Source organism: Acidovorax sp. T1 (genome assembly GCF_002176815.1).
Taxonomy (GTDB): Bacteria; Pseudomonadota; Gammaproteobacteria; order Burkholderiales; family Burkholderiaceae_C; genus Acidovorax.
The window spans coordinates 3,882,235-3,938,507 of sequence record NZ_CP021648.1 but is presented as its reverse complement, the minus strand read 5'-3'; the positions used below and the strand labels follow the sequence as shown (position 1 = coordinate 3,938,507).

The following is a 56,273-nucleotide window of genomic DNA, read 5'->3' as shown; positions in this document are numbered from 1 at the left end:
TCGCCGGACTGACAGGGTTTCCACAGGTGTCGATGCCGCTGGCGCAGCGCGATGGTGCCCCGCTGGGCCTGTCGCTGCTGGGGCCAGCCGGTTCTGACCGGTCGCTGATTGCGCTGGCGGAACGCATCGCGGCGCGCGGCTGAAGTCTGCGACGGTTGCCACCTGCCCGTCAAACGGCCAAGGAGACTTCTACGGCGGTGGGAAGTGCGCACAGCACGCAATCCACCACAGGGGCGGCACGCTCGATCACCACAAAGTCGCCGGCATCCAGTGCCAGCAGGGCATGGTGCCAGGTCCCGGGTGCCAGCGTGACGCCTTGCGTTCCATCCGTCACAAAGGCCTCCAGTGCTGTCACATCGGGGGGCGCGCCCGCAGCCGCCACCACCATGACAAAGCGCTTCGCCCCCAGTGGCACAAAGGTCTGGCTACCCAGTTGGTGGCATTCCATCTCGTGCAATACCAGCGGAAACGACCGGGTCTGGGCACTAAACAGCGCCAGCTGGGCTCGGCCACCCGCAGCGTCCAGCTGCAGGTCGTCCACCAGGTCAAACCGCCGTGCCGTGCCGGCATTGATGGGTCGGGCGGCGTCCACGCGAGAGGGTGCCTGCAGCACTGTGCCAAAGCGTTGGAAATCTTCGGGGGTCAGAGGACGCGCCACCAGCGACGAGGCCGTGAGCGCTATGGAAGAGGGCGATGAAGGCATGCAGCGTTGGGTAGCAAGAATCGCACCGGTTATCTGTCCGGTAAGTCCTTTTGGTCAGCCCCGCCAAAACGGCGGACCACGGGAGGTCATTCCATGCATGGCGATCACAAGCGTTTGGACCAGGCAAGCACAGCGACATATCAGGGTTTTCACGGGACGAGGTCCTACAATGCACCTCCCCTCACAAGCTGACGGTCCGCCCCCAGCAGATCCACCGCGGACCCGGCACTTTCTGAAAGCTGGAGACGCTTGATGCCCGAGAACACCACGGCCGACAACAACGCCACCCCCCTTCCCGACAAGCGCGCCTTGCTGCGCAAGGCGGCGCTCGAATACCACGAGTTTCCCAAGCCCGGCAAGATTGCCATTGCCGCGACCAAGCAGATGGTCAACCAGCACGATCTGGCGCTGGCCTATTCGCCCGGTGTGGCCGCACCGTGCGAAGAAATCGTCAAAGACCCCAACGCCGCCTTCAAATACACCAGCCGGGGCAACCTGGTGGGCGTGGTGACCAACGGCACCGCCGTGCTGGGCCTGGGCGACATCGGTCCCCTGGCCGGCAAGCCGGTGATGGAAGGCAAGGCGGTTCTGTTCAAGAAGTTCTCGGGCATCGATGTGTTTGACATCGAAATCAATGAGAAAGACCCCGAGAAGCTGGTCGAAATCATTGCCAGCCTGGAGCCCACCTTCGGCGGCATCAACCTCGAAGACATCAAGGCGCCCGATTGCTTCTACATCGAGCGCAAGCTGCGCGAACGCATGAAGATCCCGGTCTTCCATGACGACCAGCACGGCACGGCCATCACCGTGGGCGCGGCCATCCTGAACGGCCTCAAGGTGGCAGGCAAGGATCCGAAAAAGATCAAGCTCGTGACCTCGGGCGCGGGCGCGGCAGCGCTGGCCTGCCTGGGCCTGCTGGTCAAGCTGGGCATTCCGCGCGAAAACATCTGGGTGACCGACCTGGCGGGCGTGGTCTATGAGGGCCGCACCGAGCTGATGGACGAAGACAAGATCCAGTTCGCGCAAAAGACCTCGGCGCGCACGCTGGGTGAAGTGATCGCGGATGCCGACGTGTTCCTGGGCCTGTCGGCCGGCGGCGTGCTCAAGAAGGACATGGTGGCCAGGATGGCCGCCCGCCCGCTGATTTTTGCCCTGGCCAACCCCAACCCCGAAATCCAGCCCGAAGACGTGAAGGCCGTGCGCGATGACGCCATCATGGCGACGGGCCGGTCGGACTTCCCCAATCAGGTCAACAACGTCCTGTGCTTCCCCTACATCTTCCGGGGCGCGCTCGACTGCGGCGCCACCACCATCACGATGGAGATGGAAATCGCCGCCGTGCACGCCATCGCCGAGCTGGCGCAGGCCGAGCAGAGCGAAGTGGTGGCGGCGGCCTATGTGGGCGAGCCGCTGGCGTTTGGCCCGGAATACCTGATTCCGAAACCGTTCGATCCGCGCCTGATGATGATGATTGCGCCGGCCGTGGCCCAGGCCGCAGCGGACAGCGGCGTGGCGCTGCGCCCGATCGCCGACATGGACGCCTACCGCGACCATCTGCAGACCTTCGTGTATGCCTCGGGCACCACCATGAAGCCCATCTTCACCGCCGCCAAGGCGGCCACCAAAAAGCGCGTGGCCTATGCCGAGGGCGAGGAAGAGCGCGTGCTGCGTGCCGCGCAGATCGTGGTGGACGAAAAAATCGCGCGCCCCACGCTGATCGGCCGCCCGGCCATCATTGCGCAGCGCATCGAGAAGTTTGGCCTGCGCCTGAAAGAGGGGCAGGACTACGACATCGTCAACGTCGAGCAGGACCACCGCTACCGCGACTTCTGGCAGACCTACCACCGCATGACCGAGCGCAAGGGTGTGACCGCCCCGATCGCGAAGATCGAAATGCGCCGGCGCCTGTCGCTGATTGGCGCCATGCTGCTGCACAAGGGCGAGGTGGACGGCCTGATCGCGGGCACCTGGGGCCACACGGCGCACCACCTCAATTACATCGACCAGGTGATCGGCAAGCGCCCTGGCGTGAACACCTTTGCCTGCATGAACGGCTTGCTGCTGCCCGACCGCCAGGTGTTTCTGGTGGACACCCACGTCAACTACGACCCCACGGCCGAGCAGCTGACCGAAATCACCATGATGGCGGCCGAGGAAATGCTGCGCTTTGGCATCAAGCCCAAGGCGGCCCTGCTGTCGCACTCCAACTTTGGCTCCAGCGACCAGCCCAGCGCCGTGAAGATGCGCCAGACGCTGGAGCTCTTGCGCGTGCAGGCGCCCTGGCTGGAGGTGGAGGGCGAGATGCACGGCGACGTGGCGCTGGACGGCAAGGCGCGCGCCGCGCTCATGCCCCACAGCAGCCTCACGGGCGATGCCAACCTGCTGGTGCTGCCCAACATCGATGCGGCCAACATTTCCTACAACCTGCTCAAGACGGCGGCAGGCGGCAACATCGCCATCGGCCCGGTGTTGCTGGGGGCCGCGCAGCCGGTGCATATCGTCACCCCCAGCACCACCGTGCGGCGCATTGTCAATATGACAGCCATTACCGTGGCCGACGCCAGCGCAGCGCGATAAGCCTTCAACAAATAGCGTGCACTAACTCTGGTGCACACGCAAAACCCATGGCGCCTGCCCAATCTTTGTGCAGGCGCTTGCTTTTTGGGGGGCTTTCAGCGACACTAGCCCGTTGAAATTTCGGGTTAACCCGTAGTTTCTGAAAGGTGTCGTTGATGCTCAAGGCTGTAGCCGCCCAGGTGCGAAAAGCAGGGGTTTTGTGTGTTGTGGGTGTTGCGTTGGTCCTGGGCCCAGGTGCCGGACACGCCCGAAAACCCCCGTCTACCGAGGGTTCCATTGCTTCCATCGCTGTGGCAGAACTGCCCCCCCAGGGGCGTTCGACCTATGCGCTGATCCACGATGGCGGCCCTTTTCCGTACGACAAGGACGGAACGGTTTTTGGCAATCGTGAACGGATATTGCCGGCCCAGCAGCGCGGCTATTACCGGGAATACACCGTCAAGACCCCCGGCGCGCGCAATCGAGGCGCCCGGCGCATTGTGTGTGGCGGCAAGTCCCGGGTGCCGGACGCCTGCTATTACACCAGCGACCACTACGCCAGTTTTCGCAAGATTGTCGAATGATGTCCGATGGATTGTCCGCCCGCGCCAGCCCGGGCAGCGGGTAGCGAGCCGCCTTGTTTTTCCGACCCGAAACGCGCATCCTGCGGTTTTGCGGTCAGCCAGAAGTTTTTGGACCTTATAAAGAAAGAGCAACGGAGATGCAGACGCCCCTTCGTAAAGACCATGAAACGCCACTGCGTGGCGTGCGCACCAACATCGTGCAGTCCATTCGCGCCTTCCGCGTGCAGGATCTGCAAGATGCCGCAGCCTCCCTCGGTCACCATTTTTTGTATGCCAACCTGGCCCACGCCCAGTCCAAACAGGATGTGCTGGACCTGATTGCCGCGCAGTTCACCTTCCCGTCGCATTTCGGCAAGAATTTCGACGCGCTCTACGACTGCATGACCGATCCGCTGCACAAATCGGGGCCGCAACCGGGCTTCATCGTGGTGCTGGAACAGATTCCGGCCACAGGCAAGTTCGACAAGGAAGCCCGCGAGCAGTTGCTGGACATCTTCCGCGACGCGGCAGATTTCTGGGGCGACCGCAAGATTCCGTTCCGCTGTTTCTATTCTTTTCTGTAGCCCGTTCTGCAACCACCAGCCAAGCAGAACGGGCGAACGAGGCTAAGGAAACGACCGCTGTCCATGGCATCGCCATCGACCCCGAAACCGCCGAGAAGATGCCCACCGATAAACTGGTCGACATTTCGCCCCTGGCGCTGCGCATGAGCAGCCCGTTCAACGCGGGCTACTGGTTGACAGCGGCCTGAATTCGGTGCATCCCCCTGAGCGGCTTTGCCGCCTCCCCCTTCTCTCGAATTGCTGCGCAATTCTGGAAGGTGGACACCGCCAGCGCAGCGGGGCGGCCCTTGCGCGGCGGCCGCAAGCCTGGTCGCGACGGGCTCAAAGGGCTGCGGGCAGCGCGCGCACATAGATTTGGAACGGTCGCCGAGCCTTTTGCCCGACCTGCGGATCAGCCCCCGCTATCGCGCTCCATGGCGCGGCGGTGCCGCTCCACGAATTCCTGGTAGGTGTCGATGCCGCGCAACTGCAAGATGGTGTTGCGCACGGCGGCTTCCACCAGCACGGCAATGTTGCGCCCCGCCACCACCTGGATCACGACTTTGAGCACGGGCACACCCAGCACGTCCTGGGTCAGGGGCTCGTAGGGCAGGCGCTCGTATTCGCGCTCCAGCGTCTCTTTGCGCACCAGATGCACGATGAGCTTGAGGCGCATCTTGCGGCGTACGGCGGTTTCGCCAAAGATGGCGCGGATATCGAGCAGGCCGATGCCGCGCACCTCCAGCAGGTTCTGCAGCAATTCCGGGCATTTGCCCTCGATGGTGGTCTGGTTGATGCGAAACAGATCGACCGCGTCGTCGGCCACCAGGCCATTGCCGCGCGAGATCAGCTCCAGCCCCAGCTCGCTCTTGCCCAGGCCGGATTCACCCGTGATCAAGACCCCCAGGCCCAGAATGTCCATGAACACACCATGCATCGTGGTGCGGTCGGCAAAGTGCTTGGACAGGTAAGCCCGCAGCACGTCGATGACGAACGCCGACGACTCTTGCGTGGAGAACATCGGAATCTGCGCCCGCTCGCACATGGACAGCAGCGCATCCGGTGCCGTCTGCCCATCGGCCAGCACCAGCACTGGCGGCTCCAGCGTGACGATGCGCGCAATGCGACGCTGGCAGTCGTCGGGGGTGGCGTTGGTGAGATATGCAATTTCGCGCTCGCCCAGAATCTGCACACGGTAGGGGTGGACGTAGTTGAGGTAGCCGACGAGATCGGCGCCCGATCGTGCCGCGCGCACCGCCACCTCATCAAAGCGCCGCTCGGAGGCGCCAAGGCCCGCCAGCCACTCCCATTTCAGGGTGCCGCGGAATTCCTCGAACAGAACATCAGCGCTTACGACATTGGGCTTCAAAACAGTCCCGTCAAAGCAAAGGAGAAAATCAGGCGGCTTGGGTGGACTGCCATCCGGCAATCGTGCCGTGCAGCACCGTGGCGTCGTCACAGGCCTTGAGCTTCTCGCGCAGCGCAGAGTCGCTCAGCAACTCAGCGATTTCCGAGAGGATTTCCAGGTGCTTCTGGGTCGCGGCTTCGGGCACCAGCAGAAAGATCAGCAAACCGACTGGCATTTCATCGGGTGCGTCGAAACCAATTGGCTGCGCCAGTTGGAAAACCGCTGCCATCGGCGCCTTGAGCCCCTTGATGCGGCCATGCGGAATGGCCACGCCATGCCCCAGACCGGTGGAGCCCAGGCGCTCACGCGCAAACAGGCTGTCGGTGATCAACGCCCGCGAAAGACCGTGCTGGCTCTCAAACAGGAGACCCGCTTCTTCGAAAGCACGCTTTTTGCTGGTGGCGTCAACGCTTACGCGCACTTGAGCGGAAGGAAGGATGGAGGCGAGTCGATTCATGGTGAGGGAAACAATTATGCACACATTGGCAAAAACCCTGATGGAAAGGCGCAGCGCACAAAAAAACCGCCCCGGGGGGCGGCTGCGGCCGGCAGGTGGCACACCTGCATGGCTTACGCGAGCATTTCGCGTTTGGATGCGTCGTGGTGCTCCTGGATACGGTCTTTGTGGCGCACGACCTGACGATCCATCTTGTCCACGAGTTCATCCACGGCTGCGTACAGATCGAAGTGGGAGCTTTCTGCAAACAGATCGCTTCCCTTGACGTGAATATTGCATTCCGCTCGCTGCCGCTTCTCCTTTTCTTTCTGTTTCTCTACTGTCAGCAGTACCTTGACGTCGACAACCTGGTCGAAATGGCGCGTGATCCGGTCCAGCTTGGTGGTGACGTAGTTGCGCAAGGCTGGGGTAACTTCGAGATGGTGACCGCTGATCGTCAGGTTCATAAAAAGTCTCCTGTGGCACTCTGTGACAAAAATGCCGCCCTGATCCAAAGAGCGGCCCGGCTAACTCGACTACGTCCGTTGACGCGAAATCACTATGCGCCCGCCCCAGGCCAAAAGCAATCCCATACCGCGCCTGGCGGATGGGTTATGCAGCCGAAGGTGCTGCCACCGCGAAAAGCGCGCACAATGGGCAGGCTTTGGGCAACCCCCTCATGCACCCTTTCCCCTGCACGGCACGTCAACCAGCCTGGCGCCTGCATTGCAAGGCGCCACGTGCCATGCCAGGGCATGGCGCAACTGCCACCCGCCGCCGAAGGCACCTCCACGGTCCATCGCCGCGTAAAATCGCCCGGTTCGAAGCAGCCTCTGCCCGCTCACACTACTTGCCATTTTTCTGGCGCAGATCCGTCTCCACGCTCCGCAAGCACGCACCATCACCATGACCCAGTCCAGCACTTCTGCCCTGCATACCTCTGCCCTGACCTCGCTGCCCCTGCTGGCACGCGGCAAGGTGCGCGACAACTACGCCGTGGGCACCGACCGCATCCTGATGGTGGCCAGCGACCGCCTGTCGGCGTTTGACGTCATCATGGGCGAGCCCATTCCCGGCAAGGGCGAGCTGCTCACCAAAATGGCGCTGTTCTGGTTCGACAAGCTCGGCCACATCTGCCCCAACCACCTGACGGGCGACGACCCCGAAAGCGTGGTGAGCCCCGCCGAGGCGGCGCAGGTCCGTGGCCGATCGATGCTGGTGCAGCGCCTGCAGCCCATTGCGGTCGAAGCCGTGGTGCGCGGCTACCTGGCCGGCAGCGGCTGGAAGGAATACCAAGCGTCGCAGTCGGTCTGCGGCGTGCCGCTGCCCGCCGGCCTGACCAACGCCGCCAAGCTGCCCGAGCCCATCTACACGCCCGCTGCCAAAGCCGCCGCCGGCGAGCACGATGAGAACATCACCTTTGAGCGCACGGTGGAAATGATCGGCCTGGAGCTGGCCACGAAGATCCGCGACCTGAGCATCGCCATCTACCAGGCGGCCGCCGAGATTGCCCTGACAAAAGGCATGATCATTGCCGACACCAAGTTCGAGTTCGGTCTGGCCCCTGATGGCACGCTGGTGCTGATGGACGAAGTGCTCACCCCCGACAGCTCCCGCTACTGGCCCGTGGAAGGCTATGCTGAGGCCCTGGCCAAGGGCGAAAACCCGCCTAGCTACGACAAGCAGTTCGTGCGCGACTGGCTGGAGCAGGCCCAGGTCAACGGCAAGCCCTGGGACAAGACGCCGCCTTCGCCCCGCCTGCCGCAGGCCGTGATCGAAAAGACCGCCGCCAAGTACCGCGAGGCGCTGGAGCGGCTGACGGGCTGAAGCGCCCGCGCGAGATCGCGCCCCCAAAACAAAAGGCCCGTGCAGGGCCTTTTGTGTTTCCGGACCCAACCCCGCTCAGCTGAGCACGACACTGGAAAGCCGCCGCCGGTACGTGGCCACCACCGGGTCTTCGGGCGGAATCTGGCCTTCGGCCACCTTCACCTTGGGCGGCTCGATGATTTCCAGGATGGCCACATAGGTCTTGCGGGCCGCCTCTTCGCTCCAGGCTTTGTCGCGCATGAGGATTTCCAAGAGCTCGTCCATGGCCTCGGTCCAGCGCTGCTGCGCCATGAGCCAGCGGGCGCGGGCAAAGCGCGTGTCAAAGTCGCGCTTGTTGGCGGCAATCTTGGCATCGAATTCGGCTCCAGCGCTTTCTCCATAAGCGTCTGTAGCTACAAAATCAAGAGCATCCATCCAGCTTTTCAGTGCCCCGAGCTTGCGCGCGGTGGCGGCCTTGGCGATCACGGGGGCAAAGGCCACCTTGGCGTCGTCCTCGCGGCCCAGTTGCAGCAGCAGCTTGACGTAATCGAAGCGCGCATCGTCGTTGGAGGGGTCGGTCACCACGGCGTGCTGCAACTTTTCCAGCGCGGTATCCGTATCGCCTTCGGCCAATGCGTCCAGCGCCTCTTCTTCCTGGGCTTCTGCCGCGACGGCTTCGGCGGTGGGCACATGCTTGTCGAGGAACGCGCGCACCTGGCCCTCGGGCAAGGCGCCCGTGAAGCCGTCCACGGGCTGGCCGTTCATCAGCAGCACGCAGGTGGGGATGCTGCGGATGCCGAACATGCCGGCGATCTGCTGCTCCTGGTCCGAATCGATCTTGACCAGCTTGAAGCGGCCCGCGTATTCGGTCTCCAACTTTTCAAGGATGGGGCCCAGCGACTTGCAGGGGCCGCACCAGGGGGCCCAGAAGTCCACCAGCACGGGCACGTTCATCGAGGCGGCAACCACCTCGGCTTCAAAGTTCTCTACGGTGACGTCAATCATGATGGTGTGGGCCCCAGGGGCCTGTGAAGCGGTTTGCGCGCTATTTTGGCCCATCGAAACGGCCCCACGCCAGGAAGGGAAGCGCAAAAAGTAAAATCGCGGGTTCCACCTACCGCGGTGCAGCGGGCGCAGCCCGCCACCCAGCACCTCCAACACCATGAAACCCATCCAGATCGGCGTGGTCATGGGTTCCAGCAGCGACTGGGACACCATGCAGCATGCAGTGCAGATTCTTGAACAGTTCGGCATCGCCCACGAGGCCCGGGTGGTGTCGGCCCACCGCATGCCCGACGACATGTTTGCCTATGCCGAGGCCGCCGCCGGCCGGGGCCTGAAAGCCATCATCGCCGGGGCCGGCGGCGCCGCCCACCTGCCCGGCATGATCGCCGCCAAGACGCCTGTGCCCGTGCTGGGCGTGCCGGTGGCCAGCCGCCACCTGCAGGGCGTGGATTCGCTGCACAGCATTGTGCAAATGCCCAAGGGCATTCCCGTGGCCACCTTTGCCATCGGCACCGCGGGCGCCGCCAACGCGGCCTTGTTTGCCGTGGCCCTGCTGGCCAACGAAAGCCCCGAGCTGCGCCAGCGCCTGGAAGCCTTCCGCGCCGAGCAGACGGAAGTGGCCCGCAACATGACCCTGCCGCCCGCCGCATGAGCGCCGACAACACTTTGGCACCGCTGCTGCCTGGCGCCACGCTGGGTGTTCTGGGCGGCGGCCAGCTGGGCCGCATGTTGGTGCACCAGGCGCAGGCCATGGGCTACTTCACCGCCGTGCTCGACGCCGACCCCACCAGCCCGGCCGGGCTGGTGAGCCACCACCATATCCAGACGGGTTACGACGACCCGCAGGGCCTGGCCGAGCTGGCCCGCCTGTCGGATGCGGTGACCACCGAATTCGAGAACGTGCCCGCCGCCGCGCTGGCCACGCTTGCAGCCCAGCGCCCGGTGTCGCCCGCCGCCAGTGCTGTGGCCGTGGCGCAAGACCGGGCCCGCGAAAAGGCCCACTTTGTGGCCTGTGGCGTGCCCTGCGCGCCTTATGCGGTGATCGAAACGGCGGAGCAATTGGCGGCTACCTCCCCGGATCTACTGCCCGGCATTCTGAAAACCGCCCGCATGGGCTACGACGGCAAGGGCCAGGTGCGCGTCAAAACCGCCGCCGAGCTGGCCGCCGCCTGGGCTTCGGTCGGCCAGGTGCCCTGCGTGCTGGAGAAGATGCTGCCGCTGGCGCTGGAATGCTCGGTGATTGTGGCGCGCGGTGCCGATGGCGCCATGGTGCACCTGCCCGTGCAGCGCAACCTGCACCGTGACGGCATTCTGGCCGTGACCGAGGTTTATGAAGGAAATCTGCCTCTAGCGCTTGCTGTACAAGCGGTAGCAGCTGCGAAATCGGTAGCAGAAGGCCTGCAGTATGTGGGCGTGCTCTGCGTGGAGTTCTTCGTGCTGCAGGACGGCAGCCTGGTGGTCAACGAAATCGCCCCGCGCCCGCACAACAGCGGCCACTGCAGCCAGAACGCCTGCGACGTGTCGCAGTTTGAGCTGCAGGTGCGCACCATGGCCCGCCTGCCGCTGACGCAGCCGCGCCAGCACAGCCCCGCCGTCATGCTCAACCTGCTGGGCGACCTGTGGTTTGCCCACGGCGATGCGGCGCAGACGCCCCCCTGGGCCGCCGTGCTGGCCCTGCTGGGCACGCACCTGCACCTGTACGGCAAGCGCGAGGCCAAGCGCGGCCGCAAGATGGGGCACCTCAATGTCACCGGCCCCACGCCGGAAGCCGCCCGCGCCACGGCCCTGCAGGCGGCGGCCTTGCTGGGCATCGCAGCGTTCTGACCATGATCCTGGACGGCACCCGGCCCGAATCCATCGCCGCCGCCGCGCGGGCCGTGCGCAGCGGCGCGCTGCTGGGCCTGCCCACCGAAACCGTCTATGGTCTGGCGGCCGACGCCAGCAGCGATGCGGCCGTGGCGCAGATCTTTGCCGCCAAGGGCCGGCCCAGCGACCATCCGCTGATCGTGCATGTGGCCGATGCCTCGGGCATTGCGCACTTCGCCAGTGACGTGCCCGGCTTTGCGCAAAAGCTGGTCGATGCCTTCTGGCCTGGCCCGCTCACCCTGATCCTGCCGCGCCGGCCCGGCGTGGCCACCGCCGCCACCGGCGGCCAGGACAGCGTGGGCCTGCGCTGCCCCGCGCACCCCGTGGCGCACGCGCTGCTGGTGGCCTGCGCCGCACCCGGCGATGCGGCCACCCAGGGCGGCCCGCCCGTGTGGGGCGTGGCCGCGCCCAGCGCCAACCGCTTTGGCCGCGTGAGCCCCACCACCGCCCGGCATGTGCAAGACGAGCTGGGGGCCGAGCTGCTGGTGCTCGACGGCGGGCCCTGCGCCGTGGGCATTGAAAGCACCATCGTGGACTGCACGCGCGGCGTGCCCGTGCTGCTGCGCCCGGGTGCCATCACGCGCTCGCAGATTGCGGTGGCCTGCGGCATTGCCCCGCTATCGAAAGAAGAGCTTCCTGCGCTTACCCCGCGTGCTTCAGGCACGCTGGAGGCCCACTATGCCCCCACCGCCAAGGTGCGCCTGATGGACGCCAAGGCCCTGCAAACCGCGCTGGACCTGCTGGGCGCCGACGCCGCCCACATCGCCGTCTATGCCCGCAGCGCACTGCGCACGCGCTCGTCCCGGCTGGTCATGCGCCGCATGCCCGACGACGCCACCGCCACCGCGCAACAGCTTTTTGCCGTGCTGCGCAGCTTTGACGACCAGGCCGTGAAACTGATCTGGATCGAGACCCCGCCCGCCACCCCCGCATGGGAAGGCGTGCGCGACCGGCTGCAACGCGCTGCTGCAGCCTGAACCTGCTTTACAGGCCTGGGTTTTGCGCCGCTAAACTAACCCCCACTTTTCTGGAGAAATACATGGCAACAAATTGGATGCGCCGCACCGTGATGGTCGCCGCATGTGCGTCGGCAGCGTTGCTCGCGGCCTGTGGTTCGAGCACCATCGAGTCGGCACTCACGCCCGACCGCTTCATTGCCTTTGGCGATGCCTTCAGCGATGTGGGACAAAATGGCTCGCGCTACACCGTCAACGATGGCTCCATCAATAACTGGACGCAGCAACTGGCGTCGCGCTACGGCAAGACGATCACGCCGGTGGCCTCGGGCGGCCTGAGCTATGCCACGGGCAATGCGCGCGTCACGGCCAAGCCCGATGTGGCTGGCGATACCTCCACCCTCACCGTCACCGAGCAGATCGACCGTTTTCTGGCGGGCGGCAGCTTCACTGCCAACGATGTGGTGTTCGTCAACGCCGGGACCAGCGACGTGATTGCGGGCGTGGCGGCCGTGCGCGCCGGCACGCTCTCTTCCGCGGACATGCTGGTCGAGGCCCGCAAGGCCGGCCAGGAACTGGCAACGCAGGTGCGCCGCCTTGTCACGGCGGGAGCCAAGCAAGTGGTGGTGATCGGCCCCTACGACATGAGCAAGTCAGTCTGGGCCGCCGCCATCAACGAGGCGTCCTTGCTCCAGAATGCCAGCACCAGTTTCAACACCGGCCTGTCGGTAGGCATCGTCGATCTGGGCGCGAATGTGCTCTCTATCGATGCTGCCTACTACGTGAACCTGTTCACCAACTCCCCCGGCTCCTACGGGTTTGACAACGCCACCGCGGCGGTGTGCACCTCGGTGGATGCGGGCAACGGCATTGGCATCGGCACCGGCCAGGTCAACTCGGCCTTGTGCATTGCTGCCACCTTGCTCCCCAGTGCCAACCAGAACAAATATGTGTTTGCCGACGCGGTCTATCTGACGCCCTCGGCCCACCGCCAGCTGGGCGACTACGCGTACGACCGCCTGCGGGCCCGCTGGTAAGCCGCCCGGGGCACCAGCCACAAGCCGACCTCTTGGGGTCGGCTTTTTTCATGCATGCAGCGTGCGCTGCCTATTCCAGCGCCACGCCCTGCGTGAAGGTGCTGTACATGCATCCGTGAGATGCCGCTGACGCTGCGCCGCGCCATGGTGTGTTGCGCATCCGGGGCTACTGATCGCGCGCGGTCCAGTCCACCAGCGCATCGAGCACCGGCCGCGCGGCGCCTGCCTGCGGGTGGTTGACGATGGCCACCAGCACATAGCGGCGGCCGCTGGCGGCGTGCACATAGCCCGCAACCGCCATCACGTCGCGCAGGCTGCCGGTCTTGAGGTGGGCGGCGCCCGCGCGGCTTTGGCTGCGGCGCAGCGTGCCGTCCACGCCGGCAATCGGCAGCGAGGCCACCAGCTCGGGCATCACCGGCGACTGCCAGGCCCGCTGCAGCATGCGCGCCAGGGCCTGTGCGCTGATGCGTGCCTCGCGGCTCAGGCCGGCGCCGTTATCAGGGGCAGGCGGCTCGGCATCGCCCAGGCGGGCCTGCCACCACTGGCGCAAGGCTGCACGGGCGCCGTCGAACGTGGCCACGCCGTTCTGGCGCAACGCCAGTGTGAGAAACAGCTGCTGCGCCATCACGTTGTTGCTGTATTTGTTCACATCGCGCACAACCTCGGCCAGCGCGGGCGATGTGGCGCTGAAGGCCGGCTGGAGCCGCGCAGGCACCGCGCCATCGCGCACGGTGCCCGTGAGCTTGCCGCCCAGCTCGCGCCACAAGCCCTCCACCGCGCGGGCCGCAAACCCCTTGGGATCAGGAAACGCCGCCGCCCACACGCGCTCGCCACAGCGGGCCGGATAGACGCCCTGGAACGCGGCGCGCGCCGGGTCCGACAGCTCGGCCCGCACGGCGGCGCGCCAATCGCCACATTCAGCGCTTGGCGCCGCCAGCGGCACCGTGGCCTGGCGCTGCACGCCGGCGAGCGGCGGGTCGTACTGGATGCGCGCCAGCCCGGCGGCGGCATCGGGCACAAAGGTCATGACCACGGCGTTGTAGTTCAGCAGCAAGGCATCGGGCGCCGCGTTGTAGGGGCGCAGCGGCTCGCCGTCGAAGCGGGCGGCATCATGCTCGGGCACGTCAAAGGCGCTGCGGTCCAGCACGATGTCACCCACGATGGTGTGGATGCCCTGGCCCTGCAGGCGGCGCAGCAGCAGCCACAGGCGCTCCATCACCAGCTTGGGATCGCCCTGCCCCTGGATATAGACGTTGCCCTTCAGGCTGCCGCCTTGCACCTGGCCATCCACATACACGGGCGTGTTCCAGGTGTAGGCGGGGCCGAGCAGGTCGAGCGCCGCATAGGTGGTCACGAGCTTCATGACCGAGGCGGGGTTCATGGCCACCTGCGCCTGGTGCGCCAGCCGCGCAGCCTGGCGACCGCCCTGGGCATCCACCACCAGCACCGACAAAGCATCCCGGGGCAGGCGGGCGCGCACCAGCGCCGCCTCCACCTCGGCGGGCAGCGGCCCTGTCGCCTGCGCCCGGGCAGCCCCCGCCACGGTGAGCAGGCCCACCAACCCACAGAAAAACCACCAGCGCAAGGCTGCTGCGCGGCAGCCGACAGAGACACACATCATCGGCCAAGTCTATCGCCGGGCGAATGGCGCAGATCGGCGCATCCGGCAACGCACCGGCGTGCCCCTGATAATTGCAACCCGCACCCAGACCTACCCGGCCCCATGAACCTGCTTGCTTTTGATACCAGCACTGACACTCTCTCCATCGCCGTGCAGGCCGCAGATGCCGTGTGGCAACACACCGGGCCGGGTGGCGCGCAGGCCTCGGCCACGCTGATTCCCGCCATCAGCGCGCTGCTGGCGCAGGCGGGGCTGTCTTTTGCCACGCTGGACACCATTGTGTTTGGCCGTGGGCCGGGGTCGTTCACCGGCCTGCGCACGGCCTGCGCGGTGGCCCAGGGGCTGGCCTTTGGTGCACGCGGCGGCGCGGGCGTGCCGGTGCTGCCAGTGGACACCTTGCTTGCCGTGGCCGAGGAAGCCCGCCACCAGCATGGCTGCACCCAGGTGGTGGCCGCGCTGGACGCTCGCATGGACGAGGTGTATGTGGCGCACTGCGAATGGCTGCCAGCCCAGCACGGCGCTGCCGGCCACTGGCGCACCGATGGCGACTTTGGCCTGTGCGCCCCCGAGGCAGTGCAGGTGCCCGCGGGCTGGACACTGGCGGGCAACGCCCGCGCCGCCTACGCCGAGCGCCTGGCCCCCGGCGCCCTGCACGCCAGCGCGCTGCCCACCGCCACGGCCCTGCTGCGCCTGGCGCCCGCTTTGCTCGCGGCCGGCGGCGCGGTGCCGGCCAGCGAAGCTCTGCCCCGCTACATCCGCGATAAAGTGGCATACACCGCTGCAGAGCGGGCTGCGATGCGTGCCGCCCAGGCCGCACAAGCCACCTAAGCCCCCACAGACACCATGAGCGCCGTCTTCTCGCCCCCCGCCAACGCCCCCGAGGCACGCTTCGAGCCGCTCACGCTGGCGCGGCTGGACGACGTGCTCGACGTGGAACACAGCGCCTATTCCCACCCCTGGACGCGCGGCAACTTCACCGACGCCATGGCCTCGGGCTACCAGACCCAGCTGCTGATGGCGGGCGAGCAGCTGCTGGGTTACTTTGTGGCGATGATGGGAGTGGACGAGGTGCATCTGCTCAATATCACCGTGGCCCCGGCCTACCAGAAGCAGGGCTGGGCCCGGGTGTTGCTGGACGCCCTGGCGCTGTGGTCGCGCGGGCGTGGCGCCCAATGGCTGTGGCTGGAAGTGCGTGTGAGCAACGAGCGCGCCCTGCATATTTACCAGGCCCATGGTTTTCGCCGCGTGGGCGAGCGCAAGCGCTACTACCCGGCTCCCGCAGGCCAGCGCGAGGACGCCGTGGTCATGAGCCTGCCGCTGTGAGTCCACCACTGCCCACCATGAACCTCTTTGCACCTGCCCTTGTGAGCCCACCGCTATGAGCCTTCACCTCGATGCGCGCCAGCGCGCCATGCTGCAAGAGATGGGGGTCACTGTCTGGGCACCCTCTGAAGCGCCGACGCCGACGCCAGCGGCGGACCCCGTGGCCGTTTCCGTTTCCGTTTCCGTTTCGGTGCGCGACGCGCGGACTGCTACCGTCGCGCCCCCTGCGCCGGTGGCTGCGGCAGACACCCGCACCGAGCCGGCACCTCGCCCCGTGCGGGAACGTGCAGCCCCCGCCAGCGCCGCCCCTGCAGCCGTGCCGCCAGTGCCGCAGGGCGGCAGCGCGGCACCCGCGTTGATCCTGCATGCGGCGCAGGCGCTGTACCCCACGGCCGATCCCGCACAGACACCGGCTGAGCTGGGAGCGGGCTGGCTGGTGGTGGCCGAATGCCTCTCGCCCACCGAGCCGCTGGCGGGCGAAGCCGGCCGCCTGCTCGAAAACATGCTGCGGGCCATGCGGCTGCACCGCCACCCCCGCGTTTATCTGGCAGCGCTGGAGCGCCCCCAGCCCGGCAGCACCGCCGAAGCCATCGAGATCGCCCCCGCATTGAACGACATGGTGACCACACTGCGCCCCGCCATGGTGCTGGTGCTCGGCCATGTGGCGGCCCGGGCGGCCCTGGCGCGCACCGAACCCCTGGGCCGCCTGCGCGCCGAGCTGCACCAGCTGGCGGGCTGCCCGGCCATCGTCACCTACGACCCCGCCTTCTTGTTGCGCGCGCAGGGCAACAAGGCCGCCGCCTGGGCCGATCTGTGCCGTGCGCTAGCGCTGGTGCACGCTGCCGCCGCACGCGCGTAGATCGTGAACACGTTCTTGAAACCCACTTTTCCCGCCGGCCCGCGTCACACGGGCGCCATTAACGCAGTGCCATAATCCGCAGCCTGAACTTTGACGGAGAAACCCCGTGGAAACCTACCCGAGTTGGTAGCTTTCAGCTCCCCGGCCTGCCGTGGGGGATGAAAGCACCCCAAGCCCCACTGCAGATGCCACCTACCAAGGGAGTGAGCCATGCTCAATATCTTTTCGCTCGCCAATGGCCGGCTGTTCCAGGAAGAAATCGAATCCCTGGAAGAACTCACCCGCTTCCAGCCCATCTGGGTTGATCTGGAAAACCCCACGCTCGAAGAAAAGCGCTGGATCAAGCAGCACTACGGCCTGTCCATCCCCGAAGACGCGATGGACGAGGACATCGAGGAATCCGCCCGCTTCTACGAAGAAGACAACGGCGACCTGCACATCCGCAGCGACTTTCTCATTGACGACAACGAGCAGCCACGCTCGGTGCGCGTGGCCTTCATCCTGAACCTGACCAACCCCGACCTGAAAAGCAAGGGCGTTCTGTTCTCGATCCACGACGAAGACGTGCCCGTGTTCCGCCTGCTGCGTATGCGCGCACGCCGCGCGCCGGGCCTGATCGAGGACGCCAAGGAAGTGCTGCTGGCGCTGTTCGACGCCGACGCCGAGTATTCCGCCGACACGCTGGAAAACATCTACGACGAGCTGGAGAAGGTGAGCAAGCAGGTGCTGGCCGGCGACGTGACCGACAGCCGCGCCGGCGAAGTGCTGGCCGCCATCGCCCGCCAGGAAGACTTGAACGGCCGCATCCGCCGCAACGTGATGGACACGCGCCGCGCCGTCAGCTTCATGATGCGCAGCAAAATGCTCAATTCCGATCAGTTCGAGGAGGCCCGCCAGATCCTGCGCGACATCGAGTCACTGGACAACCACACGGCCTTCCTGTTCGACAAGATCAACTTCTTGATGGATGCCACGGTCGGCTTCATCAACATCAACCAGAACAAGATCATCAAGATCTTCTCGGTGGCCAGCGTGGCGCTGCTGCCGCCCACGCTGATCGCCAGTGTGTACGGCATGAACTTCCAGTACATGCCCGAACTGGCCAAGGAGTGGGGCTACCCCTATGCGCTGCTGCTGATGCTGGCCAGCGCACTGGGCCCCATGTGGTATTTCCGCAAGCGCGGCTGGTTGAAGTAGCCCCCCTGCGCAGGCAGGCTTGGAGCCGCGGCCTCTCAGCCCCCGAGGGGGGACGCCTCTAGCGGCCCGGCAAAGCCGGATCCGCGGTGGCACTGGCCTTGGGGCGCGCCGGTTTCAACGGATGGTCAATCTGCCTCTGGCACTTACCAATTAAGTGCTAGCAGCTATTTATTTCATAGTCTTTGTAAAAACGCCTGCACCATGTGGTCGGCGTAGCGGCTGGCCACGGTCTGCACGAACAGCGCGAAGTCGGCATGCGCGGCATCGTCGGCGCGGTCGGAGATGGTGCGCACCGCCGCAAACGGCACGCCATAGTCCAGGCACACCTGGGCCACGGCGGCGCCTTCCATTTCCACGGCCAGCACATCGTGGCCCGCTGCGCGCAGCGCGGTGCGCAGCTGGTCGGACTCGTGCGCGGCCGAGACAAAGCGGTCGCCGCTGGCCATCAGGCCGTGGTGCACCTGCGGGGCTGTTCGGACAAAATTTGCATCAAATAGCCCGTGAGCGCTTGCCGTACAAGCGTAAGCAGCTTCCAAAAGAAGAGCAGACAAAGCCCCATCGCAGGCCAGCCGCGCCCGCGCGTAGCCCGGCAGTTCCCAGCGCGGGAACAGGGGCGAGGCGTCCATGTCGTGCTGCACATAGTCTTGCGCCACCACCACGTCGCCCACCCGCACGCCATCGCCCACCCCGCCGGCCACGCCTGTGAACACGATGCGGGCCGCGCCAAACCGCTCGATGAGCGCCGTGGCCGTGGTGGCGGCCGCCACCTTGCCAATGCCCGAAAGCGCCAGCACCACGCTGTGGCCGTGCAGCGACCCGGTCCAGAAAACACGCCCCGCATGCACCCTGCGCTGGGGCTGCTGCAAGGTGGCGACAAGGCCCGATTGCTCTTCGGCAAGTGCGCTGAGGATGGCGGTGGTCATGGGCCCCGTTATTTCTTGTCGCGCAGTTCGCGGCGCAGGATTTTCCCCACGGGCGTCTTGGGCAACTCGGTGCGGAACTCGATCACCTTGGGCTGCTTGTACCCCGTGAGCTCGTGGCGGCAGAATGCACGCACATCGTCCTCGGTGAGGTCTGGCGACTTCTTGACAATCACCAGCTTGATGGCCTCGCCCGATTTCTCGTCGGGCACTCCCACCACGGCGCATTCCAGAACGCCGGGGCAGTTGGCCACCACTTCCTCGACTTCGTTGGGGTAGACGTTGAAACCGCTGACCAGCACCATGTCCTTCTTGCGGTCCACGATCTTGAAATATCCGCGCTCGTCCACGATGCCGATATCGCCGGACTTGAAGTAGCCGTCTTCGGTCATGGCCTTGGCGGTTTCGTCAGGCCGTTGCCAGTAGCCGGCCATCACCTGCGGGCCCTTGATCACGATCTCGCCGGGCTGGCCGATAGTGGTGACCTCATGGCCCTCATCGTCGATCAGCTTCATATAAGTGCTGGGCAAGGGCACACCGATGGTGCCGGTGAATTCCTTGGCGGTCACGGGATTGCAGCTGGCCGAGGGGCTGGTTTCCGACAGGCCGTAGCCCTCGCAGATGGGGCAACCGGTTTTTTCGAGCCAGAGTTTGGCCACGGCGCCTTGCACGGCCATGCCGCCGCCTACCGAGACCTTGAGGTTCTTCCAGTTGACGGTGTTGAAGTCGGGGTGGTTGGCCAGGCCGTTGAACAGCGTGTTCACGGCCGGGAAACTGTGGAAGCGGTGCTTGGACAGCTCCTTGAGCACCGCCGGCAGGTCGCGCGGGTTGGGGATCAGGATGGTCTTGCCGCCCGTGCGCATGGACAGCATCATGTTCACCGTGAACGCGAAGATGTGGTACAGCGGCAGCGCACAGATGCTGGTGGGCTGTTCGCCGGCAGGCACCGTCTGCATGACCGGGTCGTTCCAGGCCTCGGACTGCAGCACATTGGCGATCACGTTGCGGTGCAGCAGGATGGCGCCCTTGCTCACGCCGGTGGTTCCGCCGGTGTATTGCAGCAGCGCGATGTCATCGGGCTTGATGTCGGGCTTTTTGAACGTGCCGCGAGAACCCTGGGCCACCGCGTCATTGAAACGCACTGCGGCGGGCAGGTTGTAGGCGGGCACCATCTTCTTGATATTGCGCACCACATAGTTGACCAGCGTCCCCTTGAGCAAGCCCAGTTGATCGCCCATGGCGCACAGCACCACATGCTTGATGGGCGTGTGGGCAATGCAATGCTCCAGTGTGGTGGCGAAGTTCTCGATGATGACGATGGCCTTGGCGCCCGAGTCCTTCAACTGGTGCTCCAGCTCGCGCGGGGTGTACAGCGGGTTCACATTGACCACGACAAAGCCGGCACGCAGAACAGCCGCCACCGCGACGGGGTATTGCGGCACGTTGGGCATCATGATGGCGACGCGGTCGCCCTTGACCAGGCCCAGGCTCTGCAGGTAGGTAGCAAAAGCGTTGCTCAACGACTCTGTCTGGGCAAAGGTGATTTCCTTGCCCATGAAGCTGTAAGCCACACGGTCGGCGTACTTGTGAAAGGCCTCCTCCATCAGTGCCACCAGGGACGGGTACTGCCCAGGGTCGATATCGGCGGGAACGCCCGTCGGGTAGCTCTTGAGCCAAATGCGGTCGGTCATTTCCAAGTCTCCTGCTCTTTTTTGTCGCGAATGGAAAACCGTGCCGAATGATTTTGCACGGTCGTGCTATTTTTTCGGGGATTATGCCCTGTCAGCTCTTGAGCGCCTGCAGCACCTCGTCGAGCATCTTCTTGGCGTCGCCAAACAGCATGCGGTTGTTTTCCTTGTAGAAAAGCGGGTTGTCCACGCCCGCGTAGCCCGAGGCCATGGAGCGCTTCATGACGATCGAGGTCTTGGCCTTCCACACCTCCAGCACCGGCATGCCGGCGATCGGGCTGGCCGGGTCTTCGAGGGCGCTGGGGTTCACGATGTCGTTGGCGCCAATGACCATGGCCACGTCGGCATCGGGAAAGTCCTCGTTGATCTCGTCCATCTCCATCACGATGTCGTAGGGCACCTTGGCCTCGGCCAGCAGCACGTTCATGTGGCCGGGCATGCGGCCTGCCACTGGGTGGATGGCAAAGCGCACGTTGATGCCTTTTTCGCGCAGGGTTTTGGTGATCTCGTACACCGTGTGCTGCGCCTGGGCCACGGCCATTCCGTAGCCGGGCACGATGATCACGCTCTTGGCATCGCGCAGCAGCTCGGCCGTCTCGGCGGAGCTGGCGGGCACGGCCTCGCCCTGCGGTTTGGCGGCATCACCCTTCTTGGCGGGCGTGCCAGCACCCGAGCCAAAACCGCCCGCGATCACGCTGAGGAAGTTGCGGTTCATCGCGTTGCACATGATGTAGCTCAGGATGGCGCCCGAGGAGCCCACGAGCGCGCCCGTGACGATGAGCAGGTCGTTGGACAGCATGAAGCCCGTGGCCGCCGCCGCCCAGCCCGAATAGCTGTTGAGCATGGACACCACCACCGGCATGTCGGCACCACCAATGGCCATGACCATGTGGATGCCGAACAGAAGGGCAATCACCGTCATCACGACCATCGGCACCATGCCTTGCTCCACGGTCTCGGCGCGCAGGAACTCGCGGCCAAACCAGATCACGATCATCAGCGCGGCCAGGTTGAGCCAGTGGCGGCCAGGCAGCAGCAGCGGCTTGCCGCCTATCTTGCCGTTGAGCTTGCCGAAGGCAATCAGCGAGCCGCTGAAGGTGACGGCGCCAATCAGGATGCCGACGTAGATTTCCACCTCATGGATGGTTTTTTCCACGCCTTCGAGCTGGATGGATGTATCCACATAGCTGGCAAAGCCCACCAGGCAGGCCGCCAGGCCCACCAGGCTGTGCATGAGGGCGACCAGTTCGGGCATCTGGGTCATCTTGACGACCTTGGCCGCATACAGGCCGATGCCGCCGCCAATGGCCAGGGCGCCGACGATCCAGGCTATTCCCGAGGGGCTGACGCGCGGGCCGAACACCGTGGCCAGCACGGCCAGCGCCATGCCGATCATGCCGAACAGGTTGCCCCGGCGCGAGGTTTCGGGGTTGGAGAGCCCACCCAGGCTCAGGATGAACAAAATGGCCGCGCCCAGGTAGGCAACGGTGGCGAGACTTTGGGACATGCTCTGTGCTCCTTGTGTTCTTGTTGTGATGGAGTTACTTGCGGAACATGGCCAGCATGCGGCGCGTGACCGCAAAGCCGCCGAACATGTTGATGGCCGTGAGCACCAGAGCGGCAAAGGCCAGCCAGAGGATGAGCCCGTCCGGGCGCCCGTTGACACCCGCATCGGGCGGTGCAATCTGCACCAACGCGCCGATGGCGATGATGCTGGAGATGGCGTTGGTCACGCTCATCAGCGGCGTGTGCAGCGCAGGTGTGACGTTCCACACCACCATGTAGCCGATGAAGCAGGCCAGCACAAACACGGTGAAGTGCCCCAGGAAGGCCACGGGCGCATAGGCACCGATGGCCCAGAACACCACGGCCAGCACGGCAAAAACAATGGTCAATGTCTTGGCGGACATGGGGGCGCCCGGACCGTGGCTGGATTTCTTCACGGTCGCGGGGGCTGCCGCAGCCTTGGGTGCGGGCGCAGGGGCCTGCTTGAGCGGCGGCGCGGGCCAGGTGATAGCGCCCTCCTTGATCACGGTGAGACCCCGGATCGCGTCGTCTTCCATGTTGACCATGGCCACGCCGTCCTTGGCCTTGCACAGCTCTTCGGTCAGGCGCAGCAGGTTGGTGGCGTACAGCGTGGACGACTGCTTGGCCAGGCGCGAAGCCAGGTCGGTGTAGCCGACGATGGTCACACTATGGCGCACCACGGCCTGGCCGGGCACGGTCAGCTCGCAGTTGCCGCCCTGCTCGGCGGCCATGTCCACGATCACGCTTCCGGGCTTCATGCTCTGCACCATCTCGGCCGTGATGAGTTTGGGCGCAGGTTTGCCGGGGATCAGCGCGGTGGTGATGATGATGTCGGCATCCTTGGCCTGCTCTGCGTACATCTTGCGCTGCGCGGTCTGGAAGCCTTCACTCATGACCTTGGCGTAGCCGCCGCCACCCGAGCCTTCTTCTTCGTAGTCCACCTTGACGAACTCGCCGCCCAGTGACTTGACCTGGTCGGCCACCTCGGCGCGCGTGTCGTTGGCACGCACGATGGCGCCCAGATTGGCCGCGGTACCAATGGCGGCCAAGCCCGCCACGCCAGCGCCTGCAATGAACACCTTGGCAGGCGGTACCTTGCCCGCTGCCGTGATCTGGCCATTGAAGAAGCGACCAAAGGCGTTGGCCGCCTCAATGACGGCACGGTAGCCGCTGACGCCTGCGGTGGACGTGAGCGCGTCCATCTTCTGGGCACGGCTCAGCGTGCGCGGCAGGCAGTCGATGGCCAGTACCGTGGCCTTGCGGGCCGCCAGCTGCTGCATCAGCTCGGGGTTCTGGGCGGGCCAGATGAAATCGATGAGCGTCGTGCCCTCGCGCATCAGCGCCACTTCGTCGCTGCTGGGCGGGCGCACCTTGAAGACGATGTCTGATGCAGCCCATAGTGCGGCGGCGTCGCCGACGATCTGGGCGCCCGCGGCGCGGAAGGCGTCGTCACTGAAATTGGCGGCATCCCCGGCGCCGGACTCCACCGTGACGGTGAAGCCCAGCTTGATCAGCTTCTCCACCACATCGGGCACGGTGGCCACGCGCTTTTCGCCGGGGAAGGTTTCCCTGGGCACGCCAATGCGCTGTGGCTGCGGGATGGGGCTTGTCTGCATCAGAGTTCTCCTCAAGTTTCGTAACCGTTATGCCAGGCCGTCAGACAAGGGGCTGGCGTGCGCGAGTGACTGGAAAGGGGCGCAGAAAACAGAAGCAGCGAAATGATCAAGCGGGTAATTTTTGAAGGCGACTTGGTATCAGGCATTTCGCACGGCGCCCACCCGGGCAATCTGACCGCGAGCTTACATGAAGAAAATTGAATGCCTATGCATTCACACCATGCGATGACGGTGCACCTGTACTTTCCCGCCACAAGCCAAAAAAAAGCCGGTGACACACAGTTCACCGGCTTGCTTCCGGGGCCACAGACTGCGGCCCTGCAGCGCAGATCAATTCACCCGTTGTGCCAGCGCCCCCGAGGCGTATTGAGCAGCCACGACCTGCAAGCTGTGGCCCTTGATCTTGGCGCCCTGGCCTTCACAGCCAAACTCGATGTAGCGCTGTTTACAAATGGCCTTGGCGGCTTCCCGCGCGGGCTTGAGCCATTCGCGGGCATCGAACTTTTCGGGGTTCTCGGCCAGGAACTTGCGCACCGCGCCGGTCATGGCCAAACGGATGTCGGTGTCGATGTTGATCTTGCGCACACCATGCTTGATGGCTTCCTGGATCTCTTCGACAGGCACGCCGTAGGTTTCCTTCATCTTGCCGCCGTACTGGTTGATGATGGCCAGCAGCTCGGCGGGCACCGACGAGGAGCCGTGCATGACGAGGTGGGTGTTGGGAATGCGCAGGTGGATTTCCTTGACACGGCTGATGGCCAGGATATCGCCCGTGGGCTTGCGGCTGAACTTGTAGGCGCCATGGCTGGTGCCAATCGCAATGGCCAGCGCGTCGAGTTGCGTGGCCTTGACGAAGGTGGCGGCTTCTTCGGGGTCGGTCAGCATCTGGCTGTGGTCCAGCTTGCCCTCGGCGCCAATGCCGTCTTCCTCACCGGCTTCCCCAGTTTCCAGGTTGCCCAGGCAGCCCAGTTCGCCTTCCACGGTGACGCCCACCTTGTGCGCCATGTCCACCACCTTGCGGGTGACTTCCACGTTGTAGTCGAAAGATGACGGCGTCTTGCCGTCTTCCATCAGCGAGCCGTCCATCATCACCGAGCCGAAGCCCAGATCAATGGCGCCCTGGCACACCTTGGGCGAGGTGCCGTGGTCCTGGTGCATCACCAGCGGAATATGGGGATACATCTCGGCCGCCGCCTGGATCAGGTGCTTGATGAAGGCCTCGCCCGCGTATTTGCGCGCACCGGCGCTGGCCTGGAGGATCACCGGGGCGCCCACCTCGTCGGCAGCGGCCATCACGGCCTGCACCTGCTCCAGATTGTTGACGTTGAAGGCAGGAATGCCATAGCCATTGGTGGCAGCATGGTCGAGCAGTTCGCGCATCGAGACGAGGGGCATGGTCGTGAAGTCCGTTCAGGGTTGATGGGGAGCTGACAGGCAGCCGCTGCGGTGGTAACCGCTTGGTAACCTGGATTTTACCCGGCTGCTACGGCGGCAGGTGGCGGAAAATCCAGACGGTAGCAGGTGGTGAATGGCGCTGGCGCGGCTGCTGCGCCAAAGGCGCCCCCGTGCATTTGCGCCACGCGCAGCACGATTTCATGCCCCAGGTGCAGGCTGTCCACCGGGCGCGCCACCCTCGCGTGGTCCCCATCCGCCTGGACGCGCTTGCCGTCGTCACACACCTGCAACCAGGCCGCCCCGGTGTCGGACTGCCCGATCTGCACGGAAATCCGGGTACCAGGCGGGGTGTGCTTGAGGGCGTTTTCGACCAGATTGCGCACCGCCAGGTCCAGCAGCACCGCATGCCCCATCAGTTCCAGCGTGTCGGGCGCCACCAGGGCAATCTCGCCCCCCCGCTTCCATGCGGCCTGCGCATAGTCGGCGCATACCGCGCGCGCCGTGGCAGCCAGGTCCACCGGCGCCTTGGCTTCGTGCAACTGCGCGCGGCTGGCCCGTGCCAACGCCAGCAACTGGTTCAGCACATGCCCTGCACGCAGGGCGTCCTGCCCGATCTGTGCCACTGCCTGCGCCTGCGCCTGCGGGGCGAGCCCCCCTCCCAGCGCACTGGCCTGCAACGCAATGGAAGACAGCGGTGTGCGCAACTCGTGGGCCACTTCATTGGCCAGACGCCGCTCGCGCACCAGTGCGTCCTGCTGCCGGTCCAGCAAGGTGTTGATAGAGGCCACCACCGATTCGAATTCACTCCATGCGTGGCGTGACGCGAGACGCTGCGTGCTCGCGGGGTCCAGCGCGGCCACGTCCGCAGACAGGGCATACAAGGGCCGCAAGCCGCGCCGCAAGGCCAGGCCCAGGGCCAGCGCCACCACGGGCAGCAGCCACAAGCCGGGCTCGACCATCTGCTCGGCGATGTCCTGTGCCAGTTCGTCACGCTCGCGCAACTCCAGCAGCACCATGACCTTGCGGGTCTTGGAACCATCCCATTGCGAAAAACTACGCCAGGCCACGGCCTGCGGCCCCAGGCGCAAGTCGGCAAACCCCTCCGCAACACCAAAGGGGGGCAAGGGCGCGCTGCCGCTTTGCGCCAGCACACGCCCGGCGGCATCCCACTGCACGACGCTGATGGACTGCTGGTAGTCATGCGATTTGAGCCACGGCGTCGGCGCGCGCTGCGTGGTAACGGACGTCTCCACGGACTCGGAAGCGCGCAGGTTGATGAGCAGCGCCGCCACACTGGCCAGATGTCCATCGGTCAGCTCATCCGCTTCGTGCACACCGGCGCGGTATCCCATGAACACAAAGCTGCCCCACACCAACACCAGAGCGCCCAGAGACCACAGCAGCAGATGCCGGGTCAGGGAATGGCGACCCGCTCCCGGCGCCGGCATCACAAGGCCTCCTGCGGCATGAAGTAGCCCACGCCCCGCATGGTCTGGATGCACCCGCTGCCCAGCTTGCGGCGAAGATGGTGGATGTGCACTTCCACCGCGTTGCTCTCGATGGCCGATTGCCAGCTGTACAAGCGCTCTTCGATCTGCTGGCGTGACAGCACGCGGCCTCGGGCCTGCAGCAGCACCAGCAGCACCGAAAACTCGCGCGGCGACATCTCGACCGGTTTGCCATCCTGCATCACCGTGCGTGCAGCCGGGTCCACTTCGATATCCCCGTAGCGGATGGTGGGCGAGGCCCGGCCCGCCGCACGGCGCAGCAGCGCACGCAAACGGGCGTCGAGTTCATCAACATCAAAGGGCTTGACCAGATAGTCGTCGGCACCCTGGTCCAGGCCGGCAATGCGCTGGCTGACCAGATCACGGGCCGTCACGATGAGCACCGGGGTTGCGGGGTCGGGCAGTGTCGGCGCGCCCGCCGCCAGGCCCGCAGCGGCCGGGCTGGTGCGCAGCCGCTGCAGCAATTCGCTGCCTTCACCGTCGGCCAGCCCCAGGTCCAGCAGCACGGCATCAAAGCGCTCGGCGCGCAAGGCGCTCCAGGCCGAGGCAACGCCATCGCACACATCCACGGCATAACCGCGTTGCTGCAGATTGGTGCGCAGCCCGTCGGCAATGCCCGCATCATCTTCCACCACAAGGATTCGCATGGTCCCATTGTCGCTGTGGCGGGGCTGCGCTGAAAAGGTTAAGACCCCGTTAAGCGCCGGCGCCTATGGTGCCCACCATGCCGCATTCGATTCTTTCCCCTGCCTTGTCTCCCCGTTCCCTGCACCCCCCCCTGGCCTGGACCATGGGCACCCTGGTGTGCCTGCTGGCCTGGGACGCCCTGGGGCAAGACCGGGCGCTGGCCCATGCCTTTGGCACGGGCACCGGGTTCCCGATGCGCGATCAGTGGTTTCTTGTTCAGGTGCTGCACGAGGGCGCCCGCCGCACGGCCTGGATTTTTTTGCTGCTGCTGACCTTGGGCGTGTGGTGGCCCGTCGGCTTGCTGCGGCGCATCGACCTGGGGGAGCGGCTGCAACTGGCCATCAGCGCCCTGGTGGCATTGGGCGTGGTGAGCAGCTTCAAAAGCCTGAGCGCCACCAGCTGCCCCTGGGACCTGGCCGAGTTCGGCGGCGTGGCCCGCTATGCATCGCACTGGGCGCTGGGCATCGTCGATGGCGGGGGTGGGCACTGCTTTCCGGCGGGCCATGCCTCGACGGGGTTTTCCTTTCTCGGCGGCTACTTTGCCCTGCGGCGGCGCCAGCCGCGCGCTGCGCGCCTGTGGCTGGCGGCATCGCTGACCGCTGGCCTGGTTCTGGGCGGGGCCCAGCAGGTGCGCGGCGCCCATTTCATGAGCCACACCCTGTGGACGGGCTGGCTGTGCTGGACCACCGGCTGGCTGTGCGACCTGGCGGCGGGCTGTGCGACCTGGCGGCGGGCTTGCTGCGCCAGCGCTTTGCGTTTGCCGACTGCCCGTTGCCGCCCGAATCATCGCCCCATGCGACGACGTGACCTGGCCGTCTGTCACGCAGCGAGCGCAGTCAACGGCGTCAACTGGCGCGGCAGATTTTCAGCATGTTGGTGCCGCCGGGCGCACCCATGGGTTCGCCGCAGGTGATGGCATACACATCGCCGCGCTGCACGATGCCGCGGCTCTTGAGATGGCCTTCGGCCTGCGCCAGCGCCGTGTCGCGGTCGGCGCTGGTGTCCATCAGCAAGGGCCGCACATTGCGGTACATGGCCATCTTGCGCTGCGTGGCGACCTTGGGCGTGAGGGCGTAAATCGGGATATGGCTGCGGTGGCGGCTCATCCACAGGGCGGTGGAGCCGCTGTCGGTCATGGCCACGATGGCCTTGGCTTCCAGGTGGTGGGCCGTGAACAGCGCACCCATGGCAATGGACTGATCGATCCGGCCAAAGGTGCGGCCGGTAAAGTCGGCGTCCAGCTGGTGGTCCTCGGCCGCCTCGGCGGCGGCGCAGATCTTGGCCATTTCTTCGACGGTTTCCAGGGGGTATTTGCCCGCCGCCGTCTCGGCGCTGAGCATTACCGCATCGGTGCCGTCCAGCACTGCGTTGGCCACGTCGCTCACCTCGGCCCGGGTGGGCACGGGGTTGGTGATCATGCTTTCCATCATCTGCGTGGCGGTGATGACCACCTTGTCGAGCTCCCGCGCCATGCGGATCATCTTTTTCTGCAAGGCCGGCACAGCCGCGTTGCCCACTTCCACTGCCAGGTCGCCCCGCGCCACCATGATGCCGTCGCTGACGCGCAGGATGGCTTCCAGGTGCGGAATGGCCTCGGCACGCTCGATTTTGGCAATCAGCCCCGGCTTGTGGCGGTATTCCGCCGCCGCCACGTTGCACAGCTGGCGCGCCATTTCCATGTCGGTGGCGTTCTTGGGAAAGCTCACGGCCACATAGTCGGCCTGGAAACCCATGGCCGTGCGGATGTCGTCCATGTCCTTGGCCGTGAGGGCCGGCGCCGTGAGGCCGCCGCCCTGCTTGTTGATGCCCTTGTTGTTGGACAGCTCGCCGCCGATCTTCACCGTGGTGTGTACGGCCTCGCCGCGCACCGCGTCCACCGTGAGCACGATCAGCCCGTCGTTGAGCAGCAGCACATCGCCCGGCTTCACATCGCGCGGCAGCTCCTTGTAATCCAGCCCCACGCCGGCCAGATCGCCCGGCTCGGTGCGCGAGGCATCGAGCACGAACGGCGCACCCTGCTGCAGTTGCACCTTGCCTTCGGCAAATTTGCCCACGCGGATCTTCGGCCCCTGCAGATCGGCCATGATCGCCACCTCGCGCCCGGCCCGCTGCGCGGCGGCGCGCACTGCCGTGGCGCGGTCGATGTGGTCCTGCGCCTTGCCGTGGCTGAAGTTCAGCCGCACCACATTGACCCCTGCGCGGATCATGGCCTCCAGCAATGCCGGGTCGCTCGATGCGGGGCCCAGGGTGGCAACAATCTTGGTGGCGCGACGGGTGGACATGGATGCGTCTCTTTCACTGAACATGTAATTAAGTTTCCATTTTTACACGGAAGCGGTTACACCCGCGAAACCAGAACGCCTCGCCACGCTCGCGCGGTGCGCCCGATTCAGGCGCGCATCAGGGCTTCGATTTCGTCGGCCTTCACCGGCACGCCGCGTGTGATCAGCTCGCAGCCGGACTCGGTGACGATGGCATCGTCCTCGATGCGGATGCCCATGTTGTGGAACGCCTCGGGCACGCCAGCAGCAGGCCGCACATAGAGCCCCGGCTCGATGGTGAGCACCATGCCCGGGCGCAGCACGCGGCTGGGGCGGTTGGTGATGAGCTCGCCCGAGAGCGGGTCCTTGCGCTGGCTCACCTGGCCCAGCTCATCGGGCTCCACATAGCTGCCGCAGTCGTGCACGTCCATGCCCAGCCAGTGGCCGGTGCGGTGCATGTAGAACTGGAAATACGCGCGTTTGTCGATCACATCCTGCACCGAGCCCACCTTGTTCTTATCGAGCAGGCCCAGATCCAGCATGCCCTGCGCCAACACGGCCACGGTGGCGTCGTGCGGATCGGTGAAGCGGGCGCCCGCGCGCGTGGCGGCCACGGCGGCGTCCTGGCTGGCCAGCACCAGGTCGTACAGCGCACGCTGCGGCCCGGTGAAACGGCCATTGGCCGGGAAGGTGCGCGTGATGTCGCTGGCATAGCCGTCAAGCTCGCATCCGGCATCGATCAGCACCAGCTCGCCATCGCGTACGGGTGCCGTGTCAGCGCGGTAGTGCAGCACGCAGGCATTGGCGCCTGCCGCCACGATGGAGCCGTAGGCGGGGTATTGCGAGCCATGCTGGCGAAATTCGTGCAGGAGCTCGGCATCGAGGTGGTATTCGCGCACCTCTTCGCCGGCCCGCAGCATGCGGGCCGAGCGCTGCATGGCGCGGACATGGGCACCCGCGCTGATCTGGCTGGCGCGGCGCATGATGGCCTGCTCGTGCGCATCCTTGACCAGGCGCATTTCATCGAGCAGCGTGCACAGGTCGTTTTGCTCCGCAGGGCACAGCGCACCGTAGCGCACGCGGGCGCGCACGGCATTCAGCCAGCCCTCCACTCGGGCGGCCAGGCCGCTGTGGGTGGCAAACGGATACCAGACGCAGGCCCGGTTTTCCAGCAGGCGGGGCAGCTGCGCATCCAGCTCGCCGCTGGCATGGGCGGCATCCACGCCCAGCGCGGCGGGGGCCGCCGCCGGGCCGAGCCGGTAGCCGTCCCAGATCTCGCGTTCCATGTCTTTGGGCTGGCAAAACAGCGTGCTGCGGCCGTCATGGGTGATGACCAGGCAGGCGCCCGGCTCGGTAAAGCCGGTCAGGTAATAGAAGTAGCTGTCGTGGCGAAAAAGGAAATCGCTGTCCCGGTTGCGCTGGCGCTCGGGCGCTGTGGGGACGATGGCGATGCCGCCTTCGCCGAGCTGGGCGGCCAGACGAGCACGGCGCTGGGCGTAGACGGAAACGGGCACGGTGATGTTCATGGCAGGTGCGGGGCAGTGGTGTTCAGTTCGGCCAGCCTTTGCGGCGTGCCCACGTCGGTCCAGCGACCGGTGTAGAGCGCAGCGCTGACCCGGCCATTGTCCATCGCACGCCGCAGCAGCGGGGCCAGAGGGGCTTTGACGCCTTGCGGGTTGCCCGGCGCAATGTCGCACCAGGGCGGCTCGAACAGCTCGGCGCGCAGCAGGGCCATGGTGCTGTAGGTGTAGCGCGGCGCGGGGTCGTCGGCCGGCAGGTTCAGCGCCATGCCTTGCGGCGACACACCGAAGTCGCCGCGCGGGTTGTGCGCCGGGTTGGGCACCAGCCACAGGTGGGCCAGATGGTCGCTGGCCGCAAATGCCTGCACGGCGGCGCTGTCGAACACGAAGTCGGGTGCAAACACATCGCCCGCGGCCAGCCAGAAAACAGGCCCCAGCTGCGGCAGCGCGCGCGCAATGCCGCCCGCCGTTTCCAGCGCGCCACCAAAATCCACGCCTTCGTGCGAGTATGAAATAGATAGCTGCTCGCGCTTATCCCATAAGCACTTCAGGCCATTTTGACTCGAAAAATACGCGGGAATCTGCTCCCCCAGCCAGGCGGTATTGACCACCACGCGCGACACACCGGCATCGGCCAGCGCCTGCAAATGCCATTGCAGCAAAGGCCGGCCCTGCACCTGCAGAAGGGGCTTCGGGGTGGTGTCGGTAAGGGGCCGCATGCGCTCGCCACGGCCTGCCGCCAGCACCAGCGCGGGCACTTGCAAAAAAGCCGGCTGCGTCATCGCGCGGCCCCGCTGGCCTGGCCCACGGCGCCGCGCTGCAGGGCGTGGCGTTGCACTTCGGTGGGCTCGAACAGGGCCAGCAGCGCATCCATCAGCGTCTGGGCCTTGACCGAATGGTCGGCGCCAAAGTTGCACACATACACATCCAGCGTGACGGCGTTTTGCTCGGGCCAGGTGTGCACGCACAGGTGCGATTCGGCCAGCAACACCGTGGCCGTGACACCGCCCGGGCCTTGCGCCGTGGCCGGAAAGCGGTGGAACAACTGGTCCACCGCCTGCAGCCCCGCAGCGCGCACGGCATGCGTGCAGGCCAGGGCCAATGCGGCGGCATCCAGCAGGCGCTGGGGGGCGCAGCGGCAGCCACGCAGATCGGCAGTGAGATGCAGTCCTTGCATGGCCAGCACTGTAGTGCATAGCCACCCGCCCGGCGGCGTGCGCGGGGGTCCGCCAGGCCCCCTGCGGGCCGCACCGGTAAAATGCCGGGTTTCCCTGAACCTCCCACCCGGAGCCGCCCACCCCATGGCCAACACCCAGCAATCCCACCAGATGGCCAACGCAATTCGCGCGTTGGCCATGGACGCAGTTCAACAAGCCAATTCCGGCCACCCCGGCGCCCCCATGGGCATGGCCGATATGGCCGTGGCGCTGTGGGGCCGCCACCTCAAGCACAACCCGTCCAACCCCCAGTGGTTTGACCGCGACCGTTTCGTGCTGAGCAATGGCCACGCCTCGATGCTGCTGTATGCACTGCTGCACCTGACGGGCTACGACCTGCCGCTGCAGGAACTCAAGAATTTCCGCCAGCTCGGCAGCAAGACCGCAGGCCACCCCGAAGTCGGCCACACGCCCGGCGTGGAAACCACCACCGGCCCGCTGGGCCAGGGCATCACCAACGCCGTGGGCTTTGCGCTGGCCGAAAAACTGCTGGCCGCCGAGTTCAACCGCGAGGGCCATGCCGTGGTGGACCACCACACCTATGCATTCCTGGGCGATGGCTGCCTGATGGAAGGCATCAGCCACGAGGCGGTGGGCCTGGCGGGCGCCTGGAAGCTCAACAAGCTGATCGCGCTGTACGACGACAACGGCATCAGCATCGACGGCCAGGTCGCACCCTGGTTCATCGACAACACCCCCCAGCGCTTTGCCGCCTGCGGCTGGAACGTGATCGACGCGGTCGATGGGCACGATGTGGACGCACTGTCCGCAGCGATTGCCGCCGCCAAGACCAGCACCGACAAGCCCACGCTGATTGTCTGCAAGACCGCCATCGGCAAGGGCAGCCCGAACCGCGCCAACACCGCCAAGGCCCACGGCGAGCCCCTGGGTTCTGAAGAAATCAATCTGACCCGCGCCGTGCTGGGCTGGTCGCACGAGCCCTTCGTGATTCCCGAATCGGTCTATGCCGACTGGGATGCCAAGGCCGCCGGTGAAGCCTTTGAAACCAAATGGACCCTGCGCTTTGCCGCCTACGAGGCTGCCTACCCCGAACTGGCCTTTGAGCTGACCCGCCGCATGCGCGGTGACCTGCCCAAGGACTTCGCCCAGGTGGCCGTGGACACCGTGGTCGCCGCCCACACCAAGGCCGAAACCGTGGCCAGCCGCAAGGCCAGCCAGCTGGCGCTGGAAGCCTTCACCGCCGCGCTGCCCGAGCTGCTGGGCGGCAGCGCTGACCTGACCGGCTCGAACCTGACCAACACCAAGAGCACGCCCGCGCTGCGCTTTGATGCCGCAGGCGCCGTGGTGCGCACCGAGGCCGGCCAGATCGGCCGCCACATCAATTACGGCGTGCGCGAGTTCGGCATGGCCGCCATCATGAACGGCGTGGCGCTGCATGGCGGCTTCATCCCCTACGGCGGCACCTTCCTGACCTTCAGCGACTACAGCCGCAACGCCATCCGCATGGCCGCGCTGATGAAGCAGCGCGTGATCCATGTGTTCACGCACGACTCCATCGGCCTCGGTGAAGACGGCCCCACCCACCAGTCCATCGAGCACGTTGCCAGCCTGCGCCTGATTCCCAACCTCGACGTCTGGCGCCCTGCCGACACGGACGAAACCGCCGTGGCCTGGAGCGTGGCACTGTCCAACCGCGACAAACCCACCGTGCTGGCCCTGTCGCGCCAAAACTTGCCCTACGCACCCAAGCGCGACCTGGGCGACATCTCGCGCGGCGCCTATGTGCTGAGCGAGCCATCGGACGTGGGCCTGAAAAAGAAACCCGTGGCCGTGATCATCGCCACCGGCTCCGAAGTGCAGCTGGCCCTGAAGGCCCAGCGCCTGCTGGCCGACAAGAAGGTGGCCGTGCGCGTGGTCTCCATGCCCAGCACCACCACCTTCGACCGCGAAGACACCAAGTACAAGAAGGCCGTGCTGCCCGCCGGCCTGCCCCGCATTGCCGTGGAAATGGGCGTGACCGACGGCTGGTGGAAATACGGCTGCGCCGCCGTGGTGGGTATCGACACCTACGGCGAATCGGCGCCCGCGCCGGTGCTGTTCAAACACTTCGGTTTCACCGAAGAGAACGTGGCCGCCACCGTGTTGGCCGCGCTCAAGCGCAAGTGATTTGACAAGGGGCCCCGCAGTAATGCGGAGCCCCTTTGAGTTTTGGACTTTTGACAATCAACTTTGGAGAGACTATGACGATCAAGATTGGCATCAACGGCTTCGGCCGCATCGGCCGCAATGTGCTGCGCTCGGCCATCCAGAACTTCAGCGACATCGAAGTCGTTGCCATCAACGACCTGCTGGAGCCCGACTACCTGGCCTACATGCTGCAGTACGACTCGGTGCACGGCCGCTTCCAGGGCACCGTGTCGGTCGAAGGCAACACCCTGATCGTCAACGGCAAGAAGATCCGCCTGACGCAAGAGCGCGACCCCGCCAACCTGAAGTGGAACGAAGTCGGCGCTGATGTCGTCATCGAATCCACCGGCCTGTTCCTGGACAAGGCCACTGCGCAAAAGCACCTGGACGCCGGCGCCAAGAAGGTCATCCTGTCGGCCCCCTCCAAGGACGACACGCCCATGTTCGTGTTCGGCGTGAACCACGCCACCTACGCGGGCCAGGCCATCATTTCCAACGCCTCGTGCACCACCAACTGCCTGGCCCCCGTGGCCAAGGTGCTCAACGACAAGTGGGGCATCAAGCGCGGCCTGATGACCACGGTGCACGCCGCCACCGCCACGCAAAAGACCGTGGACGGCCCGAGCAACAAGGACTGGCGCGGCGGCCGCGGCATTCTGGAAAACATCATCCCGTCGAGCACCGGCGCCGCCAAGGCCGTGGGCGTGGTGATTCCAGAGCTCAACAAGAAGCTGACCGGCATGTCGTTCCGCGTGCCCACCAGCGATGTGTCGGTGGTGGACCTGACGGTGGAGCTGGAAAAAGCCGCCACCTACGAAGAAATCAAGGCCGAGATGAAGGCCCAGTCCGAAGGCGCCTTGAAGGGCGTGCTGGGCTACACCGAAGACAAGGTGGTGGCCACCGATTTCCGTGGCGACACACGCACCTCGATCTTTGACGCCGACGCCGGCATCGCGCTGGACGGCACGTTCGTCAAGGTCGTGAGCTGGTACGACAACGAATGGGGCTACTCGAACAAGTGCCTGGAAATGGTGCGCGTGGTGGCCGCCAAGTAAGCGCTGCTGGCGCCCACAAAAAACGCGCCCTCGGCGCGTTTTTTTCTGCCCGATCCAGGGCGACCGGGTTCAGCGCGCCATGCAGCGCTGTTTACTCTTGCGCATCCCGGATGGTGTCGCGCCCGTGCTTGTCCTTCACCCGTCCCAGGTCCGCATCCAGCGCGCGCGTCAGCTTGTCCACGGCGCTGATGAACGCAGCGGCCATCTTGTCGGCCTCGGCTGTCACGGTCACCGGCTGGCGATTGGCCACGCGGGCCTCGATGCGGCAGCGCTTGTCGTCCGCGCCCGACTTGCCGGCATCCACATCGGTCAGAAACACCTCCAGGCGCGTGATGTGCTCGCGAAACCGCGCCAGCCGGGTGCCGGCCTCTTCCTGAATCCATTGCGCCAGCGACTCGCCGCCATGGATATGGTCGTCGGTGTGTACTTGTACTTGCATAGGGCACTCCTTGTAAAAATGAAACGGTGCGGCAGCAACGCCATGGCTGTCATGGATGCCTTCATCATGCACGCAAGCGCTTTTGGGGGCTTGATGTTGGTCAATGGCACACGGGTCGGCAGGAAACAGGCGAGGCAACGGGCCGTGGCATGCACGGCACTTTCCTACAGCTGTTGCCGGGGCGCGGTGCTACAAAGACCATGGCGCGATCTCCCCGCGCCGCCTTGCAGTACGCTGTGCCAGTGCCCCATCGGAGCTTTTTTATGCCCGCTTCCCCCCGCCTCAAGATTGGCCTGTCGGCCTGCTTTCAGCACGCCGACCCCGCCCGCCCGCTGTTCACGGGCAAAACCCTGCAGTACGTTGAGCAGTCCATCGCCCACTGGATCATGTCGGCGGGTGCGATGGTGGTCATGGTGCCCTGTCCCACCGGGGCGACGGCACGCGGCGACGTCACGCTGGACCACTATGCCGAGTGGCTCGACGGCATCGTCATGCACGGCGGTGCCGACGTCTGGCCGGGCAGCTACGGCGAGGAGCCTCTGCGCGAAGAGTGGGTGGGTGACCGCGTGCGCGACCTCTACGATCTGGCCGTCGTGAAGGCGTTTGCCCAGGCCGGCAAACCCATTTTTGGGGTCTGCCGTGGCCTGCAGCTGATCAACGTGGCATTTGGCGGAGCGCTTTACCAGGACTTGCAGACCCAGCACCCGGGCGCGCTGCAGCACCGCGATGCCACCACGTACGACCAGCATTTCCACGACCTCCACATCGTGCCCGGCACGCATCTGGCGCAGCTGTACCCCGACAAGCCGCGCGCACGCGTCAACAGCATCCACCACCAGGGCATCAAGCGGGTGGCGCCAGATTTTGTTGTGGAAGCCCTCAGCGAACCCGATGGCGTGCCCGAAGCGATCCGCCTGCAAGCGGCGCCAGGGCGCGGCTACATCGCCGCCACGCAGTGGCACCCCGAGTTTCACCGGGTCGGCTCGGACACCCTGGACGACACCGCCATCCTCAACGACTTTCTGGCGGCCTGCAGCGCCGCCCAGGCACGCCCAGCCGCGCCCGGCCCTGGCCCGCTGGGCATGCGCGACCGCGCCGCACGCCTGCTGCGCCGGGCACTGCGTCGGCACCCTTGACACGGCCGACATCGGCCGGCCGCGCTGGCGCAGGGCGCGCCGGCGTCAATGCTGGTGGCCGTGCGCCCCGTGCACATGGCGGTGCGCGATCTCTTCCGCCGTCGCGGCGCGCACGCCGGTTACCTTGCAGCTGAACTTCAAAGCCTGGCCTGCCAGCGGATGGTTGCCATCCAGGTGCACTTCAGGGCCCTTGATCTTGACCACGTTGAACACCTGCGGCTGGCCGTCGGCGCCCAGGCCCTGCAGCTGGCCGCCCACCTTCACGCCCGGGGGAAACTCGGCCTTGGGAATGGTGCGCACCAGGCTTTCGTCGCGGGCGCCAAAGGCGTCTTCCACGGCCAGGTCGAGCGTGGTGCCAAAGCCCACGGTCTGGCCATCGAGGGCCGCTTCGACCTTGGGGAAGATGTTGTCATAGCCGCCATGCAGATAGGCCAGGCTGCCCGCATCGAGCGGCTTGCCCTGGGGCGTGGTGACCTGGTAGGTGATGGTGACGGCGGCGTCTTGGGTGATGTTCATGGCGTTGCGATTTCAAGGGGGCTGCGCGGGGCGGTGCAGAAGGCAACTATGGATATGGCCCGATGAAGGTTTAACCGTTCGCCCTGAGCTTGTCGAAGGGCTTCGACAAGCTCAGCCTGAACGGTATGGGATACATCAAAGGGCCGGATCCATAGACACCGCCGCGCGGATCAAAACCTCGGATTGTCCACGAGGCGCGCAGCATGCGCCCGGTACCAGGTCAGGCCGATGCGGTTGGCGCGGCAGCCGCGCCGGGCCGATCGTCCTCGGCCTGGCCGGGGTAGCGCGCAAACCGCCGCGCCTCGGTGCCGTGCACCGGGTCCTGCTCGGGCCAGGGCCAGCCGCCGAACTGGGTGCGGCGGTAGTCGTTCATGGCCTGCATGATCTCGGCCTGCGTGTTCATCACGAAGGGGCCATATTGCGCCACGGGCTCGCCAATCGGCTGGCCTTGCAGCAGCAGGCATTCGACGGGCGTGGCGCCGGTGTTGGTGAGCCGCCAGTCCTGGCCCGCCACCACCTCCAGCGCGGCATGCTGGCCCACCTCCTGCGGCCCCACGCGCAGGCTGTCGCCCGCAAAGAAATACAGCATGCGGCGCGTGCCCTGGCCCTGCGCGGCCGGCAGCGTCCACTGCGCGCCGGGTGCCAGGTGCAGCGTCCAGATGGCCACATCGCCCTCGGGCTGCGAGGCCCAGGATTCGGGCGGCGGCGCCAGCGGGGCGGGTGCGCCGGGCAGGGCACCGGCCACCACGGTCACGGTGGTGGCGCGGCCTGCCTCGTCGTGGTGCACCAGGCGCGGAATGCGCTCGTTCCACAGCATGGTGAAGTGCGGCGCCACCATCTTGTTGCGCGCGGGCAGGTTCAGCCAGATCTGGAACAGCTCCAGCGGATTGGGCTCGGTGGCGTTGAGCAGCGGGAACATTTCAGAGTGCACAACGCCCTTGCCGGCGGTGAGCCACTGCACGTCGCCGCCGCCAAAGCGCGCGGCCGCGCCCAGCGAGTCGGAATGGTCGATCAGGCCCTTGCGCACCAGCGTCACGGTTTCAAAGCCACGGTGCGGGTGGCCCGGAAAGCCGGGCACCGTGTCGCCGTGGTACATGCTCCAGCCGTCCTTGCGGCTGAAGTCGCTGCCGATCTGGCGGTCTTCCAGCGACACGGCGGGCGCGAACGCACCATTGCCTGCGGGATAGGCATCGTCATGGTGGGCACAGAACAAGAACGGGTCCATCGTGGGCCACAGCGGGCCCAGCGGCTGGGTTTGCACGATGGGCTGGGTGGCAGCAGATGAAGAGGCGACGGGAGAGGACGACATCAGAGGCTCCTTGGGTTGACGCCGCCACAAGCGGCGGTATGTCTGTCGAACATGGGGCCCATGGTGCCCCAACGAAAGTGCTTCGGATAGGACAGTGCGGTGCGCGCAGCAGGACGGTGGGCGCCTCTGTTTTGGTCAAATAGTGTCATAGCCCACGCCCATCAAGCGCTGGTAGCTATCTATTTAATAGCTTGTCGTCGAATCCATCCAGGCGCCCATGAAGACGTTCTTCTGCGCCCGTCAGGGCTGCTTGCCCACAAACGCCACAGTCAGCCCCTGGGCTGTGACCGTGATGGGCCCCGGCTGCAGGCCCAGGCCATCGAACACGGCCGTGTCCTGCGGGCGCAGCTGGTGCAGCGTGACTTCGCGCAGGGATTGCTCGGCCAGCACGGGTGCGTAGGCGTTGAGGATTTCCGTGACGGACGGCCGGAGGGTAGGGAACTCCAGCCGCACCAGCGTGAGCTGGTGCGCCCGCAGCGTGCGGTCGCTGGCCTCGTAGCGCAGCGCAAACTCCACATCGAAACTGCCTGTGTGGCTGCGCCGCAGCGCGGGGCCGGCGGCGTCCACCGCCATGGCGGCGCCCAGGCGGTTCACCTCGGGCAGCAGGCGCAGGCGCGGCGCCTGCAGGGTCAGGTCGAGCAAGCCCCGCACCGGCACGCTGCGCGGAAACTTCTGCGCCACCATTTCCTGCAATTGCGCCAGCGGCACGGTGTAGCTGGGCTGGGCCAGCGCGCCACGCCCCAGCAGCAGCGCCGCCGCACCCAGGGCAAGCAGCCCCCCGGTGGCGGTGCTCAAAAATCGTCGGCGATGCAGCATGGGTTTCTCCTGGTCGGAGAGGTGGGACACGGATGCGGGGAAAAGGTGCCAGGCCATCGGCGCCATGGCCCCATTCTTTCCTCAAACCACCTCTTTTTTATCTATTCAACAATGCACTTAGACAATTGATTTAATTGGTAATTTTCCGAAATTTATCTATTCATATAATCATTCATGGCCGGTCTCCACGAACTCACCCCCAAAGCCCTGCACGCCCTGCGCCGGCAGGGCGGCGTGCTGACCAGCGCTGAGTTGCAGGAGCTGCTGGGCGTGAGCCAGCCCACGGTGTCGCGTGCGCTGGCACCGCTGATCCAGGCGGGCCAGGTGCAGAAGGTGGGCGCAGCGCGCTCGCAGCGCTATGTGCTGCCGCGCACCGTGCCCGGCGTGGGCAACGAGGTGCGGGTGATGCGCATCGACGCGCAGGGCCGGCCCGCGCCGTTTGCGCGCCTGGTGCCTTTGGTGGGCGGCGCGTTCTGGGTGGACGAAGCCGATGGCGTGAGCGCGCGGCACGACGGCCTGCCCTGGTTTTTGGACGACATGCGCCCCCAGGGCTTCATGGGCCGCACCTTTGCCCAGGCCCACCCCGAGCTGCAGCTGGGCCACGACCCGCGCCACTGGAGCGACGACGACGTGCTGCGCGCCATGACGCTGTATGGCGACGACCTGCCGGGCAACCTCATCATGGGCGAGGCCGCGTTCCAGCGCTTTCACACCCTGCCCGCGCGCGCATCGCGCGTGGCCTCGGCCGCTGACTACCCGCAGCTGGCCGAGCAGGCCATGCGCGGCACGCACCCGGGCTCGTCGGCCGGGGGCGAGCAGCCCAAGTTCTGCACCATCACCGCCGGGCGCCACGCCATCGTGAAGTTCTCGCCCGCTGGCGACGCCCCCACCGACCAGCGCATGCGCGACCTGCTGGTGTGCGAGCACCTGGCGCTGCACACGCTGGCGCAGGCGGGCTTGCCAGCCGCGCCCACGCAGCTGTTCAGGGGCGCGGGGCGGGTGTTTCTGGAGTCGGAGCGCTTTGACCGCACGCCGCTGCAGGGCGACGATCCCCGCAGCTTGGGCGGGCGCATCGGCATGGTGTCGCTGCAGGTTTACAACGCCGAATACGTGGGCGAGATCGACAACTGGGCCGCCACCGCCAACCGCATGGCGGCGCGCCACCTGCTCACGCCGGCCGACGCCCGCACCCTGCGCCTGCTGGAGGCCTACGGCCAGCTCATCGCCAACACCGACCGGCATTACGGCAACATCTCGCTGGTGCTGCAGGGCGACGACTGGGCGCTGTCGCCCACCTACGACATGTTGCCCATGCTGTATGCGCCCGTGGGCGGCGAGCTGGTGCCGCGCGACTTTGCCAGCCGCCCGCTGCAACCCAGCGCCGCCACGCTGGGCGAATGGGCCGAGGCGCAGGCCCTGGCGCGGCAGTTCTGGCAGGCCGCGGCGGCGGACGCGCGGGTGTCGGCAGGCTTTCGGGCCATTGCCGCCGAGAATGCGAGCCATATTGGCCGCTAGCGCTTATCCATCAAGCGCAGGCAGCTATTAATTCAATAGTAATTTAACGCCCCACCACCGACCAGCCGGCGTGCAGGTTGGTCTTGTCGTTCTCATACTCCCAGGCCGTGCCGCAGCGGTCGCACACATAGCGGGTGATGGTGACGGGGCCGTGGTCGCGGTCTTCCTTGCGGTTGCCGCGCTGCACCAGTTCGGCGTGGCCGGGGGCCTTGCGCCAGTTGCGCTGGATGCCCTGGCAGGGCTCGCACAGCGCCATGGGTTTGAGTTCGTTCTGTCGCGCCAGGTCTTTGGTCATATCGGGGCAGCCATCGTGGGCTGGTGTGTTGGTTTGCATGCTGCGGGGCGGCTACTGTAAGGCAACGGCTCCATCGCCAGAGCGAAGCGTGCTGCGGGCACGCCCCCCTGCGATCAAACCGCTGTGGCCATGCGCAGCCTGCGCGCCGCGTCTTCATCGCGCGCGTCGTCGATTTCGCGCAGCACGGCCTGCATGTCCACATCGGTGTGCGCGGGCGCATAGATGCCGGTGAGCGGGGTCTCGTTGCTGAGCAGCCCGCTCTGGTACAGGCTCCAGATCTCGGGGCCGTATTGGGTGCTGCGCAGCTCGGGCGCGAACTGGCCGAAAAAGTCGCGCAGGTTGGCCACGTCGCGCAGCAGCATGCGCGGGGCGTGGTTGTTGCCGGCAGCGTCCACGGCCTGGGGCAGGTCGATGATGACGGGGCCATCGGTGCCGGCCTCACCTTCTGCGCCTGGCAGGTGCGCCAGCAGGATGTTGAACTCCGACAAGTCGCCGTGCACCACGCCCGCGCACAGCATGCGCACCACCTCGGCCACCAGCGTGGCGTGGTGGGTGCGCGCGTCTTCGGGCGTAAAACGCACGTCGTTCAGGCGCGGTGCCGCGTCGCCGTGCGCATCGGTCACCAGCTCCATCAGCAGCACGCCGTCGTGAAAGTTGAACGGCTGCGGCACGCGCACGCCGGCAGCGGCCAGGCGGTAGAGCGCATCGACCTCGGCGCTTTGCCAGGCGGCCTCTTGTTCTTGCCGGCCAAACTTGCTGCCCTTGGCCATGGCGCGGGCCGAGCGCGAGTTCTTGACCTTGCGGTTCTCGGTGTAATCCACCGCCTGGCGGAAGCTGCGGTGGGTGGCTTCTTTGTAGATCTTGGCGCAGCGGGTTTCATCGCCACAGCGCACCACAAAAACCATGGCTTCCTTGCCGCTCATGAGCTGGCGGACCACGGTGTCGATCAGGCCTTCCTCGATGAGGGACTGCAGGCGGGGGGGTGCTTTCATCGGTGCATTTTGCGCCCGGGGCGCAATCCCCTGCGGTCACACCGGATGGCGATGTCGCGCGGGAGCGGCTTACGCCTGCGTGCTCACATCGCGCAGGCGCTGGTGCAGTGCGTCGTCCACATCCACCGGCAGCTGGTTCTTGGCCTGCAGATAGTGGTGGGTGAACACGTCGAGGTAGGCCTCCAGCGTTTGCGCGGCGCGGGTTTCGCCCGCCAGTTCCAGGCACAGGGCTGCCACCTCGGCGGTGCACAGGTGGTCGTCGTGCAGCGCATGGCGCAGGCGGTAGCGCGAGCGCTGCCCCGGCTGCAGGATGAGCACGGGCAGGCGGTCCAGATAGGGGCTTTTGCGAAACATGCGGCGCGCCTCGGGCCAGGTGCCATCGAGCAGCACGAACAGCGGGCGCTTTGCCGTGGCGCTGTGCGGGGGCGCGGTTTCCGCGTTGCGGGGCATGGCATGGAGCAGCCGCTCGGGCGCTACGCCGTCACCCGGAAACACCACCACCGGCTGCCACTGCGGGTCGGCCAGCAGGGCCAGCAAATCCGGGTGCACCGCAGTGCGCGCCCAGCCAAAGGCGAAGGTGTCGGCCACCACATCGGCGATCAGCCAGCCGGTGTTGCTGGGCTTGAGCGCCTCCACATCGCCCATCAGCAAACACATGCCCGCGCGCGTGGGCACGGCCGGGCGCAGCGCGCACAGGCAGTGGCTGGGCAGCAGGCGGCAGCCGGCGCAGCGCTCGCCGCGCGGGCCGCCGCGCGCCAGAAAGGGCTTGGAGCTGCGCGCCAGGCGCTCGGCGCGTTGGCGCGCGACGGCATGGGGCACCACGGGCGCTGCAGCCATGGTCATCGTCATCGTCATCGTCATCGTCATCGTCATCGTCATCGGCCCCCCGCGCATTCGAGTTCAAACAAAGGCACCTCGGACTGGCGGCTCAGCCACAGGCCGCCGCCCAGCTCGGTAAAGCCCTCTTGCAGGCCGCGCCGGTACAGCTCGGCCCGGTGGCGAAACAGGCGCGGGTCGGTCAGGTCTTCGTCGAGGATGTCGCGCTCATAGTCCTCGCGCGTGACGGCTTCGACATACAGCGCGCCCCGGCTCAGGCGGCCCAGGTTGCGCAGGGCCCGCTTCAGGTCGGACGGGTCCAGGTAAGGCAGCACGCCCTGGCAGATCACCAGGTCAAACGGCTCGGCCGGGTCATGGGCCTGGTAGTCCACCACCGAACCGCGCTCCCAGCCAAAACGCCCGCACAGGTAGTCGCTGAACTCCACGCCGTGGTAGCTGGCATCGGGAAAGTGCCGCGCCACCGCCGCACGCCACAGGCCAATGCCGCAGCCCACATCCAGCACCCGGCGCACCGGCACGCGCAGGTATTGCAGGTAGCTGCACACAAACGCGCCCAGCCGCTCGGCGTGCTCGGGGTCGATCACGCTGGTTTTCTTGTCAAAGTAGTAGCGCTGGTAGTAGGCCTCGTCGAACCAGGTATCGCTTGCAGATTTCACGCGCCCTCCTCAGGCTGGCAACATCGTCCACGGCAACAGCGCGCGTGAGGAACGGTGGCGGGCAAGTATGGCGCAGGTGCGGTTGCGACCTGAGTAGGAGAAAATTTCGAGTGTTTTAGGGCTCCAGCGCTTATGCCACCTGCGCAAGCAGCTATGAATATTGCATTATTTTGCAGGCGTGACAGCGGCCAGGATGCAACGCGGCGTTGCCAGCACGGGTGCAGCAGGCCCACCTGGCGGGGCGGTGCAGCGCGCACAGCTTGTTGCCATCGGGGGCGCGCAGGTACGCCAGGTGCAGCGGGCCGCCCGGGCCTTCGCGAAAGCCCGGTGGGTCTTCGCCGGTGGTGCCGCCGCACTGCGATGGCAGGGTGTGAGGCCCATGCCTTTCAACGTCTTTGAGCCGCAGCCCTGAGTACCCGGTCAGTAGAGACATGTGATCGTGCGGTAGAACCATCGACATAGCCTTTGTGGGGGAATGCACCCGCTCGGTCACCGCCTTGAGCAACGCCAGCACGTTGTAAGCCAGCACGGCCACCGCAAAGCCCAGCAGCGCCGCTCTGGGGTGGCCCAGCGTGCGCACTTCACTGTGCAGCACCGATTCAAGCCGCCCGAACATACCCTCGATACGCCAGCGCTTGCGGTACAGCTGCGCGATGGTGGCAGCGGCCACGCTGATCGAGTCCGCCCTGGCGCAGCAGGCATGGATTGCAGACCGGCACTTTTGTACCGAAGCGCTGCTGCGCGGCCTGAGCGAGCGCCAGGCCTGCTTCATCGTGCGCGAGCATGCGCGCCATCCCCGTCTGGCTGAGCGTGGCCCATGGGGCCAATGCACCGACATCGAGACAGGGCGCGTGCGTGAGCAAAGCATCAAACTCAAGAACCACACGGGTCAGGAACAGCCCTGGCGGCGCATCGAGATTGAACTGTCACCACCTACAGAGTCGGGCGACACGCACATCGCCCTGTGGAGCAATCTCCCCGAGGAGATCGAGGCAGCCATCCTTAACACCTTCATTTGAAGATTGGCCGTACAGAATCCAGTTTTTAAAAGCATGCGGCCATCGCGTGCCGTCGGAAAATTATAAAAACAAGATTGCACAAATATGATATTTTGTGTAATCTCAAGCAATGCCTAAGGCCGCTGAATCTGTAGCAAGCCTGCCCGGTTCCGTCCAGGCCTCCTTGGAAGTACTGGGAACGCACCTGCGCGTCGGCCGCAAGCGACGCAAAGAATCCCTGCGCTCCTGGGCTCTGCGCATGAATGTCTCTGTGCCCACATTGGCTGCGATGGAAAGAGGCGATCCGCGTGTCGGCATGGGTGTGTACGCCACGGCCTTGTGGCTCATGGGCCAGGATGACGCTTTGCGGACTCTGGCCGCTCCTGAGAAAGATGTACAGGCCCTGGCGCAGGAGGTGCTGGTGATTCAGGACAAGGGGAGACGACGTAATGGCTGATGCTTACCAACCGCAAGACGCCATGAGCCTGTGGTGGCTTGGGCGCGGCTTGGAGCAGCAACCTTCCCCGAACTTGATCGGGCGAATATTTCTGGCCGATGGCAATCGCAAAGTGGGCCTGGAATACGCGCCAGAGTGGCTCCAGCACGGCTTTGCGCTCAGTGGCGATCTTCCTCTGGCCCGGGGTGTCTTCTTGCCCAAGGAGCGGGACATGGCAGTTGGTGCCGTCGATGATGCGCGTCCGGACCGCTGGGGCGAGCGAGTCATTCGCAACCTCTACAAGCCCGCTCGCCTGTCCGTGCTGGAATACCTCTACTTCGCTGGCGATGACCGCTTTGGGGCGTTGGGCGTGTCAAGATCTTCCAGCAGCTACCAGCCAAGTAGCGGTGGTGCAATCGCAAAATTGGCCAGTCTTCCCGAAATGGAGCGCGCCATTGCTGCTGTCCTCGCGGGCGAGAAATTGGACGAAGCGTTGGCTCGCCTGGTCAGGCCCGGTCCTTCCTTTGGAGGGGCGCGTCCCAAGTCTCTGATCGAAATGGACGGTTCTCAGTGGGTGGTGAAGTTTTCCGAAGGGGAGGACTTCGACATGGAGCTTGTCGAGCACGCCACCCTGCGTCTGGCCGCGCAATGTGGCATCCAGGTTGCCGAAACGCGTGCGTTGCCGTTGGCCCGTGGGCATGCGGTTGCGGTCAGGCGCTTTGACCGCGATGACGGCAAGCGTTCGCATGTGATCTCTGCCAACACCGTGTTGCGTGCGGCGGGGTTGACGATGGGTTACCCAGAGCTGGCGCAGAGCCTGCGTCGGATCGCGCGTGCCGGGGCCATTCGTGAGCATCAGCATGAATTGTTCAGGCGCATGGTCTTCAACATCCTGATCGACAACACGGATGACCATGAGAAGAACCATGCCTTCGTGCGGTCTGGTGACGGCTTCTATGATCTGACGCCTGCCTACGATGTGGTGCCATCGGTTCAGGGGTTGGGCCAGCAGCAGCTACGAGTCGGAAAGAGCCAGGCAGAGTCTTCGCTTGAGAATGCCTTGTCGGAAGTCCAGGCCTTTGGTCTTAAGAAAGACGCAGCGGCCGAGGCTGTGCGGCGGATTGTCGGCGTGGTCAATGGATGGAAAGAGTTCTTCCAGCGTCAGGGTGTGGGCGAGAGAGATTTGGAGAGGATGGCACAGTACATCGACGGGCCTTTCCTGAAAGCACAGCGGACCGAAATGAAGACGTGAGCGTCCAGCGAACCCACGTTGACATCTGCGTTGGAAGTTGGAACGATCTGCGCCCGCCGCTGCCGGCCTGCGGCTATGTGTCGCCCGATTCAGTCGATCAACTCGCCCGCCAGCGGTGTGGCAGCAGCTCGTCGATGCGGGACGCCGGATGGCTGTGGATGCGTGCCAGCACCTCTCGCAGATAGGCCCAGGGCTCGACTGAGGTTGCCCCTGAAAAGTGGAGTTCTTAACTCCATGCCTTCCATGGTCAGTCAAACGCATGGCAGAGCATAGAAATGCACTCTTCTGGGGCAGCGCGCCATTTTTCCGGTGCATGGCTTTCAATTCTCGACACTGGGTGGCAGCCCTGTCGAAAAAACAAATGGTGACAAGAGCGTTGACATTGGTTAAAACCACAGTCTCCAAATTGTTACAGGGCTAACACCCCCTCACCTCGCCTTTCGGGCCCCCACTGATCCTGCCCTGCCGGGAGGGGGGCAAGGCCTGGCAGGCGACACATTTCCATGACACACAAAACGGCCACCACCTGGTGGCTTACCGGCCTGCCAGGCGCTGGCAAAACCACCTTGGCGCAGGCCTTGGCGGCAGCCTTGCGTGACCGTGGAGAACCCGCCTGCGTGATTGATGGCGATGAACTGCGCACAGGCCTGTGCAAAGACCTCGGGTTTGACAAAGCCAGCCGTGCTGAGAACGTGCGCCGTGCCGCACACCTGGCCCAGCTGCTCAATGCCAACGCCATCCATGCGGTCGTTGCCATGGTCTCCCCGGCAGCCCAGGCGCGCGAGGCGGCGTATGCGGCCATAGGCGTGGGCCGCTGCAAAGAGATCCACATCAGCACCCCGCTGGACGTGTGTGAAAAACGCGACCCCAAAGGCCTGTATGCACGGGCGCGAGCCAACCAGCTGACACAGATGACCGGTATACAGGCAGCCTACGAAGCCCCTGTGTCCCCCGCATTGCGCATTGACACCAGCCAAACCGACATACACGTTGCCGTGCAGCAACTGCTCCAGGCCTAGGCAGGCAGACGCAACCCCCACCCCACGCTCATGACCCACTTGGCCACTCCCCGCTACCACTTCATCACCGGCCTGCCCCGCTCGGGCTCCACCCTGTTGTCGGCCCTGCTACTGCAAAACCCGCGCTTTCACGCCGGCATGACCAGCCCGGTGGGCGGCTTGTTCAAGGGCATGCTCAACCAGCTGGGCGCGGGCAGCGAGTTTGGCCCCGTGGTCACCACCGAGCAACGGCGCAGGCTGTCGCGCGGCTTGTTTGACAGCTACTACGCCGACCATGCAGGCAGCAAGGACGTCATCTTTGACACCAACCGCATGTGGAGCGCCCAGATGCCAGCCCTCATGGACCTCTTCCCCGCCGCCAAACTCATTGCCTGCGTGCGCAACGTCGCGTGGGTGATGGACAGCATCGAGCGCCGCTACCGCGCCAACCCCTTTGAGATCACCCGCCTGTTCAGCGACGACACCGAGCGCAACACCGTCTACAGCCGTGTAGATACGCTCGCCCAGCGCAACCGCATGGTCGGCTACCCCTGGACAGCGCTCAAAGAGGCCTTCTATGGCGAACATGCCAGCTCACTGCTGCTGGTGGACTACGAACTGCTGGCGCAGGCGCCGCACAAGGTGCTGCCACTGATCTACCAGTTCCTCGGCGAGCCCGAATACGCGCACGACTTCGGAAACGTGCAATACGACGCCCCCGAGTTTGACGAAGCCCTGGGCCTGCACGGCCTGCACCAGGTGCGCCCGCAGGTGGGCCTGCAGCCGCGCCAGACCATCCTGCCGCCCGATTTGTTCGAGCAATACAGCAAGCTGTCGTTCTGGCAAGACGGCGCCCACAGCCGCGCCAACGTCATCACCGCCAAGAATCATCAAAATTGATAGCTACTAGCGCTTGCTGCATAAGCGATAGAGCCTAAAAACACCCCCAAGGCACGCCATGACCACCACCGCCGCCGACAGCCCCGCCCGTGACATCGTCTTTATCGACAGCCGGGTGCAAGACACCGCCACCTTGCTGCAGGGCCTTAAACCCGGCACCGAAGTGGTGTTTCTGCAAGCCGGGCAAGACGGCCTGGCGCAAATTGCCGCCGCGCTGGGTGAGCGCGGTGACGTGGGCACGGTGCAGGTCATCGCCCACGGCAGCGCCGGGCAGCTGTGGCTGGGCAGCAGCTTTCTGGACAACGCCGCGCTGCAGCGGCCCGAGGTGCAAGCCCAGCTGGCCGCGCTGGGCCGGGGCCTGACGGCCGACGGCGACCTGCTGATCTACGCCTGCAACACCGCCCAGGGCAGCGAGGGCACGCAGTTTGTCAGCACCCTGGCCGCGCTCACCGGCGCAGACGTGGCCGCCAGCGACGACCGCACGGGGGCGGGGGGCGACTGGGAGCTGGAGATTTCGACGGGGAGCATCGAACAGGCTGCACCGCTGTTGGCACAGGCAGTGGCGCCGTATCAGCACAGTCTGGCCACCTTGACGGTGACCACCGGTGCTGACACTGGGGTCGATGCCAGCTTTGGCGCCGACCAGGCCACAGACGCCGCGGATGGTGGTGGCCTGTCGCTGCGCGAGGCGCTCAATTGGGCGCAGAGCGGTGACACGGTGACCTTCAGTGCCGATATGACCATCAGCCTCAGCACAAAAGCGGGGGGCGACTCGCTGCTGATCCTGAACAAGAACCTGACCATCGACGGGGACTGGGACAACGACGGCACCGCCGATGTGACGCTGGATGGGCAGTACAAAGGGCAGGTGCTCAACATTTCCTCGGGGACTTCCGTCACCCTGGACGGGCTGACGATCACTAAAGGCTTGCTGTCCGGCAACGGCGGCGCTGGCACCCAAACGAACGGCGGGGCCGGTGGATCTGCCCTAGGTGCTGGCATTTACAACGCAGGCACCCTGACCATCACCCACAGCAACCTGACGGGCAATGTGGCCACCGGCGGTGGGGGCTCGGGTGGTGGCGGGGGATTTGGCGGCGGTGGGGGCAGTGGTTATGCAGGTACCGGCGGCGGCAATGGGGTTCCGGTACTTCCCAGAGTGGAGCCAGTGGGGGCGCTGGCAACGGCGGCGGCGGCGGCGGCGGCGGAATCGGGGGCGGCAACCCTACCGGGGCAACGGGCGGTAGCTACGAGTTCAAGCGGGTCGGGGGCAATGGCGGCACCTTGACTGGAGGCGGTGCGGGTGGCCTCACTTATGCGTCAGCCAAACCAGGCGGCAATGGCGCTTCGGTGACGGGTGCCGGCGGTGGCGGCGGTGGCACGGGGTACTTCGATAGCGGAAGTGGCGGTGCCGGCGGTTTGGCCGCTGGCGGTATTTACAACGCATCCGGTGCCACGCTCAACATCGCGGACACCACTTTTTCAGCCAACAAGGGGGCCGGCGGCGGTGGCGGCGGGCAAGGCAGTTTGGGTGGCACCGCAGGTGCTGGGGGGCTTGGCACCGGTGCCATCTACAACCTGGGCACGCTCAATTACAACGCAGCCAGCACCACCTTCACATCCAATGAGGGTGCAGGGGGGAAGGCGGGTAACGGTGGGGCTGCTGCTGCCGGGAGCGCTAATCTTGGGGGCACGGCTGCCAGCACCTCCACCTGGTCTGCCGCGCCCACCGTTACCCTATCAATCGATAGCGCAAGCGTTGCCGAAGCCGCAGGCACCGCCACCGTCACCGCCACCCTCAGCGCGGCGGCGGCGGCAGACACCACGGTCACCATCGGGCGCCAGAGCGGCAGCACCGCCACGCTGACGGACGACTTCACGCTGTCGTCCACCACCATCACCATCACCGCAGGCCAGACCACCGGCACGGCCACCCTCACGGCGGTGCAAGACGCGCTGGACGAAGCCGATGAAACCGCCATCATCGAGATCACGGGCGTTTCTGGCGGTGGCGGCGCCACCGAGAGCGGCGCCCAGCAGCAAACGGTGACGATCATTGACGACGACCCAACCCCCAGCCTGTCTGTTGCCAACGTCAGCCAGGTCGAGGGCATCAGCGGCAGCAGCAACCAGACTTTCACCGTCACCCTGTCTGCCGCGTCGGCCCAAGCCGTGTCGGTCGGCTACGCCACCTCCAACGGCACAGCCACCGCTGGCAGCGACTACACCGCCAGCAGCGGCACACTCACCTTTGCCCCCGGTGAGACGACCAAGACCTTCACGGTCGCGGTGGCGGGTGACACCACGGCCGAGTCAGACGAGGCCTTCACGGTCACCCTCTCCGGCCCTAGCAATGCCACCTTGGGCACTGCATCGGCCACGGGCACGATCCAGGATGACGACAGCGATGTCATCGCCCCGTCAGTTTCCTCGATCACCCGAGTCGGGACTGCCACGACCAACGCCACCAGCGTGGACTACACCGTCGCCTTCTCGGAGGCGGTGACCGGCGTGGGCGCTTCAGACTTCGGGCTCACGGCCTCTGGTTCGGCGAATGGCGCCGTCGCCAGCGTCACCGGCAGCGGCAGCAACTACACCGTGACGGTGAACAGCATCACGGGCGATGGCACGCTGCGCCTGGACTTGAATGCCTCCGGCACGGGTATCACGGATGGTGCAAGCAATGCCATTGCCGGGGGCTATACGTCTGGGCAAATCTACACCTTTGACCACACTGCGCCCAGCGTCACCGGCGTGACCTCGACCACGGGCAATGGCACCTACACGGCGGGGGGCTTCATTTCCATTCAGGTCAACTTCAATGAGGCGGTGACTGTCACCGGCACCCCCACTATCACGCTGGAGACCGGCAGCGTGGACCGGTCCATTACCTACGCATCGGGCAGCGGCACCAACACGCTGACCTTCACCTACACCGTGCAGGCGGGCGACACCACGGCAGACCTCGATTACGTGAGCACCACGGCGCTGGCGCTCAATGGCGGAACGATCAGCGACAGCTTGGGCAACGATGCCATCCTCACCTTGGCGGCGCCCGGCGCAACGGGCTCGCTGGGCGCCAACAGGGCCATCACCATCGACACCACGGCCCCTGCCGCCCCGTCGGTTCCCGGCCTGCGCTTCGCCAGCGATTCGGGCGCATCCAACGTGGACGGCATCACGAACGTCACTACACCCACCTTCACCGGCACCGCAGAGGCGGGCGCTACCGTCACGCTGTACGACACCAATGGGGTGACCGTACTGGGCACCGCCGTCGCAACAGGTGGTGTCTGGTCCATCACGAGCAGCACATTGGCACAGGGGGCGCACACTCTCACGGCCAAGGCCACCGATGCTGCGGGCAACGTGAGCAGCGCGTCTGTCGGGCTGACCGTCACCATCGACACCACGGCCCCTGCCGCCCCGTCGGTCCCCGACCTGGCCACCGCCAGCGATACGGGCGCCTCCAATGCCGACAACATCACCAGCGCCACCACGCCCACTTTCACCGGCACCGCAGAGGCGGGCGCTACCGTCACGCTGTACGACACCGATAGCTTTACGGTATTGGGCACGGCCGTCGCAACAGGTGGTGTCTGGACCATCACGAGCAGCACATTGGCACAGGGGGCGCACACTCTCACGGCCAAGGCCACCGATGCTGCGGGCAACGTGAGCAGCGCGTCTGTCGGGCTGACCGTCTCCATCGTCACCGCCAACACGCCCCCGGCGGTCACCACCAGCGGCGGCACCAGGGCCTTTGTCGAGGGAGCCAATGTTGCCAGCACGCCGGTGGCGGTGGACAGCGGCATCACCCTTGCTGACGCCGACAACGCCACCCTGGCCAGCGCCACTGTGGCCATCACCGGCAACTTTCAGAGCGGCCAGGACATGCTGGGGTTCACCTCCAACCCTGCCACCATGGGCAACGTCAGCGCCAGCTACAACAGCAGCACGGGCGTGCTGACGCTGTCCTCGGCCGGCGCCACCGCCACGCTGGCCCAATGGCAGGCAGCCCTGCAATCCATCACGTACTCCAACAGCTCGGAAACCCCCAGCACCAGCACCCGCACCATCAGCTTTGTGGTGAACGACGGCACGGACAGCAGCAGCGCAGTCACCCGAACCGTCACGGTGGCGGCGGTCAACGATGCGCCCATGGCCGTGGCCGACAGCGTGAGCGTTGCAGAGGGCGGCACAGCCACGACGCTGACCGGTGGAGCCAGCAGCGTGCTGGCCAATGACACCGATGCGGAAAACGATGAGCTGTCGGCACTGCTGGTCACCGGCCCGGCCCACGGCACCTTGACGCTGAACGCCAACGGCACGTTCAGCTACACCCACGACGGCAGCGAGACCACTACCGACAGCTTCACCTACAAACCCAACGACGGCACAGCGGACGGCAACCCCGTGACGGTTGCCATCACGGTAGCACCAGTGAATGACGCGCCCGTCAACACCGTGCCTGGGGCGCAAGTGAGTGCTGAGGACACCGCGCTGGTGTTCAGTACCGGCCATGGCAATCAGCTCGCGATCACTGACATGGACGCTGGTGGAGGCCAGCCGAATGCGACCCTGTCGGTCACCAATGGCACGCTGACGCTGGCGGGAACCGCCGGGCTGACATTCAACACGGGAGACGGCACGGCAGACAGCACCCTGGTGTTCACTGGAACCCTGGCTGACATCAACACTGCGCTGTCAACACTTACCTACCTCCCCGCGGCAAACTACCACGGTGGCGCCGTCTTGACCCTGACGGCCAGCGATGGGACGCTGACGGACTCGGATATCGTCGATATCACCGTCAGTTCCGTCAACGACGCGCCGACGGTGGCGGCGCCGATAGCCAATCAAAACGTGACAGAGGACACCGGCTTCAACTTCCAGTTCGCAGCCAACGCCTTTGCGGACGTGGATGTGGGCGATTCGCTCACCTACACGGCCCAGCTGGCTGGCGGTGCAGCCTTGCCGACCTGGCTGAGCTTTGATGCAGCGACCCGCACCTTCAGCGGCACACCGCTCAATGGTGATGTGGGCACATTGAGCATCGATGTAACCGCCAGCGATGGCACAGCGACGGTGACCGACACCTTCACCCTGGTGGTAGCCAACACCAACGATGCGCCGACGGTGGCCAATGCCATCCCGGATGCCAGCGCCACAGAAGATGCTCCGTTTACCTTCCAGTTCGCAGCCAACGCCTTTGCGGACGTGGATGTGGGTGACACGCTCACCTACAGCGCGCAACTGGCTGGCGGCGCAGCCTTGCCGACCTGGCTGACTTTCAATGCGGCTACTCGCACCTTCAGCGGCACGCCGCTCAACGGTGATGTGGGCACATTGAGCATTGAGGTGACGGCCAGCGACGGCACGGCTACGGTGACCGACACCTTCACCCTGGTGGTGGCCAACACCAACGATGCACCGACGGTGGCCAATGCCATCGCCGATGCCAGCGCCACAGAAGATGCGCCGTTCAGCTTCCAGTTCGCTGCGGACGCCTTTGCGGACGTGGATGTGGACGATTCGCTCACCTACAGCGCGCAACTGGCTGGTGGTGCAGCCTTGCCAACCTGGCTGACTTTCAATGCGGCGACCCGCACCTTCAGCGGAACACCGCTCAACGGTGATGTAGGAACGCTCAGCATCGATGTAACCGCCAGCGATGGCACAGCGACGGTGACCGACAACTTCAGCATCGTGGTGGCCAACACCAACGATGCACCGACGGTGGCCAATGCCATCGCCGATGCCAGCGCAACAGAAGATGCGCCGTTCACCTTCACGGTCGCAGCCAACGCCTTTGCTGATGTGGATGCGGGCGACACGCTCACTTACACGGCCCAGCTGGCTAGCGGCGCAGCCTTGCCAACCTGGCTGAGCTTCGATGCGGCGACTCGCACCTTCAGCGGCACGCCGCTCAACGGTGATGTAGGAACGCTCAGCATCGATGTAACCGCCAGCGATGGCAGTGGCGCCATAGCAACCGACACCTTCAGCATCGTGGTGGCCAACACCAACGACGCACCGACGGTGGCCAATGCCATCCCGGATGGCAGTGCCACAGAAGATGCGCCGTTCACCTTCCAGTTTGCGGCCAACGCCTTTGCTGACGTGGATGTGGGTGATTCGCTCACTTATACCGCCCAGCTGGCTGGCGGCGCAGCCTTGCCAACCTGGCTGAGCTTTGACGCAGCCACCCGCACCTTCAGCGGAACCACGCTCAACGGTGATGTAGGCACATTGAGCGTTGAGGTGACGGCCAGCGATGGCACGGCGACGGTGACCGACACCTTCACCCTGGTGGTAGCCAACACCAACGATGCACCGACGGTGGCGACGTCGATAGCCGATCAGAGCGCGACAGAAGACACCGCCTTCAGCTTCGCGTTTGCCTCCAACGCCTTTGCTGACGTGGATGTGGGCGATTCGCTCACCTACACAGCGAAGCTGGCTAGCGGCGCAGCCTTGCCAGCCTGGCTGAGCTTCGACTCTGTCACCCGCACCTTCAGCGGCACGCCGCTCAACGGTGATGTGGGCACATTGAGCATTGAGGTGACGGCCAGCGACGGCACGGCTACGGTGACCGACACCTTCACCCTGGTGGTGGCCAACACCAACGATGCACCGACGGTGGCCAATGCCATCGCCGATGCCAGCGCCACAGAAGATGCGCCGTTCAGCTTCCAGTTCGCTGCGGACGCCTTTGCGGACGTGGATGTGGACGATTCGCTCACCTACAGCGCGCAACTGGCTGGTGGTGCAGCCTTGCCAACCTGGCTGACTTTCAATGCGGCGACCCGCACCTTCAGCGGAACACCGCTCAACGGTGATGTAGGAACGCTCAGCATCGATGTAACCGCCAGCGATGGCACAGCGACGGTGACCGACAACTTCAGCATCGTGGTGGCCAACACCAACGATGCACCGACGGTGGCCAATGCCATCGCCGATGCCAGCGCAACAGAAGATGCGCCGTTCACCTTCACGGTCGCAGCCAACGCCTTTGCTGACGTGGATGTGGGCGACACGCTCACTTACACAGCGAAGCTGGCTGGCGGTGCAGCCTTGCCGACCTGGCTGAGCTTTGATGCAGCGACCCGCACCTTCAGCGGAACGCCTGCCAATGGCAACGCGGGCACCCTGAGCATTGGGGTGATTGCCGATGACAGCAACGGCGGCACGGTGACCGACACCTTCACCCTGGTGGTGGCTGCCGCCCCCCCCGAGCCGGAAGAGCCTACGCCTCCCGTCATCCCCGGCGTGCCAGACAACGACGGCATCCCCGGCACGGTGGAAGACCAGGCCCCAGGGATTTCCGGGCCCGCAGGGTCAACCCCCGTGCCCGGAGACGGCAACGGAGACGGCGTCAAGGACAGCGAACAATCGGCCGTGGCCTCCGTCGGCTTTGTGCTCAGCCCCACGGCAGCAAGCAACCCTGGCAGTGCGCCGCCCACCTTCACCACGCTGGTGGCCAGCAGCATCGACGGCAAGGTCACAGGCGACGCGAGCAACTCGCACATCACCAGCCTGAGCCAGGAAGACGCACCGGCACACCTGCCCGAAGGCATGGAAATGCCCATTGGCCTGGTCTCCTTCACGATAGCGCTGGGTGCGGGCAAGACGGGCGAGAACTTCAGCTTGTACGTGGACCCGGCCCTGGAGGCGAATGGCTACTGGAAACAAGACAGCAGCGGCACCTGGGTGAACATTGCCAGCGAGCCTTAC

General features: G+C 65.6%; 50 protein-coding genes and 2 pseudogenes (2 of these 52 only partly in view). 25 read left to right on the top strand and 27 right to left on the bottom strand.

Annotated features, from left to right (window positions below; genetic code table 11):
• Window positions 1-143: the final stretch of an amidase gene (locus CCX87_RS18315; protein ID WP_087747978.1), read on the top strand. Its footprint begins 1,042 nt before the window's first position; the window shows 143 of its 1,185 coding nt (coding positions 1,043-1,185); the start codon falls outside the window, past its left edge; its stop codon occupies window positions 141-143.
• A gap of 26 nt (window positions 144-169) precedes the next feature.
• Here the strand turns inward: CCX87_RS18315 and CCX87_RS18310 are convergent, their stop codons facing one another.
• Window positions 170-703 carry an ureidoglycolate lyase gene (locus tag CCX87_RS18310; protein ID WP_087747977.1) on the bottom strand — a complete coding sequence of 178 codons (534 nt, stop codon included), beginning with the start codon at window positions 701-703 and terminating at the stop codon, window positions 170-172.
• Window positions 704-955: 252 nt separating this feature from the next.
• Between CCX87_RS18310 and CCX87_RS18305 the strand changes: the two genes are divergently transcribed.
• The 3 genes from CCX87_RS18305 (at window position 956) to CCX87_RS18295 (ending at window position 4,406) form a co-directional block, all read left to right on the top strand.
• A complete protein-coding gene (locus CCX87_RS18305) occupies window positions 956-3,280 on the top strand; it encodes an NADP-dependent malic enzyme (protein ID WP_087747976.1) in 2,325 nt (774 codons plus the stop codon).
• A 155-nt stretch (window positions 3,281-3,435) separates the two neighbouring features.
• Complete coding sequence (locus CCX87_RS18300; protein WP_087747975.1) at window positions 3,436-3,843, top strand: ribonuclease domain-containing protein; 408 nt, start codon at window positions 3,436-3,438, stop codon at window positions 3,841-3,843.
• 137 nt (window positions 3,844-3,980) lie between these two features.
• A complete protein-coding gene (locus CCX87_RS18295) occupies window positions 3,981-4,406 on the top strand; it encodes a barstar family protein (RefSeq protein WP_086913724.1) in 426 nt (141 codons plus the stop codon).
• A gap of 391 nt (window positions 4,407-4,797) precedes the next feature.
• Here the strand turns inward: CCX87_RS18295 and hprK are convergent, their stop codons facing one another.
• From hprK to hpf, 3 genes are all read right to left on the bottom strand, one after another.
• Window positions 4,798-5,754: an HPr(Ser) kinase/phosphatase gene (gene hprK, locus CCX87_RS18290; RefSeq protein ID WP_087747974.1), complete on the bottom strand. Its 957-nt coding sequence runs from the start codon at window positions 5,752-5,754 to the stop codon at window positions 4,798-4,800.
• Between the two features lie 28 nt (window positions 5,755-5,782).
• On the bottom strand, window positions 5,783-6,250 hold the full coding sequence (locus tag CCX87_RS18285; RefSeq protein WP_087747973.1) for a PTS sugar transporter subunit IIA: 468 nt from the start codon (window positions 6,248-6,250) through the stop codon (window positions 5,783-5,785).
• Between the two features lie 113 nt (window positions 6,251-6,363).
• Window positions 6,364-6,696, bottom strand: a complete 333-nt coding sequence (gene hpf / locus CCX87_RS18280; protein WP_087747972.1) for a ribosome hibernation-promoting factor, HPF/YfiA family — start codon at window positions 6,694-6,696, stop codon at window positions 6,364-6,366.
• A 439-nt stretch (window positions 6,697-7,135) separates the two neighbouring features.
• Between hpf and CCX87_RS18275 the strand changes: the two genes are divergently transcribed.
• On the top strand, window positions 7,136-8,056 hold the full coding sequence (locus CCX87_RS18275; protein ID WP_087747971.1) for a phosphoribosylaminoimidazolesuccinocarboxamide synthase: 921 nt from the start codon (window positions 7,136-7,138) through the stop codon (window positions 8,054-8,056).
• Window positions 8,057-8,131: 75 nt separating this feature from the next.
• Here CCX87_RS18275 and trxA read toward each other — a convergent pair whose 3' ends face one another.
• Window positions 8,132-9,040, bottom strand: a complete 909-nt coding sequence (gene trxA / locus CCX87_RS18270) for a thioredoxin (RefSeq protein ID WP_087748483.1) — start codon at window positions 9,038-9,040, stop codon at window positions 8,132-8,134.
• A 157-nt stretch (window positions 9,041-9,197) separates the two neighbouring features.
• Between trxA and purE the strand changes: the two genes are divergently transcribed.
• The 4 genes from purE (at window position 9,198) to CCX87_RS18250 (ending at window position 12,899) form a co-directional block, all read left to right on the top strand.
• A complete protein-coding gene (gene purE / locus CCX87_RS18265) occupies window positions 9,198-9,692 on the top strand; it encodes a 5-(carboxyamino)imidazole ribonucleotide mutase (RefSeq protein ID WP_086913670.1) in 495 nt (164 codons plus the stop codon).
• Complete coding sequence (locus CCX87_RS18260) at window positions 9,689-10,864, top strand: 5-(carboxyamino)imidazole ribonucleotide synthase (protein ID WP_087747970.1); 1,176 nt, start codon at window positions 9,689-9,691, stop codon at window positions 10,862-10,864. The genes purE and CCX87_RS18260 overlap by 4 nt, the downstream gene beginning before the upstream one ends.
• 2 nt (window positions 10,865-10,866) lie before the next feature.
• A complete protein-coding gene (locus CCX87_RS18255) occupies window positions 10,867-11,883 on the top strand; it encodes an L-threonylcarbamoyladenylate synthase (RefSeq protein ID WP_087747969.1) in 1,017 nt (338 codons plus the stop codon).
• 62 nt (window positions 11,884-11,945) lie between these two features.
• Window positions 11,946-12,899: an SGNH/GDSL hydrolase family protein gene (locus CCX87_RS18250; RefSeq protein ID WP_087747968.1), complete on the top strand. Its 954-nt coding sequence runs from the start codon at window positions 11,946-11,948 to the stop codon at window positions 12,897-12,899.
• A 166-nt stretch (window positions 12,900-13,065) separates the two neighbouring features.
• Here CCX87_RS18250 and dacB read toward each other — a convergent pair whose 3' ends face one another.
• Entirely contained in the window at window positions 13,066-14,520 is a 1,455-nt protein-coding gene (dacB, locus tag CCX87_RS18245; protein ID WP_442857476.1) for a D-alanyl-D-alanine carboxypeptidase/D-alanyl-D-alanine endopeptidase, read from the bottom strand.
• 102 nt (window positions 14,521-14,622) lie between these two features.
• Between dacB and tsaB the strand changes: the two genes are divergently transcribed.
• From tsaB to corA, 4 genes are all read left to right on the top strand, one after another.
• Window positions 14,623-15,348 carry a tRNA (adenosine(37)-N6)-threonylcarbamoyltransferase complex dimerization subunit type 1 TsaB gene (gene tsaB, locus CCX87_RS18240; RefSeq protein WP_087747967.1) on the top strand — a complete coding sequence of 242 codons (726 nt, stop codon included), beginning with the start codon at window positions 14,623-14,625 and terminating at the stop codon, window positions 15,346-15,348.
• Window positions 15,349-15,363: 15 nt separating this feature from the next.
• Complete coding sequence (gene rimI, locus CCX87_RS18235) at window positions 15,364-15,843, top strand: ribosomal protein S18-alanine N-acetyltransferase (protein WP_087747966.1); 480 nt, start codon at window positions 15,364-15,366, stop codon at window positions 15,841-15,843.
• A 55-nt stretch (window positions 15,844-15,898) separates the two neighbouring features.
• On the top strand, window positions 15,899-16,702 hold the full coding sequence (locus CCX87_RS18230; RefSeq protein WP_198314733.1) for a uracil-DNA glycosylase family protein: 804 nt from the start codon (window positions 15,899-15,901) through the stop codon (window positions 16,700-16,702).
• A gap of 210 nt (window positions 16,703-16,912) precedes the next feature.
• Window positions 16,913-17,899, top strand: a complete 987-nt coding sequence (corA, locus tag CCX87_RS18225) for a magnesium/cobalt transporter CorA (RefSeq protein ID WP_087747965.1) — start codon at window positions 16,913-16,915, stop codon at window positions 17,897-17,899.
• Window positions 17,900-18,072: 173 nt separating this feature from the next.
• Here the strand turns inward: corA and CCX87_RS18220 are convergent, their stop codons facing one another.
• From CCX87_RS18220 to CCX87_RS18190, 7 genes are all read right to left on the bottom strand, one after another.
• The gene (locus tag CCX87_RS18220) at window positions 18,073-18,822 is read right to left on the bottom strand and encodes a 5'-methylthioadenosine/adenosylhomocysteine nucleosidase (protein WP_087747964.1); all 750 of its coding nucleotides are present in this window, start codon (window positions 18,820-18,822) and stop codon (window positions 18,073-18,075) included.
• Between the two features lie 8 nt (window positions 18,823-18,830).
• On the bottom strand, window positions 18,831-20,510 hold the full coding sequence (locus CCX87_RS18215; RefSeq protein WP_087747963.1) for a long-chain-fatty-acid--CoA ligase: 1,680 nt from the start codon (window positions 20,508-20,510) through the stop codon (window positions 18,831-18,833).
• A 91-nt stretch (window positions 20,511-20,601) separates the two neighbouring features.
• Window positions 20,602-22,014, bottom strand: a complete 1,413-nt coding sequence (pntB, locus tag CCX87_RS18210; protein WP_087747962.1) for a Re/Si-specific NAD(P)(+) transhydrogenase subunit beta — start codon at window positions 22,012-22,014, stop codon at window positions 20,602-20,604.
• A gap of 34 nt (window positions 22,015-22,048) precedes the next feature.
• Window positions 22,049-23,650 carry a Re/Si-specific NAD(P)(+) transhydrogenase subunit alpha gene (locus CCX87_RS18205; protein WP_087747961.1) on the bottom strand — a complete coding sequence of 534 codons (1,602 nt, stop codon included), beginning with the start codon at window positions 23,648-23,650 and terminating at the stop codon, window positions 22,049-22,051.
• Window positions 23,651-23,980: 330 nt separating this feature from the next.
• Window positions 23,981-25,045 carry a class II fructose-bisphosphate aldolase gene (fba, locus tag CCX87_RS18200; protein ID WP_087747960.1) on the bottom strand — a complete coding sequence of 355 codons (1,065 nt, stop codon included), beginning with the start codon at window positions 25,043-25,045 and terminating at the stop codon, window positions 23,981-23,983.
• Window positions 25,046-25,122: 77 nt separating this feature from the next.
• Window positions 25,123-26,493, bottom strand: a complete 1,371-nt coding sequence (locus CCX87_RS18195) for a histidine kinase dimerization/phospho-acceptor domain-containing protein (RefSeq protein WP_087747959.1) — start codon at window positions 26,491-26,493, stop codon at window positions 25,123-25,125.
• Window positions 26,493-27,200 carry a response regulator gene (locus CCX87_RS18190; protein ID WP_087747958.1) on the bottom strand — a complete coding sequence of 236 codons (708 nt, stop codon included), beginning with the start codon at window positions 27,198-27,200 and terminating at the stop codon, window positions 26,493-26,495. Before CCX87_RS18190 ends, CCX87_RS18195 begins: the two co-directional genes overlap by 1 nt.
• A 77-nt stretch (window positions 27,201-27,277) precedes the next feature.
• Between CCX87_RS18190 and CCX87_RS18185 the strand changes: the two genes are divergently transcribed.
• Window positions 27,278-28,153: a phosphatase PAP2 family protein gene (locus CCX87_RS18185; protein ID WP_143218401.1), complete on the top strand. Its 876-nt coding sequence runs from the start codon at window positions 27,278-27,280 to the stop codon at window positions 28,151-28,153.
• Here the strand turns inward: CCX87_RS18185 and pyk are convergent.
• The 4 genes from pyk to speD all read right to left on the bottom strand — a co-directional run bounded on the left by pyk (window position 28,086) and on the right by speD (window position 32,198).
• Entirely contained in the window at window positions 28,086-29,522 is a 1,437-nt protein-coding gene (gene pyk / locus CCX87_RS18180) for a pyruvate kinase (protein ID WP_087747957.1), read from the bottom strand. The genes CCX87_RS18185 and pyk overlap by 68 nt on opposite strands.
• 107 nt (window positions 29,523-29,629) lie before the next feature.
• Window positions 29,630-31,027, bottom strand: coding sequence for an aminopeptidase P N-terminal domain-containing protein (locus tag CCX87_RS18175; protein WP_087747956.1), 1,398 nt, complete (start codon window positions 31,025-31,027; stop codon window positions 29,630-29,632).
• Entirely contained in the window at window positions 31,024-31,803 is a 780-nt protein-coding gene (locus CCX87_RS18170) for a nucleotidyltransferase family protein (protein ID WP_087747955.1), read from the bottom strand. Before CCX87_RS18170 ends, CCX87_RS18175 begins: the two co-directional genes overlap by 4 nt.
• Entirely contained in the window at window positions 31,800-32,198 is a 399-nt protein-coding gene (gene speD / locus CCX87_RS18165) for an adenosylmethionine decarboxylase (protein WP_087747954.1), read from the bottom strand. Before speD ends, CCX87_RS18170 begins: the two co-directional genes overlap by 4 nt.
• A 124-nt stretch (window positions 32,199-32,322) precedes the next feature.
• Here speD and tkt point away from each other — a divergent pair, with 124 nt between their 5' ends.
• Together tkt and gap are read left to right on the top strand one after the other, a co-directional pair.
• Entirely contained in the window at window positions 32,323-34,365 is a 2,043-nt protein-coding gene (gene tkt / locus CCX87_RS18160) for a transketolase (RefSeq protein WP_087747953.1), read from the top strand.
• Window positions 34,366-34,439: 74 nt separating this feature from the next.
• Complete coding sequence (gene gap, locus CCX87_RS18155) at window positions 34,440-35,441, top strand: type I glyceraldehyde-3-phosphate dehydrogenase (protein ID WP_087747952.1); 1,002 nt, start codon at window positions 34,440-34,442, stop codon at window positions 35,439-35,441.
• A 91-nt stretch (window positions 35,442-35,532) separates the two neighbouring features.
• On the opposite strand, the gene CCX87_RS18150 is transcribed toward gap, so the two are convergent.
• Window positions 35,533-35,880: an HPF/RaiA family ribosome-associated protein gene (locus CCX87_RS18150; protein WP_087747951.1), complete on the bottom strand. Its 348-nt coding sequence runs from the start codon at window positions 35,878-35,880 to the stop codon at window positions 35,533-35,535.
• Between the two features lie 263 nt (window positions 35,881-36,143).
• Here CCX87_RS18150 and CCX87_RS18145 point away from each other — a divergent pair, with 263 nt between their 5' ends.
• A complete protein-coding gene (locus CCX87_RS18145; protein WP_087747950.1) occupies window positions 36,144-37,016 on the top strand; it encodes a gamma-glutamyl-gamma-aminobutyrate hydrolase family protein in 873 nt (290 codons plus the stop codon).
• Window positions 37,017-37,061: 45 nt separating this feature from the next.
• On the opposite strand, the gene CCX87_RS18140 is transcribed toward CCX87_RS18145, so the two are convergent.
• The 3 genes from CCX87_RS18140 to CCX87_RS18130 all read right to left on the bottom strand — a co-directional run bounded on the left by CCX87_RS18140 (window position 37,062) and on the right by CCX87_RS18130 (window position 39,657).
• A complete protein-coding gene (locus CCX87_RS18140) occupies window positions 37,062-37,532 on the bottom strand; it encodes an FKBP-type peptidyl-prolyl cis-trans isomerase (RefSeq protein WP_087747949.1) in 471 nt (156 codons plus the stop codon).
• Between the two features lie 220 nt (window positions 37,533-37,752).
• The gene (locus tag CCX87_RS18135) at window positions 37,753-38,841 is read right to left on the bottom strand and encodes a pirin family protein (protein WP_087747948.1); all 1,089 of its coding nucleotides are present in this window, start codon (window positions 38,839-38,841) and stop codon (window positions 37,753-37,755) included.
• Window positions 38,842-39,081: 240 nt separating this feature from the next.
• The gene (locus CCX87_RS18130; RefSeq protein WP_087748477.1) at window positions 39,082-39,657 is read right to left on the bottom strand and encodes a DUF1439 domain-containing protein; all 576 of its coding nucleotides are present in this window, start codon (window positions 39,655-39,657) and stop codon (window positions 39,082-39,084) included.
• Between the two features lie 174 nt (window positions 39,658-39,831).
• Here CCX87_RS18130 and yjjJ point away from each other — a divergent pair, with 174 nt between their 5' ends.
• Window positions 39,832-41,172: a type II toxin-antitoxin system HipA family toxin YjjJ gene (gene yjjJ, locus CCX87_RS18125; protein WP_087747947.1), complete on the top strand. Its 1,341-nt coding sequence runs from the start codon at window positions 39,832-39,834 to the stop codon at window positions 41,170-41,172.
• 43 nt (window positions 41,173-41,215) lie between these two features.
• Here yjjJ and CCX87_RS18120 read toward each other — a convergent pair whose 3' ends face one another.
• From CCX87_RS18120 to CCX87_RS21585, 5 genes and pseudogenes are all read right to left on the bottom strand, one after another.
• Window positions 41,216-41,467 carry a hypothetical protein gene (locus CCX87_RS18120; protein ID WP_087748475.1) on the bottom strand — a complete coding sequence of 84 codons (252 nt, stop codon included), beginning with the start codon at window positions 41,465-41,467 and terminating at the stop codon, window positions 41,216-41,218.
• 113 nt (window positions 41,468-41,580) lie between these two features.
• Window positions 41,581-42,459: a PA4780 family RIO1-like protein kinase gene (locus CCX87_RS18115; RefSeq protein WP_087747946.1), complete on the bottom strand. Its 879-nt coding sequence runs from the start codon at window positions 42,457-42,459 to the stop codon at window positions 41,581-41,583.
• A 69-nt stretch (window positions 42,460-42,528) separates the two neighbouring features.
• On the bottom strand, window positions 42,529-43,302 hold the full coding sequence (locus tag CCX87_RS18110) for a tRNA-uridine aminocarboxypropyltransferase (RefSeq protein ID WP_087748473.1): 774 nt from the start codon (window positions 43,300-43,302) through the stop codon (window positions 42,529-42,531).
• Between the two features lie 32 nt (window positions 43,303-43,334).
• Window positions 43,335-43,952 carry a class I SAM-dependent methyltransferase gene (locus CCX87_RS18105; RefSeq protein ID WP_087747945.1) on the bottom strand — a complete coding sequence of 206 codons (618 nt, stop codon included), beginning with the start codon at window positions 43,950-43,952 and terminating at the stop codon, window positions 43,335-43,337.
• Between the two features lie 498 nt (window positions 43,953-44,450).
• Window positions 44,451-44,724: pseudogene (locus CCX87_RS21585) on the bottom strand (transposase); the annotation flags it as partial.
• Between CCX87_RS21585 and CCX87_RS18090 the strand changes: the two are divergent.
• The 3 genes from CCX87_RS18090 (at window position 44,606) to CCX87_RS18080 (ending at window position 46,638) form a co-directional block, all read left to right on the top strand.
• Complete coding sequence (locus CCX87_RS18090; protein WP_143218431.1) at window positions 44,606-44,971, top strand: hypothetical protein; 366 nt, start codon at window positions 44,606-44,608, stop codon at window positions 44,969-44,971. The pseudogene CCX87_RS21585 and the gene CCX87_RS18090 sit on opposite strands and share 119 nt — an antisense overlap.
• A gap of 238 nt (window positions 44,972-45,209) precedes the next feature.
• Window positions 45,210-45,407, top strand: coding sequence for a hypothetical protein (locus CCX87_RS20985; RefSeq protein WP_157667147.1), 198 nt, complete (start codon window positions 45,210-45,212; stop codon window positions 45,405-45,407).
• The gene (locus CCX87_RS18080; protein WP_198314732.1) at window positions 45,400-46,638 is read left to right on the top strand and encodes a type II toxin-antitoxin system HipA family toxin; all 1,239 of its coding nucleotides are present in this window, start codon (window positions 45,400-45,402) and stop codon (window positions 46,636-46,638) included. Before CCX87_RS20985 ends, CCX87_RS18080 begins: the two co-directional genes overlap by 8 nt.
• 97 nt (window positions 46,639-46,735) lie before the next feature.
• Here the strand turns inward: CCX87_RS18080 and CCX87_RS18075 are convergent.
• Window positions 46,736-46,846 (bottom strand): annotated as a pseudogene (locus CCX87_RS18075) (transposase domain-containing protein); the annotation flags it as partial.
• A 295-nt stretch (window positions 46,847-47,141) separates the two neighbouring features.
• On the opposite strand from CCX87_RS18075, the gene cysC reads away from it, so the two are divergent.
• The 4 genes in view from cysC to CCX87_RS20975 are tightly spaced (at most 58 nt apart) and all read left to right on the top strand, a layout consistent with a single transcriptional unit that may run on beyond the window.
• Complete coding sequence (gene cysC / locus CCX87_RS18070; protein ID WP_087747942.1) at window positions 47,142-47,657, top strand: adenylyl-sulfate kinase; 516 nt, start codon at window positions 47,142-47,144, stop codon at window positions 47,655-47,657.
• A gap of 30 nt (window positions 47,658-47,687) precedes the next feature.
• A complete protein-coding gene (locus CCX87_RS18065; RefSeq protein ID WP_087747941.1) occupies window positions 47,688-48,536 on the top strand; it encodes a sulfotransferase family protein in 849 nt (282 codons plus the stop codon).
• Window positions 48,537-48,594: 58 nt separating this feature from the next.
• Complete coding sequence (locus CCX87_RS21525; RefSeq protein ID WP_157667146.1) at window positions 48,595-49,824, top strand: DUF4347 domain-containing protein; 1,230 nt, start codon at window positions 48,595-48,597, stop codon at window positions 49,822-49,824.
• Window positions 49,821-56,273: the 5' portion of a putative Ig domain-containing protein gene (locus tag CCX87_RS20975; protein WP_157667145.1), read on the top strand. Its footprint extends 183 nt past the window's final position; 6,453 of the gene's 6,636 nt are visible here — the first part of the coding sequence; it begins with the start codon at window positions 49,821-49,823; the stop codon falls past the right edge of the window. Before CCX87_RS21525 ends, CCX87_RS20975 begins: the two co-directional genes overlap by 4 nt.

Bases quoted from the DNA above. Each gene is read 5' to 3' on its own strand.
- CCX87_RS18250 (WP_087747968.1), top strand. From the start codon at position 11,946: ATGGCAACAAATTGGATGCGCCGCACCGTGATGGTCGCCGCATGTGCG.
- CCX87_RS18215 (WP_087747963.1), bottom strand. From the start codon at position 20,510: ATGACCGACCGCATTTGGCTCAAGAGCTACCCGACGGGCGTTCCCGCC.
- CCX87_RS20985 (WP_157667147.1), top strand. From the start codon at position 45,210: ATGAATGTCTCTGTGCCCACATTGGCTGCGATGGAAAGAGGCGATCCG.
- purE (WP_086913670.1), top strand. From the start codon at position 9,198: ATGAAACCCATCCAGATCGGCGTGGTCATGGGTTCCAGCAGCGACTGG.
- speD (WP_087747954.1), bottom strand. From the start codon at position 32,198: ATGCAAGGACTGCATCTCACTGCCGATCTGCGTGGCTGCCGCTGCGCC.
- pyk (WP_087747957.1), bottom strand. From the start codon at position 29,522: ATGTCCACCCGTCGCGCCACCAAGATTGTTGCCACCCTGGGCCCCGCA.
- trxA (WP_087748483.1), bottom strand. From the start codon at position 9,040: ATGATTGACGTCACCGTAGAGAACTTTGAAGCCGAGGTGGTTGCCGCC.
- pntB (WP_087747962.1), bottom strand. From the start codon at position 22,014: ATGTCCCAAAGTCTCGCCACCGTTGCCTACCTGGGCGCGGCCATTTTG.
- CCX87_RS18310 (WP_087747977.1), bottom strand. From the start codon at position 703: ATGCCTTCATCGCCCTCTTCCATAGCGCTCACGGCCTCGTCGCTGGTG.
- gap (WP_087747952.1), top strand. From the start codon at position 34,440: ATGACGATCAAGATTGGCATCAACGGCTTCGGCCGCATCGGCCGCAAT.
- CCX87_RS18115 (WP_087747946.1), bottom strand. From the start codon at position 42,459: ATGAAAGCACCCCCCCGCCTGCAGTCCCTCATCGAGGAAGGCCTGATC.
- CCX87_RS18140 (WP_087747949.1), bottom strand. From the start codon at position 37,532: ATGAACATCACCCAAGACGCCGCCGTCACCATCACCTACCAGGTCACC.
- CCX87_RS18150 (WP_087747951.1), bottom strand. From the start codon at position 35,880: ATGCAAGTACAAGTACACACCGACGACCATATCCATGGCGGCGAGTCG.
- CCX87_RS18255 (WP_087747969.1), top strand. From the start codon at position 10,867: ATGATCCTGGACGGCACCCGGCCCGAATCCATCGCCGCCGCCGCGCGG.
- CCX87_RS18110 (WP_087748473.1), bottom strand. From the start codon at position 43,302: ATGACCATGGCTGCAGCGCCCGTGGTGCCCCATGCCGTCGCGCGCCAA.
- CCX87_RS18130 (WP_087748477.1), bottom strand. From the start codon at position 39,657: ATGCTGCATCGCCGACGATTTTTGAGCACCGCCACCGGGGGGCTGCTT.
- CCX87_RS18170 (WP_087747955.1), bottom strand. From the start codon at position 31,803: ATGACGCAGCCGGCTTTTTTGCAAGTGCCCGCGCTGGTGCTGGCGGCA.
- CCX87_RS18145 (WP_087747950.1), top strand. From the start codon at position 36,144: ATGCCCGCTTCCCCCCGCCTCAAGATTGGCCTGTCGGCCTGCTTTCAG.
- CCX87_RS18065 (WP_087747941.1), top strand. From the start codon at position 47,688: ATGACCCACTTGGCCACTCCCCGCTACCACTTCATCACCGGCCTGCCC.
- CCX87_RS18305 (WP_087747976.1), top strand. From the start codon at position 956: ATGCCCGAGAACACCACGGCCGACAACAACGCCACCCCCCTTCCCGAC.
- CCX87_RS18260 (WP_087747970.1), top strand. From the start codon at position 9,689: ATGAGCGCCGACAACACTTTGGCACCGCTGCTGCCTGGCGCCACGCTG.
- CCX87_RS18120 (WP_087748475.1), bottom strand. From the start codon at position 41,467: ATGACCAAAGACCTGGCGCGACAGAACGAACTCAAACCCATGGCGCTG.
- yjjJ (WP_087747947.1), top strand. From the start codon at position 39,832: ATGGCCGGTCTCCACGAACTCACCCCCAAAGCCCTGCACGCCCTGCGC.
- CCX87_RS18080 (WP_198314732.1), top strand. From the start codon at position 45,400: ATGGCTGATGCTTACCAACCGCAAGACGCCATGAGCCTGTGGTGGCTT.
- rimI (WP_087747966.1), top strand. From the start codon at position 15,364: ATGAGCGCCGTCTTCTCGCCCCCCGCCAACGCCCCCGAGGCACGCTTC.
- dacB (WP_442857476.1), bottom strand. From the start codon at position 14,520: ATGATGTGTGTCTCTGTCGGCTGCCGCGCAGCAGCCTTGCGCTGGTGG.
- CCX87_RS18190 (WP_087747958.1), bottom strand. From the start codon at position 27,200: ATGCGAATCCTTGTGGTGGAAGATGATGCGGGCATTGCCGACGGGCTG.
- CCX87_RS18220 (WP_087747964.1), bottom strand. From the start codon at position 18,822: ATGACCACCGCCATCCTCAGCGCACTTGCCGAAGAGCAATCGGGCCTT.
- CCX87_RS18295 (WP_086913724.1), top strand. From the start codon at position 3,981: ATGCAGACGCCCCTTCGTAAAGACCATGAAACGCCACTGCGTGGCGTG.
- hpf (WP_087747972.1), bottom strand. From the start codon at position 6,696: ATGAACCTGACGATCAGCGGTCACCATCTCGAAGTTACCCCAGCCTTG.
- CCX87_RS18135 (WP_087747948.1), bottom strand. From the start codon at position 38,841: ATGTCGTCCTCTCCCGTCGCCTCTTCATCTGCTGCCACCCAGCCCATC.
- CCX87_RS18230 (WP_198314733.1), top strand. From the start codon at position 15,899: ATGAGCCTTCACCTCGATGCGCGCCAGCGCGCCATGCTGCAAGAGATG.
- CCX87_RS18300 (WP_087747975.1), top strand. From the start codon at position 3,436: ATGCTCAAGGCTGTAGCCGCCCAGGTGCGAAAAGCAGGGGTTTTGTGT.
- CCX87_RS18195 (WP_087747959.1), bottom strand. From the start codon at position 26,493: ATGCCGGCGCCGGGAGCGGGTCGCCATTCCCTGACCCGGCATCTGCTG.
- CCX87_RS18090 (WP_143218431.1), top strand. From the start codon at position 44,606: ATGGTGGCAGCGGCCACGCTGATCGAGTCCGCCCTGGCGCAGCAGGCA.
- CCX87_RS18175 (WP_087747956.1), bottom strand. From the start codon at position 31,027: ATGAACATCACCGTGCCCGTTTCCGTCTACGCCCAGCGCCGTGCTCGT.
- CCX87_RS18205 (WP_087747961.1), bottom strand. From the start codon at position 23,650: ATGCAGACAAGCCCCATCCCGCAGCCACAGCGCATTGGCGTGCCCAGG.
- CCX87_RS18185 (WP_143218401.1), top strand. From the start codon at position 27,278: ATGCCGCATTCGATTCTTTCCCCTGCCTTGTCTCCCCGTTCCCTGCAC.
- cysC (WP_087747942.1), top strand. From the start codon at position 47,142: ATGACACACAAAACGGCCACCACCTGGTGGCTTACCGGCCTGCCAGGC.
- tkt (WP_087747953.1), top strand. From the start codon at position 32,323: ATGGCCAACACCCAGCAATCCCACCAGATGGCCAACGCAATTCGCGCG.
- CCX87_RS18275 (WP_087747971.1), top strand. From the start codon at position 7,136: ATGACCCAGTCCAGCACTTCTGCCCTGCATACCTCTGCCCTGACCTCG.
- CCX87_RS18285 (WP_087747973.1), bottom strand. From the start codon at position 6,250: ATGAATCGACTCGCCTCCATCCTTCCTTCCGCTCAAGTGCGCGTAAGC.
- corA (WP_087747965.1), top strand. From the start codon at position 16,913: ATGCTCAATATCTTTTCGCTCGCCAATGGCCGGCTGTTCCAGGAAGAA.
- CCX87_RS21525 (WP_157667146.1), top strand. From the start codon at position 48,595: ATGACCACCACCGCCGCCGACAGCCCCGCCCGTGACATCGTCTTTATC.
- tsaB (WP_087747967.1), top strand. From the start codon at position 14,623: ATGAACCTGCTTGCTTTTGATACCAGCACTGACACTCTCTCCATCGCC.
- fba (WP_087747960.1), bottom strand. From the start codon at position 25,045: ATGCCCCTCGTCTCGATGCGCGAACTGCTCGACCATGCTGCCACCAAT.